The 52,065-nt window shown below is 48.0% G+C and carries 62 protein-coding genes and 1 pseudogene; 20 read left to right on the forward strand and 43 right to left on the reverse strand.

Going from position 1 to position 52,065, the window contains the following annotated elements:
• Both NFHSH190041_RS19310 and NFHSH190041_RS19315 read left to right on the forward strand, forming a co-directional pair.
• Positions 1–2,182 (forward strand): annotated as a pseudogene (locus NFHSH190041_RS19310) (hypothetical protein); the annotation flags it as partial.
• A gap of 5 nt (positions 2,183–2,187) precedes the next feature.
• Entirely contained in the window at positions 2,188–2,607 is a 420-nt protein-coding gene (locus NFHSH190041_RS19315; RefSeq protein WP_261925183.1) for a hypothetical protein, read from the forward strand.
• An 8-nt stretch (positions 2,608–2,615) separates the two neighbouring features.
• Here the strand turns inward: NFHSH190041_RS19315 and NFHSH190041_RS19320 are convergent, their stop codons facing one another.
• Positions 2,616–2,906 (reverse strand): hypothetical protein, encoded by a 291-nt coding sequence (locus tag NFHSH190041_RS19320; RefSeq protein ID WP_261925184.1) that lies wholly within the window; start codon positions 2,904–2,906, stop codon positions 2,616–2,618.
• Entirely contained in the window at positions 2,903–3,556 is a 654-nt protein-coding gene (locus tag NFHSH190041_RS19325; RefSeq protein ID WP_261925185.1) for an AAA family ATPase, read from the reverse strand. Before NFHSH190041_RS19325 ends, NFHSH190041_RS19320 begins: the two co-directional genes overlap by 4 nt.
• A 1,050-nt stretch (positions 3,557–4,606) precedes the next feature.
• On the opposite strand from NFHSH190041_RS19325, the gene NFHSH190041_RS19330 reads away from it, so the two are divergent.
• Both NFHSH190041_RS19330 and NFHSH190041_RS19335 read left to right on the forward strand, forming a co-directional pair.
• Positions 4,607–5,260, forward strand: coding sequence for an AAA family ATPase (locus NFHSH190041_RS19330; RefSeq protein WP_261925185.1), 654 nt, complete (start codon positions 4,607–4,609; stop codon positions 5,258–5,260).
• A complete protein-coding gene (locus NFHSH190041_RS19335; protein ID WP_261925184.1) occupies positions 5,257–5,547 on the forward strand; it encodes a hypothetical protein in 291 nt (96 codons plus the stop codon). Before NFHSH190041_RS19330 ends, NFHSH190041_RS19335 begins: the two co-directional genes overlap by 4 nt.
• An 8-nt stretch (positions 5,548–5,555) precedes the next feature.
• Here the strand turns inward: NFHSH190041_RS19335 and NFHSH190041_RS19340 are convergent, their stop codons facing one another.
• From NFHSH190041_RS19340 to NFHSH190041_RS19490, 31 genes are all read right to left on the reverse strand, one after another.
• Positions 5,556–5,975, reverse strand: coding sequence for a hypothetical protein (locus tag NFHSH190041_RS19340; RefSeq protein ID WP_261925183.1), 420 nt, complete (start codon positions 5,973–5,975; stop codon positions 5,556–5,558).
• Positions 5,976–5,980: 5 nt separating this feature from the next.
• Positions 5,981–14,023 (reverse strand): hypothetical protein, encoded by an 8,043-nt coding sequence (locus NFHSH190041_RS19345; RefSeq protein ID WP_261925186.1) that lies wholly within the window; start codon positions 14,021–14,023, stop codon positions 5,981–5,983.
• Positions 14,023–14,436, reverse strand: a complete 414-nt coding sequence (locus tag NFHSH190041_RS19350; RefSeq protein ID WP_261925187.1) for a DUF6950 family protein — start codon at positions 14,434–14,436, stop codon at positions 14,023–14,025. The genes NFHSH190041_RS19345 and NFHSH190041_RS19350 overlap by 1 nt, the downstream gene beginning before the upstream one ends.
• Before the next feature lie 6 nt (positions 14,437–14,442).
• A complete protein-coding gene (locus tag NFHSH190041_RS19355; RefSeq protein ID WP_261925188.1) occupies positions 14,443–15,060 on the reverse strand; it encodes a hypothetical protein in 618 nt (205 codons plus the stop codon).
• Positions 15,057–15,653: a hypothetical protein gene (locus NFHSH190041_RS19360; RefSeq protein ID WP_261925189.1), complete on the reverse strand. Its 597-nt coding sequence runs from the start codon at positions 15,651–15,653 to the stop codon at positions 15,057–15,059. The genes NFHSH190041_RS19355 and NFHSH190041_RS19360 overlap by 4 nt, the downstream gene beginning before the upstream one ends.
• A 5-nt stretch (positions 15,654–15,658) precedes the next feature.
• Complete coding sequence (locus NFHSH190041_RS19365; RefSeq protein ID WP_261925190.1) at positions 15,659–18,109, reverse strand: hypothetical protein; 2,451 nt, start codon at positions 18,107–18,109, stop codon at positions 15,659–15,661.
• Positions 18,106–18,402, reverse strand: coding sequence for a phage tail assembly protein T (locus NFHSH190041_RS19370; RefSeq protein ID WP_261925191.1), 297 nt, complete (start codon positions 18,400–18,402; stop codon positions 18,106–18,108). Before NFHSH190041_RS19370 ends, NFHSH190041_RS19365 begins: the two co-directional genes overlap by 4 nt.
• A 29-nt stretch (positions 18,403–18,431) precedes the next feature.
• A complete protein-coding gene (locus tag NFHSH190041_RS19375; protein ID WP_261925192.1) occupies positions 18,432–18,830 on the reverse strand; it encodes a hypothetical protein in 399 nt (132 codons plus the stop codon).
• 11 nt (positions 18,831–18,841) lie between these two features.
• Positions 18,842–19,249 carry a phage tail tube protein gene (locus NFHSH190041_RS19380; protein WP_261925193.1) on the reverse strand — a complete coding sequence of 136 codons (408 nt, stop codon included), beginning with the start codon at positions 19,247–19,249 and terminating at the stop codon, positions 18,842–18,844.
• Between the two features lie 3 nt (positions 19,250–19,252).
• Positions 19,253–19,678, reverse strand: a complete 426-nt coding sequence (locus NFHSH190041_RS19385) for a hypothetical protein (RefSeq protein ID WP_261925194.1) — start codon at positions 19,676–19,678, stop codon at positions 19,253–19,255.
• On the reverse strand, positions 19,675–20,316 hold the full coding sequence (locus NFHSH190041_RS19390) for a phage tail protein (RefSeq protein ID WP_261925195.1): 642 nt from the start codon (positions 20,314–20,316) through the stop codon (positions 19,675–19,677). Before NFHSH190041_RS19390 ends, NFHSH190041_RS19385 begins: the two co-directional genes overlap by 4 nt.
• The gene (locus NFHSH190041_RS19395; RefSeq protein ID WP_261925196.1) at positions 20,313–20,504 is read right to left on the reverse strand and encodes a hypothetical protein; all 192 of its coding nucleotides are present in this window, start codon (positions 20,502–20,504) and stop codon (positions 20,313–20,315) included. The genes NFHSH190041_RS19390 and NFHSH190041_RS19395 overlap by 4 nt, the downstream gene beginning before the upstream one ends.
• Positions 20,504–20,791: a hypothetical protein gene (locus tag NFHSH190041_RS19400; RefSeq protein WP_261925197.1), complete on the reverse strand. Its 288-nt coding sequence runs from the start codon at positions 20,789–20,791 to the stop codon at positions 20,504–20,506. Before NFHSH190041_RS19400 ends, NFHSH190041_RS19395 begins: the two co-directional genes overlap by 1 nt.
• A complete protein-coding gene (locus NFHSH190041_RS19405) occupies positions 20,784–21,167 on the reverse strand; it encodes a hypothetical protein (protein ID WP_261925198.1) in 384 nt (127 codons plus the stop codon). Before NFHSH190041_RS19405 ends, NFHSH190041_RS19400 begins: the two co-directional genes overlap by 8 nt.
• Positions 21,168–21,224: 57 nt before the next feature.
• Positions 21,225–22,229, reverse strand: a complete 1,005-nt coding sequence (locus NFHSH190041_RS19410; protein WP_261925199.1) for a major capsid protein — start codon at positions 22,227–22,229, stop codon at positions 21,225–21,227.
• 71 nt (positions 22,230–22,300) lie between these two features.
• Positions 22,301–22,666 (reverse strand): head decoration protein, encoded by a 366-nt coding sequence (locus NFHSH190041_RS19415; RefSeq protein WP_261925200.1) that lies wholly within the window; start codon positions 22,664–22,666, stop codon positions 22,301–22,303.
• Positions 22,667–22,714: 48 nt separating this feature from the next.
• Positions 22,715–24,073, reverse strand: a complete 1,359-nt coding sequence (locus tag NFHSH190041_RS19420) for a S49 family peptidase (RefSeq protein ID WP_261925201.1) — start codon at positions 24,071–24,073, stop codon at positions 22,715–22,717.
• Positions 24,051–25,613 carry a phage portal protein gene (locus NFHSH190041_RS19425; RefSeq protein ID WP_261925202.1) on the reverse strand — a complete coding sequence of 521 codons (1,563 nt, stop codon included), beginning with the start codon at positions 25,611–25,613 and terminating at the stop codon, positions 24,051–24,053. The genes NFHSH190041_RS19420 and NFHSH190041_RS19425 overlap by 23 nt, the downstream gene beginning before the upstream one ends.
• Positions 25,614–25,799: a gpW family protein gene (locus tag NFHSH190041_RS19430; protein ID WP_261925203.1), complete on the reverse strand. Its 186-nt coding sequence runs from the start codon at positions 25,797–25,799 to the stop codon at positions 25,614–25,616.
• Complete coding sequence (locus NFHSH190041_RS19435; RefSeq protein WP_261925204.1) at positions 25,796–27,784, reverse strand: phage terminase large subunit family protein; 1,989 nt, start codon at positions 27,782–27,784, stop codon at positions 25,796–25,798. The genes NFHSH190041_RS19430 and NFHSH190041_RS19435 overlap by 4 nt, the downstream gene beginning before the upstream one ends.
• Positions 27,702–28,238, reverse strand: a complete 537-nt coding sequence (locus NFHSH190041_RS19440; RefSeq protein WP_261925205.1) for a terminase small subunit — start codon at positions 28,236–28,238, stop codon at positions 27,702–27,704. Before NFHSH190041_RS19440 ends, NFHSH190041_RS19435 begins: the two co-directional genes overlap by 83 nt.
• Positions 28,239–28,316: 78 nt before the next feature.
• On the reverse strand, positions 28,317–28,568 hold the full coding sequence (locus NFHSH190041_RS19445) for a hypothetical protein (protein WP_261925206.1): 252 nt from the start codon (positions 28,566–28,568) through the stop codon (positions 28,317–28,319).
• Positions 28,565–28,921 carry a hypothetical protein gene (locus NFHSH190041_RS19450; protein WP_261925207.1) on the reverse strand — a complete coding sequence of 119 codons (357 nt, stop codon included), beginning with the start codon at positions 28,919–28,921 and terminating at the stop codon, positions 28,565–28,567. Before NFHSH190041_RS19450 ends, NFHSH190041_RS19445 begins: the two co-directional genes overlap by 4 nt.
• Position 28,922: 1 nt before the next feature.
• Positions 28,923–29,438, reverse strand: a complete 516-nt coding sequence (locus NFHSH190041_RS19455) for a hypothetical protein (RefSeq protein ID WP_261925208.1) — start codon at positions 29,436–29,438, stop codon at positions 28,923–28,925.
• Entirely contained in the window at positions 29,438–29,731 is a 294-nt protein-coding gene (locus NFHSH190041_RS19460) for a hypothetical protein (RefSeq protein WP_261925209.1), read from the reverse strand. The genes NFHSH190041_RS19455 and NFHSH190041_RS19460 overlap by 1 nt, the downstream gene beginning before the upstream one ends.
• A 260-nt stretch (positions 29,732–29,991) precedes the next feature.
• Positions 29,992–30,912 carry a hypothetical protein gene (locus tag NFHSH190041_RS19465; RefSeq protein ID WP_261925210.1) on the reverse strand — a complete coding sequence of 307 codons (921 nt, stop codon included), beginning with the start codon at positions 30,910–30,912 and terminating at the stop codon, positions 29,992–29,994.
• A 47-nt stretch (positions 30,913–30,959) separates the two neighbouring features.
• On the reverse strand, positions 30,960–31,451 hold the full coding sequence (locus NFHSH190041_RS19470; protein ID WP_261925211.1) for a hypothetical protein: 492 nt from the start codon (positions 31,449–31,451) through the stop codon (positions 30,960–30,962).
• Positions 31,435–32,469, reverse strand: a complete 1,035-nt coding sequence (locus NFHSH190041_RS19475) for a DNA cytosine methyltransferase (RefSeq protein ID WP_261925212.1) — start codon at positions 32,467–32,469, stop codon at positions 31,435–31,437. The genes NFHSH190041_RS19470 and NFHSH190041_RS19475 overlap by 17 nt, the downstream gene beginning before the upstream one ends.
• Entirely contained in the window at positions 32,466–33,101 is a 636-nt protein-coding gene (locus NFHSH190041_RS19480; RefSeq protein ID WP_261925213.1) for a phage N-6-adenine-methyltransferase, read from the reverse strand. The genes NFHSH190041_RS19475 and NFHSH190041_RS19480 overlap by 4 nt, the downstream gene beginning before the upstream one ends.
• 148 nt (positions 33,102–33,249) lie before the next feature.
• Positions 33,250–33,675, reverse strand: coding sequence for a hypothetical protein (locus NFHSH190041_RS19485; protein ID WP_261925214.1), 426 nt, complete (start codon positions 33,673–33,675; stop codon positions 33,250–33,252).
• Complete coding sequence (locus tag NFHSH190041_RS19490) at positions 33,672–34,091, reverse strand: hypothetical protein (protein WP_261925215.1); 420 nt, start codon at positions 34,089–34,091, stop codon at positions 33,672–33,674. The genes NFHSH190041_RS19485 and NFHSH190041_RS19490 overlap by 4 nt, the downstream gene beginning before the upstream one ends.
• A gap of 535 nt (positions 34,092–34,626) precedes the next feature.
• On the opposite strand from NFHSH190041_RS19490, the gene NFHSH190041_RS19495 reads away from it, so the two are divergent.
• From NFHSH190041_RS19495 to NFHSH190041_RS19560, 14 genes are all read left to right on the forward strand, one after another.
• On the forward strand, positions 34,627–34,971 hold the full coding sequence (locus NFHSH190041_RS19495) for a hypothetical protein (protein WP_261925216.1): 345 nt from the start codon (positions 34,627–34,629) through the stop codon (positions 34,969–34,971).
• 17 nt (positions 34,972–34,988) lie between these two features.
• Positions 34,989–35,204: a hypothetical protein gene (locus NFHSH190041_RS19500; RefSeq protein ID WP_261925217.1), complete on the forward strand. Its 216-nt coding sequence runs from the start codon at positions 34,989–34,991 to the stop codon at positions 35,202–35,204.
• A gap of 93 nt (positions 35,205–35,297) precedes the next feature.
• Positions 35,298–35,798 (forward strand): DnaJ domain-containing protein, encoded by a 501-nt coding sequence (locus tag NFHSH190041_RS19505; protein WP_261925218.1) that lies wholly within the window; start codon positions 35,298–35,300, stop codon positions 35,796–35,798.
• 13 nt (positions 35,799–35,811) lie between these two features.
• Positions 35,812–35,946, forward strand: coding sequence for a hypothetical protein (locus NFHSH190041_RS19510; RefSeq protein ID WP_261925219.1), 135 nt, complete (start codon positions 35,812–35,814; stop codon positions 35,944–35,946).
• Positions 35,947–36,110: 164 nt separating this feature from the next.
• Positions 36,111–36,746 (forward strand): hypothetical protein, encoded by a 636-nt coding sequence (locus NFHSH190041_RS19515; protein WP_261925220.1) that lies wholly within the window; start codon positions 36,111–36,113, stop codon positions 36,744–36,746.
• A gap of 163 nt (positions 36,747–36,909) precedes the next feature.
• Complete coding sequence (locus NFHSH190041_RS19520; protein ID WP_261925221.1) at positions 36,910–37,170, forward strand: hypothetical protein; 261 nt, start codon at positions 36,910–36,912, stop codon at positions 37,168–37,170.
• A gap of 132 nt (positions 37,171–37,302) precedes the next feature.
• Positions 37,303–37,515 (forward strand): hypothetical protein, encoded by a 213-nt coding sequence (locus tag NFHSH190041_RS19525; protein ID WP_261925222.1) that lies wholly within the window; start codon positions 37,303–37,305, stop codon positions 37,513–37,515.
• Positions 37,516–37,792: 277 nt separating this feature from the next.
• The gene (locus tag NFHSH190041_RS19530) at positions 37,793–38,035 is read left to right on the forward strand and encodes a hypothetical protein (RefSeq protein ID WP_261925223.1); all 243 of its coding nucleotides are present in this window, start codon (positions 37,793–37,795) and stop codon (positions 38,033–38,035) included.
• A gap of 124 nt (positions 38,036–38,159) precedes the next feature.
• On the forward strand, positions 38,160–39,062 hold the full coding sequence (locus NFHSH190041_RS19535; RefSeq protein WP_261925224.1) for a hypothetical protein: 903 nt from the start codon (positions 38,160–38,162) through the stop codon (positions 39,060–39,062).
• Positions 39,059–39,667 carry a hypothetical protein gene (locus tag NFHSH190041_RS19540; protein WP_261925225.1) on the forward strand — a complete coding sequence of 203 codons (609 nt, stop codon included), beginning with the start codon at positions 39,059–39,061 and terminating at the stop codon, positions 39,665–39,667. Before NFHSH190041_RS19535 ends, NFHSH190041_RS19540 begins: the two co-directional genes overlap by 4 nt.
• Positions 39,664–39,942, forward strand: a complete 279-nt coding sequence (locus NFHSH190041_RS19545) for a hypothetical protein (RefSeq protein WP_261925226.1) — start codon at positions 39,664–39,666, stop codon at positions 39,940–39,942. The genes NFHSH190041_RS19540 and NFHSH190041_RS19545 overlap by 4 nt, the downstream gene beginning before the upstream one ends.
• A 194-nt stretch (positions 39,943–40,136) precedes the next feature.
• The gene (locus NFHSH190041_RS19550; protein WP_261925227.1) at positions 40,137–40,556 is read left to right on the forward strand and encodes a hypothetical protein; all 420 of its coding nucleotides are present in this window, start codon (positions 40,137–40,139) and stop codon (positions 40,554–40,556) included.
• 10 nt (positions 40,557–40,566) lie between these two features.
• Positions 40,567–40,746 (forward strand): hypothetical protein, encoded by a 180-nt coding sequence (locus NFHSH190041_RS19555; RefSeq protein ID WP_261925228.1) that lies wholly within the window; start codon positions 40,567–40,569, stop codon positions 40,744–40,746.
• Positions 40,747–40,961: 215 nt separating this feature from the next.
• Positions 40,962–41,441, forward strand: coding sequence for a hypothetical protein (locus NFHSH190041_RS19560; RefSeq protein ID WP_261925229.1), 480 nt, complete (start codon positions 40,962–40,964; stop codon positions 41,439–41,441).
• A 16-nt stretch (positions 41,442–41,457) separates the two neighbouring features.
• Here NFHSH190041_RS19560 and NFHSH190041_RS19565 read toward each other — a convergent pair whose 3' ends face one another.
• From NFHSH190041_RS19565 to NFHSH190041_RS19595, 6 genes are read right to left on the reverse strand one after another with little or no spacing between them, the layout of a single operon-like run.
• On the reverse strand, positions 41,458–41,850 hold the full coding sequence (locus NFHSH190041_RS19565; RefSeq protein WP_261925230.1) for a hypothetical protein: 393 nt from the start codon (positions 41,848–41,850) through the stop codon (positions 41,458–41,460).
• Between the two features lie 39 nt (positions 41,851–41,889).
• Positions 41,890–42,108 carry a hypothetical protein gene (locus NFHSH190041_RS19570; protein ID WP_261925231.1) on the reverse strand — a complete coding sequence of 73 codons (219 nt, stop codon included), beginning with the start codon at positions 42,106–42,108 and terminating at the stop codon, positions 41,890–41,892.
• Positions 42,109–42,149: 41 nt separating this feature from the next.
• A complete protein-coding gene (locus tag NFHSH190041_RS19575; protein WP_261925232.1) occupies positions 42,150–42,392 on the reverse strand; it encodes a hypothetical protein in 243 nt (80 codons plus the stop codon).
• Positions 42,373–43,563, reverse strand: coding sequence for a DNA translocase FtsK (locus tag NFHSH190041_RS19775; RefSeq protein ID WP_410010887.1), 1,191 nt, complete (start codon positions 43,561–43,563; stop codon positions 42,373–42,375). Before NFHSH190041_RS19775 ends, NFHSH190041_RS19575 begins: the two co-directional genes overlap by 20 nt.
• A complete protein-coding gene (locus NFHSH190041_RS19590) occupies positions 43,538–44,053 on the reverse strand; it encodes a hypothetical protein (RefSeq protein WP_261925233.1) in 516 nt (171 codons plus the stop codon). The genes NFHSH190041_RS19775 and NFHSH190041_RS19590 overlap by 26 nt, the downstream gene beginning before the upstream one ends.
• Positions 44,054–44,079: 26 nt before the next feature.
• Entirely contained in the window at positions 44,080–44,298 is a 219-nt protein-coding gene (locus tag NFHSH190041_RS19595; protein ID WP_261925234.1) for a hypothetical protein, read from the reverse strand.
• Positions 44,299–44,404: 106 nt separating this feature from the next.
• Here NFHSH190041_RS19595 and NFHSH190041_RS19600 point away from each other — a divergent pair, with 106 nt between their 5' ends.
• Positions 44,405–44,878, forward strand: coding sequence for a hypothetical protein (locus NFHSH190041_RS19600; RefSeq protein ID WP_261925235.1), 474 nt, complete (start codon positions 44,405–44,407; stop codon positions 44,876–44,878).
• Here the strand turns inward: NFHSH190041_RS19600 and NFHSH190041_RS19605 are convergent.
• The 3 genes from NFHSH190041_RS19605 to NFHSH190041_RS19615 all read right to left on the reverse strand — a co-directional run bounded on the left by NFHSH190041_RS19605 (position 44,856) and on the right by NFHSH190041_RS19615 (position 45,881).
• Positions 44,856–45,134, reverse strand: a complete 279-nt coding sequence (locus NFHSH190041_RS19605) for a hypothetical protein (protein ID WP_261925236.1) — start codon at positions 45,132–45,134, stop codon at positions 44,856–44,858. The genes NFHSH190041_RS19600 and NFHSH190041_RS19605 overlap by 23 nt on opposite strands.
• A gap of 13 nt (positions 45,135–45,147) precedes the next feature.
• Entirely contained in the window at positions 45,148–45,630 is a 483-nt protein-coding gene (locus NFHSH190041_RS19610) for a hypothetical protein (RefSeq protein ID WP_261925237.1), read from the reverse strand.
• A gap of 119 nt (positions 45,631–45,749) precedes the next feature.
• Entirely contained in the window at positions 45,750–45,881 is a 132-nt protein-coding gene (locus NFHSH190041_RS19615; RefSeq protein WP_261925238.1) for a hypothetical protein, read from the reverse strand.
• Between the two features lie 577 nt (positions 45,882–46,458).
• Between NFHSH190041_RS19615 and NFHSH190041_RS19620 the strand changes: the two genes are divergently transcribed.
• Positions 46,459–50,283 (forward strand): plasmid replication protein, CyRepA1 family, encoded by a 3,825-nt coding sequence (locus NFHSH190041_RS19620; protein WP_261925239.1) that lies wholly within the window; start codon positions 46,459–46,461, stop codon positions 50,281–50,283.
• A gap of 72 nt (positions 50,284–50,355) precedes the next feature.
• Here the strand turns inward: NFHSH190041_RS19620 and NFHSH190041_RS19625 are convergent, their stop codons facing one another.
• Complete coding sequence (locus NFHSH190041_RS19625) at positions 50,356–51,933, reverse strand: telomere resolvase (protein ID WP_261925240.1); 1,578 nt, start codon at positions 51,931–51,933, stop codon at positions 50,356–50,358.
• Positions 51,934–52,065 lie beyond the last annotated feature (132 nt).

Here is a 52,065-nt window from a genome sequence, read left to right on the forward strand (position 1 = left end):
GAATGCTGCCCGCGATGCTGCCATTTCAACCGCCGCCGCTGATGCCACCGCCAAAGCGGATGCCGCCAGTAAAGCGGCAGTGTCTTATGCTAATTACATAGTGGATGCTGGATTTAGCCAGCCATTTGTGAATGGTTTGCCTGTCAGCCTTGTTGGTGCTGGCGGCCCGCTGCCCTCATCACAGTTAACATTTGGCGCAGATTTAAATGCTGATTGGAAACTAGGCTATGGCGGTCAAACAGCTTGGGTTATGCAGGGGAATCCTGTTGGGTCAGATGAGAATAATATTTATAATGAAATTCACACAGAACGCTTTGCGGTTACGGCCGGTCAGCGTGTTGGTTTTTCTATCTACACTGGGGCGCATCGTTGCAAAATAGCTGCGTTTATTTACTGGTTTGATAGCGCTGGCAATGTGGTTGGGTATACACCGCTTGATTATAACAATGCAGAGTTAAGTGGTGGGCGAAATCTCAGTGGCTACAAACGGTTAGAGTCTTATGGTGATGCTCCAGTGGGGGCGGTATCTTTTTGTGGGATATTGCGAAAGCATGATACTAAAGTTGGGGAAAATAGCTCATATTTGTTTTATGTGATGCCCCAATTGTCATTTTGGGGGCGTGATCAAACCATTGCCCCTGAGTGGTGTGTTGGGCAAATCAGCCCGACAGCAGAGCAATTGGGGGCGGAAACGCCCGCAGGGGCACAAAGTAAGATTGATGATCGTATTACTGCTACCGATGTTGAGCGCTTACGCCATGTTAGTGATGTTGGCGGATTGCCTTTTTACTGGAAATTGCGCATTTATGGCGAGAGTAATAAATATTACCCCGTCATTTTCTTTGGTGGTAATCAAGATGTGGCCCGGCAGATTAAGATTTGGCGGCGTTACAATGAACACGGCCCTGATGATTGGCATACCGCCACCCATAAAGGCGCATTAATGTTGCATTGGCAGGGCAATTTTGGTGGCTGGGGTGGTGCAACTTATACTGAGCGGTTAGTCGATTTTTCAGAGCAGTATTGCAACTTGCTGGCGAATTGCCATATCGGCATTCATTTAATGGGGTATGTATTTTTTCTGCGCGGTGGCGGCCCAGGTGGTGCGGATTACCATTTTGCGTCTGATCAAGCGGCTGGCCCGACTGTGTATTACAACCAAGAACTGGTTTATGACCACCCCAATAATGGTTATGACGTTTACGCGCCCGCACCATTAACCAGCCTTAACCATGAAAGTATCGCTCAGCTGATAGTTGGTAACAGTCATTTTGGCAATCTGCTGGGGTATACCGGCCAGTTTGATCAGCTTAAAGCCCGGTTGGCTAATTTCGGCGGATTAACCGCTGAAACCATTCATGCTGATACGGCGCTGATTAATAAACTGGTGGGATCATCGGCATTATTTAATGAGTTGATGGCCCGCCTGGCGGTGTTCGGTGGTGTGAGGGCTAATTCCATTGCGGCCGATGCGATTGAGGGTCGTCACATAAAAGCCGGTGAAAAGTTGCAGTCCCCCGTGATTGAAGGCGGAAAACTGCAGCTTATTGGCAGTGGCCATATGAAAGTGCAGGCATCCTCGCCGTTTGGGCCAGATAATTTGATTGAATGGTACGGCCCACGCTTATTATTGGGATCGGATCCCAATTGGTCGCTGCTAAGCAAGGCAAATGCGATTACCTATTTGGGCGATGATGGCAGCGCCTACTTTGGTGGCAGCTTGTCATCCGGTACTTATCATAATTCCCTCGCCACCACCTTGGCGAGTGTGTATTCAAGTAATTCCTATCCTGTTACCTTGGGGCCATTCGGCACCCGTGGGCGCAGTAAGCGTTTGGTCGTTTCATATTATTTATCAGCTGATAGCTATTATAGTGGCGCTTGCTCTGCCGGTGCGCGTAATCCGAGTTTAAGTTGGGTGTTGGAACGTTCAACTAATGGCGGGGCGAGTTGGCAAACTATGACCAGCGGGACGTTTAACGGGACAACGAGCCAATATTATGATGGTGAGTTTAGGCGCTGTGAGGTAACAGAGTTTTGCTCTGATAGCACAACCTTTACGGATAATACCACCACCACATCAAACCTGATGTATCGCATTAAAACCACCAGCCATGTGCGACACCATGCCACGGCTAATGTTAATTCGCAAAAACTTTCATTAACCTGCACTGAGGAATAATAACTATGGCGTTAACTGTAGCAACATTGACTTTAAGCTCTGGCTTGGAAGTCGCTAATCCGGTGTTAATTTTATCTGAAATTAACAATCACAATAATGTGACGGCATCAGAAAAGCTGACTATTCAGGCCGGTGATCCAGCTGATCAGCAAAGCGGTTCGCAGGGCACCTATGCTCTGCAATCCACTTCATCTGGTGGTAATTACTGCACTTATATGGTGGCGGTGTTTGCCAGTAAGGCGGCATTCAATGCGGGTAAGCCAGCGGTAGAAACGCTGAAAGATAGCCATTCAAGCAAGGTATTTAATTTTGATTTGAATGATGCGGCATATAAAAATATGACGCCCAGAGAGGCAGCTTATACGCATCTAAAAACTGACCCCTGTATGGCTGGCGCGACAGAGGTCAGCGGGTTGAACCTGTAACTGGCCAGTTATTTGAGTAGTGCGCGAAATTGCGCATCTAAACCATACTGACCCTCGCCGTTGCGGTACGCTTCCGTTAGCAGGGTCAGTGCTTCATTGATCAGTAAATTCTGCATCCCCCGCTTTTTATTTTCAGCCATACTGGCTATCAACCGCATATTTTCCACTTTGTTTTTATCAACTTTACTGCAAAATAATTCTGTGGTTTGTGGTTTGGATGTTTCCCGTTTGGCAGCAACCAGATCTTTGCCACCATCGACTTTGCCCATTCCGGCGGTAATCTTATCTCTTAAACTCATGATGCCACCTTTTCTGTTAATAACTGCATAATTTCTTTAAATGCTTGCCGGATTTCAAAGCTGGCTTTGCTTTTATCTGGATCTGCACCGCTAACCCCTTCGCCTAAAGCGCTGGTAACAAAATCTTGTCTATGCCCCAGGAATGATTTCAGCATGGGGATTTCCATTTCCTCTAATACCTTGATAGTTTCGCCGGTCATTACGCCGCCAATTTTGCAGCCACTGCGTAAAAAGCAGGCTAGCGGCTGACCATTGGTTAACTCCTGCCGTTCGCGTACCAGTTCAACCATGCGCTCGCTACCCCACAGATCATAAGGGGATGGCTGTACTGGAATGATAACAAGATCCGCTGATTTGATGGCCTGAGCCGTTAGCTTGCCGGTTCTTGGCACCCCGTCTATGAATAAAAAGTCATATTGAGGTTTTAGCGCTTTAATGGCTTTGTCTATCCCTTCATCCATGCAGATTAACTCAATGTTTGTTTTTACTTCACCGTTGCTAACCCACAGTGACGCGCTGCGCTGCGTAATATCAGTATCAATCAATAAAACCTTATTGCCCTGCCTTGCTGCTTCATAAGCCAGGTTAGTTATAACAGTGGTCTTATGCGCACCACCTTTTTGGTTTTGAACCGTAACAACGTACCCCATTTCTATCTCCTTATTTTTTAGGCAAAGACAAGTTTATATCAATATTTAAAAATCTCAATATTTAAATATTTAATAAGCCTAAAGGTTTACGTTGTCGGCATGGTGCTAGCTAATTCCGCTTTAAGCCGCTGTACAGCTGCGTTTTAGGTAAAAGCGGAAGTCAGAGCGCACTATCTATACATAAGTAAGTTAGAGGCTAGCAGGCAGCCATATAGTAAAGATAACGCGCTATGGCTGCAATGCTAAAACAACAGCTAAAAGCAAAGCTGTGGCTAACAGATAACCGTAGCAGTTGGTCATGATATAAAGCATTGCTGAAAAGTAGCGACACCGATGTAAACAATACACAAGTTTAATAGTGCTACTTGTGTAAATAATAACCCCTCAAGTATACACAAGTTTATAAATGCAGCTCACTCATAATTGCACGTTAACTATACACAAGTTTATAGCTCACAACTATACACAAGTCAGGCAGGGACAACTATACACAAGTTAAGTACACCAACTATACACAGGGTTTAATTAAACCCTGTGTATAGTTGGTGTACTTAACTTGTGTATAGTTGTCCCTGCCTGACTTGTGTATAGTTGTGAGCTATAAACTTGTGTATAGTTAACGTGCAATTATGAGTGAGCTGCATTTATAAACTTGTGTATACTTGAGGGGTTATTATTTACACAAGTAGCACTATTAAACTTGTGTATTGTTTACATCGGTGTCGCTACTTTTCAGCAATGCTTTATATCATGACCAACTGCTACGGTTATCTGTTAGCCACAGCTTTGCTTTTAGCTGTTGTTTTAGCATTGCAGCCATAGCGCGTTATCTTTACTATATGGCTGCCTGCTAGCCTCTAACTTACTTATGTATAGATAGTGCGCTCTGACTTCCGCTTTTACCTAAAACGCAGCTGTACAGCGGCTTAAAGCGGAATTAGCTAGCACCATGCCGACAACGTAAACCTTTAGGCTTATTAAATATTTAAATATTGAGATTTTTAAATATTGATATAAACTTGTCTTTGCCTAAAAAATAAGGAGATAGAAATGGGGTACGTTGTTACGGTTCAAAACCAAAAAGGTGGTGCGCATAAGACCACTGTTATAACTAACCTGGCTTATGAAGCAGCAAGGCAGGGCAATAAGGTTTTATTGATTGATACTGATATTACGCAGCGCAGCGCGTCACTGTGGGTTAGCAACGGTGAAGTAAAAACAAACATTGAGTTAATCTGCATGGATGAAGGGATAGACAAAGCCATTAAAGCGCTAAAACCTCAATATGACTTTTTATTCATAGACGGGGTGCCAAGAACCGGCAAGCTAACGGCTCAGGCCATCAAATCAGCGGATCTTGTTATCATTCCAGTACAGCCATCCCCTTATGATCTGTGGGGTAGCGAGCGCATGGTTGAACTGGTACGCGAACGGCAGGAGTTAACCAATGGTCAGCCGCTAGCCTGCTTTTTACGCAGTGGCTGCAAAATTGGCGGCGTAATGACCGGCGAAACTATCAAGGTATTAGAGGAAATGGAAATCCCCATGCTGAAATCATTCCTGGGGCATAGACAAGATTTTGTTACCAGCGCTTTAGGCGAAGGGGTTAGCGGTGCAGATCCAGATAAAAGCAAAGCCAGCTTTGAAATCCGGCAAGCATTTAAAGAAATTATGCAGTTATTAACAGAAAAGGTGGCATCATGAGTTTAAGAGATAAGATTACCGCCGGAATGGGCAAAGTCGATGGTGGCAAAGATCTGGTTGCTGCCAAACGGGAAACATCCAAACCACAAACCACAGAATTATTTTGCAGTAAAGTTGATAAAAACAAAGTGGAAAATATGCGGTTGATAGCCAGTATGGCTGAAAATAAAAAGCGGGGGATGCAGAATTTACTGATCAATGAAGCACTGACCCTGCTAACGGAAGCGTACCGCAACGGCGAGGGTCAGTATGGTTTAGATGCGCAATTTCGCGCACTACTCAAATAACTGGCCAGTTACAGGTTCAACCCGCTGACCTCTGTCGCGCCAGCCATACAGGGGTCAGTTTTTAGATGCGTATAAGCTGCCTCTCTGGGCGTCATATTTTTATATGCCGCATCATTCAAATCAAAATTAAATACCTTGCTTGAATGGCTATCTTTCAGCGTTTCTACCGCTGGCTTACCCGCATTGAATGCCGCCTTACTGGCAAACACCGCCACCATATAAGTGCAGTAATTACCACCAGATGAAGTGGATTGCAGAGCATAGGTGCCCTGCGAACCGCTTTGCTGATCAGCTGGATCACCGGCCTGAATAGTCAGCTTTTCTGATGCCGTCACATTATTGTGATTGTTAATTTCAGATAAAATTAACACCGGATTAGCGACTTCCAAGCCAGAGCTTAAAGTCAATGTTGCTACAGTTAACGCCATAGTTATTATTCCTCAGTGCAGGTTAATGAAAGTTTTTGCGAATTAACATTAGCCGTGGCATGGTGTCGCACATGGCTGGTGGTTTTAATGCGATACATCAGGTTTGATGTGGTGGTGGTATTATCCGTAAAGGTTGTGCTATCAGAGCAAAACTCTGTTACCTCACAGCGCCTAAACTCACCATCATAATATTGGCTCGTTGTCCCGTTAAACGTCCCGCTGGTCATAGTTTGCCAACTCGCCCCGCCATTAGTTGAACGTTCCAACACCCAACTTAAACTCGGATTACGCGCACCGGCAGAGCAAGCGCCACTATAATAGCTATCAGCTGATAAATAATATGAAACGACCAAACGCTTACTGCGCCCACGGGTGCCGAATGGCCCCAAGGTAACAGGATAGGAATTACTTGAATACACACTCGCCAAGGTGGTGGCGAGGGAATTATGATAAGTACCGGATGACAAGCTGCCACCAAAGTAGGCGCTGCCATCATCGCCCAAATAGGTAATCGCATTTGCCTTGCTTAGCAGCGACCAATTGGGATCCGATCCCAATAATAAGCGTGGGCCGTACCATTCAATCAAATTATCTGGCCCAAACGGCGAGGATGCCTGCACTTTCATATGGCCACTGCCAATAAGCTGCAGTTTTCCGCCTTCAATCACGGGGGACTGCAACTTTTCACCGGCTTTTATGTGACGACCCTCAATCGCATCGGCCGCAATGGAATTAGCCCTCACACCACCGAACACCGCCAGGCGGGCCATCAACTCATTAAATAATGCCGATGATCCCACCAGTTTATTAATCAGCGCCGTATCAGCATGAATGGTTTCAGCGGTTAATCCGCCGAAATTAGCCAACCGGGCTTTAAGCTGATCAAACTGGCCGGTATACCCCAGCAGATTGCCAAAATGACTGTTACCAACTATCAGCTGAGCGATACTTTCATGGTTAAGGCTGGTTAATGGTGCGGGCGCGTAAACGTCATAACCATTATTGGGGTGGTCATAAACCAGTTCTTGGTTGTAATACACAGTCGGGCCAGCCGCTTGATCAGACGCAAAATGGTAATCCGCACCACCTGGGCCGCCACCGCGCAGAAAAAATACATACCCCATTAAATGAATGCCGATATGGCAATTCGCCAGCAAGTTGCAATACTGCTCTGAAAAATCGACTAACCGCTCAGTATAAGTTGCACCACCCCAGCCACCAAAATTGCCCTGCCAATGCAACATTAATGCGCCTTTATGGGTGGCGGTATGCCAATCATCAGGGCCGTGTTCATTGTAACGCCGCCAAATCTTAATCTGCCGGGCCACATCTTGATTACCACCAAAGAAAATGACGGGGTAATATTTATTACTCTCGCCATAAATGCGCAATTTCCAGTAAAAAGGCAATCCGCCAACATCACTAACATGGCGTAAGCGCTCAACATCGGTAGCAGTAATACGATCATCAATCTTACTTTGTGCCCCTGCGGGCGTTTCCGCCCCCAATTGCTCTGCTGTCGGGCTGATTTGCCCAACACACCACTCAGGGGCAATGGTTTGATCACGCCCCCAAAATGACAATTGGGGCATCACATAAAACAAATATGAGCTATTTTCCCCAACTTTAGTATCATGCTTTCGCAATATCCCACAAAAAGATACCGCCCCCACTGGAGCATCACCATAAGACTCTAACCGTTTGTAGCCACTGAGATTTCGCCCACCACTTAACTCTGCATTGTTATAATCAAGCGGTGTATACCCAACCACATTGCCAGCGCTATCAAACCAGTAAATAAACGCAGCTATTTTGCAACGATGCGCCCCAGTGTAGATAGAAAAACCAACACGCTGACCGGCCGTAACCGCAAAGCGTTCTGTGTGAATTTCATTATAAATATTATTCTCATCTGACCCAACAGGATTCCCCTGCATAACCCAAGCTGTTTGACCGCCATAGCCTAGTTTCCAATCAGCATTTAAATCTGCGCCAAATGTTAACTGTGATGAGGGCAGCGGGCCGCCAGCACCAACAAGGCTGACAGGCAAACCATTCACAAATGGCTGGCTAAATCCAGCATCCACTATGTAATTAGCATAAGACACTGCCGCTTTACTGGCGGCATCCGCTTTGGCGGTGGCATCAGCGGCGGCGGTTGAAATGGCAGCATCGCGGGCAGCATTCGCTTTGGCCTGGGCATCGGCAATCGCCCGGGCTTCCTCGGCACTCACCACATTATCGGCGTGGGCGCGGGCTTGGGTTTCTGCCAGATTCGCTTTGGCCAGCGCATATTGCTCTGCCGCTGCTTTGGCGGCATCGGCTTTGGCGGTGGCATCAGCGGCGGCCGTGGCTTCTGCTGCAGCGCGGGCGGCATCGGCTTTGGCCTGCGCATCGGCAATGGCCCGGGCTTCCTCGGCGCTCACCACATTATCGGCGTGAGCGCGGGCTTGGGTTTCTGCCAGATTCGCTTTGGCCAGCGCATATTGCTCTGCCGCTGCTTTGGCGGCATCGGCTTTGGCGGTGGCATCAGCGGCGGCGGTGGCTTCTGCTGCAGCCTGCGCGGCATCGGCTTTGGCCTGAGCATCGGCAATGGCCCGGGCTTCCTCGGCGCTCACCACGCCATCAGCATGGGCTTTGGCCTGGGTTTCCGCCAGATTGGCTTTGGCCAGCGCATACTGCTCTGCCGCCAGCTTCGCCGCATCCGCTTTGGCGGTGGCATCAGCGGCGGCCGTGGCTTCTGCTGCAGCGCGGGCGGCATCGGCTTTGGCCTGGGCATCAGCAATGGCCCGGGCTTCCTCGGCGCTCACCACATTATCGGCGTGGGCGCGGGCTTGGGTTTCTGCCAGATTGGCTTTGGCTAAGGCATATTCCTCTGCTGCCAATTTCGCCGCATCCGCTTTAGACTGGGCACCAATAACGGTTTCCATGCCGATTTCAATTAAATCGCCTTGCTCGGTGACTTCGTGAAACGACAATTCATCCACATCAGCCAAGCCAGTGCCATCACTATAATTAACAATAAACATCGGCCGCACATACACAGTGCCGGGGCGGAAATGATTATGGCTATCACCCTCGCCGGTAATGTACCCCTCAAATACCTGCCATCCCTCCGCCGCTGCAATAGTTTGGCCCGAAATCGCGCAATACCTGTGCGAACCAGCACCACCTGTAATAGCGTTATAGTTACCATCCAAAGTGGCAACCCCACCATAAACACGGCGGCCTCCCGTACCATCGCTATGCTGACGCACCTTAAAGCGCAACTTATACCGCTTAGATGTATTAATGGGGAAAACAGCGGTACTAAAAACCCAATCACTCCCTTGGATCCGCAATGCCTGCCTGCCATGTTCACCAGGCACCAAACTGAAAGCGGCAGCGTTACTGCTTTGTTCCAATGTCACCGATGATAACGAGCTACCACTATAACGATCTGAATACCCTGCAAGCCCCCGCTCAAAAAAGAAATCAGGTTCTTGCTTGCGGTATAGCGCAGCCTGATTGGCGGCGGTCGCCTCGGCCGCCAATTTCGCCGCATCCGCTTTGGCCTGGGCATCAGCGGCAGCGGTTGAAATAGCAGTATCGCGGGCGGCATCCGCTTTGGCCTGAGCATCGGCAATGGCCCGGGCTTCCTCGGCACTCACCACATTATCGGCATAGGCGCGGGCTTGGGTTTCCGCCAAATTCGCTTTGGCCAGCGCATACTGCTCTGCCGCCGCCTCGGCGGCATCGGCTTTAGCCTGCGCATCCGCTGCGGCAGTTGAAATGGCAGCATCGCGGGCGGCATCCGCTTTGGCCTGGGCATCGGCAATGGCCCGGGTTTCCTCAGCGCTCACCACATTATCGGCGTGGGCGCGGGCTTGGGTTTCTGCCAGATTGGCTTTGGCCAGCGCATACTGCTCTGCCGCCGCCTTGGCGGCATCGGCTTTGGCGGTGGCATCAGCGGCAGCAGTGGCTTCTGCAGCAGCGCGGGCGGCATCGGCTTTGGCCTGCGCATCAGCAATCGCCCGGGTTTCCTCAGCGCTCACCACGCCATCAGCATGGGCTTTTGCCTTGGTTTCTGCCAGATTGGCTTTGGCTAAGGCATATTGCTCTGCCGCTGCTTTGGCGGCATCCGCTTTGGCGGTGGCATCAGCGGCGGCCGTGGCTTCTGCTGCAGCTTGCGCGGCATCGGCTTTGGCCTGGGCATCTCGGGTTGTTTCTGTTTTTGGTAATAACGCTATTTCGTAAATCCGCCCCCAATCAGCAGTTGCACTGTTGTTATGGGCCACCTTCACCACGTTATCGGTTTTATCGTTTAAATACGCAGCTGGCACATCAAAAACTAACCAGGCATCAACAGCATCAGGGCCAGCAGCTAAGGAAATAAAATTATCATTAACAAAAATCTGGATTTGCCCCTCAAGATCATTTTGAAAAATACGTACTTGCGTATCATTTTTATGCTCAACAAGAACTGGGGGGAATGTATAAGAAAAAGCAACTCCTGCCGCACCAATATAATCATTGACCCGATAAAGCCTTGCCGCATACCCGGCTTTAGATACTGCGGCATCGGCTTTGGCGGTGGCATCAGCGGCGGCGGTTGAAATGGCAGCATCGCGGGCGGCATCGGCTTTGGCCTGGGCATCGGCAATCGCCCGGGCTTCCTCGGCACTCACCACATTATCGGCGTGGGCGCGGGCTTGGGTTTCTGCCAGATTCGCTTTGGCCAGCGCATATTGCTCTGCCGCTGCTTTGGCGGCATCTGCTTTGGCGGTGGCATCAGCGGCGGCCGTGGCTTCTGCTGCAGCGCGGGCGGCATCGGCTTTGGCCTGCGCATCGGCAATGGCCCGGGTTTCCTCAGCGCTCACCACATTATCGGCGTGGGCGCGGGCTTGGGTTTCTGCCAGATTCGCTTTGGCCAACGCATACTGCTCTGCCGCTGCCTTGGCGGCATCGGCTTTGGCGGTGGCATCAGCGGCAGCAGTGGCTTCTGCAGCAGCGCGGGCGGCATCGGCTTTGGCCTGGGCATCAGCAATGGCCCGGGTTTCCTCAGCGCTCACCACGCCATCAGCATGGGCTTTGGCCTGGGTTTCTGCCAGATTGGCTTTGGCTAAGGCATATTCCTCAGCGGCTTGCTGGGCTGCAGTCGTCACAGGGTTCATAACCATAGGGGAAACGGCACCAAGCCAAGCAAACTCTGGCCCTAATGCCTGCCCTTGCTGCCACACATTTAATTTTTCGCCAGTGTGATGCCAGACCCCCCGCATTTTTAACCCGATATAATGATCAGCAAGATCAGCATACAAGCGGATCAGCGTTTTTCCGTTTTCAACTGCATGAGTGACCACAAAGCCGGGTAAACTGTCCCCCTCCCCGATCAGATTGACCCTGTAATCCGTTACTGGGCTATGGCAGGCCACCGTTAAACTCACTTGAGCGTGACGATTCCAGCGATGATCAGGCCCATAATCCACCCGGCCACTAAACGTAAACCCTTGCCAATTCGCAGCAGCCTGAAATTCTGCCACCAAATAACGATTACCAGGGGCTGTGCTCCCAAACACCATAACCGCTAAATTATGGGTCGCTCCCCGAGGGACATCCCCCCCACTAAACTGGCTGTATGTTTCAACCATTGGGACGCTGGCAGCCTGCGCATTGGCCTGGGCAGCATTAGCCTTAACCTGTGCGCCCGCTGGGGTTTCACCACCAAGATCCCCGGCGTAAATGCCTTGCTGCATTAATTTAGATGCTGTCAGTAAATCATTACTGATCCCCGGGTTAGCTAATGCCTCTTTCAACCCCAACAGTGTGGTTTCACCACCAGGCAACAGCCCACCGATCAAGTTGTTAATAGCCACATCTTCGGCAGGAGTAAACACCGGCGGGATATCAGTTTGTACCATCGTCCAAACATAATCCTGCCAGTTTCCACTTGGGGTACGGCTTCCCTTGTTATCCGCCACCCCCATAAACGCCTTACCTTTCCCAAGTGCGGCGCTGGTTGTAAATCCCGTACCCTGATCATCATCCGCCCAGGCATACCAACTGAATTTGTCATAGGTATCACCGATGAGATCCACGATACCGGTTTTATCGGCTGTGGTACTGGCTTCAACTGGGCCAAACCAGGTACTGCTGCCCCGGTTATTAAAAGTACGCGCCCACAGGTAATATCGGGTATGGGGCCGTAAATCTAACCAATTGATCACTTTGCCGGTGCCAATCACCGGGGCCGCATTCAAATCATTATTAAGGCTACCTTTAACCTCAAACACGGTACTGGCGGCAATGTCACTGGATGTAAACGGGGCAATCGTTAAACTCAGCGCCCCGTAATCAACTTGCATCCCCACCACGCCCGCAGGCGCATCACTACCAACCGTAATCACTGCGGGGGTGTTACTTAAAAAACCAAAACTATTAATGGCCCAGACTTTAACGCTATAGGTGCCCATATCCAGCAACGGCAGATCATACTGGGGAATATCTGTCCCAGACTGATGCACCAGCCCGCCGTGACCATCAAACACCGCCACCCGGTAACGATAACCACTGTTATTACCCGGCGCGTCCCAATCCAGTTTTCCCTGATACACTGAGCCATCAGCGGCAGCCATAAACCGCAGATTCCCCACAGTCGGCACTTGGCGTGGATCGGGCATTTCAGAATTAGGGGTAAGATCCCGGGCCGTATAACTGCCCATATCGTAATCAAAGATTTCCGGCGCGGTTTCACGCAGTACCAGATCCACACCTTTACCATGCAGGTAGACGTAATCAATGACTTCAAATTCTTTGTTGTTTAACCCCAAACCCGGCACATTCAAGCGCACCACCATACCAGGCCAGCACCGCTGACCCGCGCCCATTTTGGCCGGAAATTCGATAGTGAACCCGGCGCGACTGCGCTCAAGGTGTAATTTTGCCAGGCGCTGCGCTGTCCACGGCGAAATCACATAATCAAAATCAAGATCATGGTCAATGTATTCGCCCTGATCCTGCTGCCGGTAATAGCCACTCTCATAAGGCGGAAAATCAACCGACTGCCAATAATCCTCTGGGCTAATAAAAGTGCCACGAACCGCATTACACAAATCACTTTTGGGGGTAAAGGGGGATAAATTCAGATCACCGCGCAAATCATCCTCGGTCAAGGTCGTAGACGCAGGGCCATAATAGGCACCGCCCTGCAGTACATACTGACCATGGGTGTAAATCAACTTACCTGCGCCAGCGGTTAATAACCCCTCCATAATACTCTGCGGGGTCTGATCACTGAGCCAAGTGCCATTAAGTGTATAGCGGCGCTCTGTTTGCCCGGGTTGGTATTCAACCTGTTCATCAGATAAATTCGCAGCGGCAATAAAACTGTCTAAATTAATTTCTTCATCATCACAGCCCACCCCGTTACCTAAACGCACATAATCAAGGCAACACAACGCCCAATTGTCGCTATATTTCCAACTGCCGGGATCCGTGGCGCTTTGTGTGCTATCACGGGGATCCCACACCCGTTTCCCGCGCACTAACGCTTTAACATTAGGGATGCCAGAGGGATAAATATCTCTGTTATGTTTAAGCCCCACCACGATATAAGTTAATCCACGGCCAATATGCTGATCAGTCCAACTATTAAATTTACTGGTCATAATGCTAGATGCAGCAAGTTGGCGACCATCATAAAAAGTCATCGTCAAATGACCGGCATATTTGCTGTCGTAGCCATCCGCCTCTGACCAAGCAATATCATCATCAATTTTCAGCAATTCACAGCCATCTGTCTCATGGCCACATAAGGCGATAACCAGGTAAAGCCATTCCCGGTCACTGCCGCTTTCACCGGCAAACATCAACGGCCCGGCAACCATGGCGCGGCCATAGATCCCCCGGTGCGGTTCATTCGATGAGCGAACAACCTGCTGCTGATTAAACTGCGAGTTAGGCGACCCCCCAGCAGACGGGGCCATAATCATGGCCACACCACTGGCCAGCAAGCCAGCCACCGCAATAATTTCAACCCAATATAAAGTCACAAACGCAACAACAGCAGGCATTACACCTCCCAGGCGGCAATGGCCGCAGATAAAGGCACAGTCACTAAACCGCCCGCGCCGGTGGCGATTACCCCGTGCTGCCACACAATACCGGCGCACTGTCGCCCGTCATTCATGATCACAGCGACATCCCCCCGGCGGGCTTTCAAGGTTTCAGTTAACGGTTCTTGACCCAGCAAATGGCTGATTAAGCCGCACAAATCACCATAAGGCTGGATCAGCTTTAACGCGCCAGCGCTGCTGTGGTACTGGAATCGCAGCGCTTCGGCATAATCATGCCCCGTCATTTCAACCACAGCATCTGCAGCCATTAATGCACAATCCCACTCCCCCCAACTAAAAGGGCGGGTCGAATTTTGGGCAAAAAAATGGCCCAACAATGTGGGCCAATTCTCTTGTCTTGTCAGTTTCATCCTTTGCTACCTCAATCGCTGCGGGCCGCCGGGACGTTCCCGGCCACCACCGCCACCACCGCCCTGATAACGATATGGCACTCCCCACTGAATCGGGCGCTCAACCATCTGCGGGGCAAAATCACAAAACTTATCACCCGGATAGCGGGCCTCTTGATCAGCAGAGCTATACCGCTTTGCTCTTACCCGGCTCCAATCTTCAAACCGACTGGACACCTGCACATCAATAGTGTTGGTATTACCATAGCGCAGAGGCATCCCCACAATACGCCCTTTAAATCGCAACTGAGCGGCGATCAACTGATAATGTTCATCCAGCATTCCCATGAAAATTTTTACTTCACACCCCATATAGTTGACATTCATCGCGGTATGCAGCATCGCCGGATCAAGTGATGATAATGTCAGGCTTAACTTGTGGGGTTGAACCGTGCCATTTTCTTTCACCTGGCCAATTTTTCCCGCCCCGCCCACCGGCAAATAAATTTCATTTTGGAATGGCAGCTCAATGACATGGCTGTTTACCCGCAACACACCATCAGGTAGCGCCATGCGTATCAGCAACACCGGCCGCTTATTGGATTTCTCATACTCAGCCAGTAACTGGGCATTTTCATCAATCATACGGCCTCCACAATGGCCAGCTTAATTTTGCTGTCTTTATTTTGCCGCAACGAAAACGCCCCCTGCTTATCATCTTTTAAGCGAAATATACCCTGGGCATTGTCATAAACCACGACCTCACCGGCCTGGACAACGTGACGCAATGGCGGCTCAAACGTTAACACCCCTTTGCCCAAGCTATCGATCTTGCAACTATCCACCACCATCACCAACTGGTTGTTAATGGATACCCAGTCGCCATAATCAAATGCGGTTGTGCTTGGGGTCGCCCCCGATAGCTTGACCTGCGCCCCATAGCTGTTATTTTCCGCAATCACAATCTTACCGGCGGGCTGGCCCTGATGCTGCAGAAAAAAATAATGGGGCATAAAAAACCGCCCGGCGGCACCCCGTAATTTAGTAATCCAAGCCGTAATCAAGCGGATTTCAGCGGGGCTGGGGTTATCCCACTGGATATGCCCTTCCAATCGAGCGCCACCCATTTCCAGCGTTTCAGTCACCCGGTTCACAGGGGATTCATTCACCGCAGTATGAAATAAGGTATGTAACCGGATTTCAGATGGTGTCACCGGCGGCTTGCTGTGTATTGCCATAATCCTTATGCCCCCAAGGTACGGCGGATTTTTCCCCGCTCCTGAAAATCAGTTAACACCATGTTATATGCTCCCATTGCAATATCTTCCCCCACCGCCTCTAACCGTTCCTCAACGCCAGCCTCTGCCCCTCTGGCGTCAATGTTGATCTCAAGAAAAAACTGATTGCCACCACCGCCACTAAACTGGCTGAGGGTTCGATTGGGACTGATAGAACCGCTGGCGGGAATATTCAGAATTTCAGGGCCGTTTTCACCTACCAGGTAGTTATAACCACCCAGTACCGGGCCGCCAAACTCGCGGGCACCGGCAACCTGCGCAACCCCTTGGGCCATAATCATGGCCGCATTTAAATAGCCCCAATTACGCATTACCTCACCGGCCGCCACAGCTTTAGCTGTGAGTGCGCCAGTGGGATCCGTACCTGGCGGGGGAGTCTGCGCCGCCGTCACCTGAGTCGCCATTAAATTAGCCTGCATCACCGCTTGAGCGGCCAGCATAGCCTGCTGCCCTAAAATGGCAGCGGCCCACAGCCCAGTACCTTCTTTGGTTGAAGCGGCAATCAATGCCAGCCCCCGGGCAGCTGTTTGCTGTTCAAACCGTTCGCGCAATTGGGTAGAGCGGCGCTGCTGCACATCCATCATCTTCCATTTGCGCATTTCTAATTTCAGCTCGGCCGCGCTGGCATTCTCAATCTTAGCCATGCGCTGATCACGCAAGGCCATCAGCTGATCCTCAAACGCTTGCGCTGCCGCTAATTGCGACTCAAACCCCAGTGCCTGCAAATCCTGCTCTGACAACTGAAAAGCAGCCAATTGTTCCAGTTCTTGCTGGTACATGCTTTCGGCCAGTTCCATGGCAACTAGCTTGTTATCCGCCAGTGCCTGCTGCGCTAACTGTTCTCGGGCCGCTTTTTCTGCCGCCCGCTGGTCAATCTGTTGCAGTTCTTGCTGGTATTGATCCGATGCCAATGCGTTATAGGCTTGACGCAGCTGGGCAACACTTTCAAAGCCTCGGCGGCGTAGCTCAACCTCTGATACTGTGAGGGTTTTAATATCTTCCAGCTGCTTGTCATAACTCAGTTTGGCTTTATCTTTTGCAGCCAATAGCTGATTGTCTAACATGTTCAGGCGGCGTAAGCCTATTTTCTGTTCTTTAGCCAACGCCTCATTAGCCAACCGCTCAGCCTCTGCCTTAGCCTCAGCCTGGCGCAGCTTCTCAGTAGCCATTTGCTGGTCATACACTTTTTTCGCTTCGATCCGAGCGTCATTAACAGCTTTAACGGCCTTGGCCTGCTGTTGTTCAATCGACAACTTTTTAGCAGCTAAAGCGATAATGCTTTGCTGGGATGCCTTGATCTTTTCCTTAACATGATGCTCTGCCACACCGTATGACTGGCTTTTTTGAGCAATGGCTTGCAACTCTTTTAACTTATTCTTTTGGTGCGTTAACGCTTTATCTGCAGCATCTAACTGGCCATTAACCGCTAGCCACTGCTGACTTAGTAATGCCACTGCCTCTGCAGGTTCAGGGCTTTTTAATGCCTCATTGGCCCTTTCCATCCCCCGGGCCATGCGATCCACAATAGATTTAGTCGCCTTCGCTAAGCCAGATTCTTTCCCCGTGGTATTAAGCAAGGTTTCCCAGCGCTGCCCTAATGTGTCCCAACTGCCCGCCAGTCCTTGCGCGGCAGCCTGCGCTGCGCCGCCCATCTGGTCAGTCAGTACCTGCAAAATCACGCCTTGCGCCTCCGCCAACTGATTAGTTGACATCAGGCTTTCAATTAATTCTTTCTGTTTATGAGAAAATGTCACCCCAACCCGAGATAGCGATGTTAACCCCGAGATAGGATCTTCCAAGGCTTTACCCAACTGCACCGCTGAGGATTTCACATCTTGCTTAAACACCTGGGCCAAATCTTGCGACAGATACAAGGCGCGGTTAAAGGTATCACCACTGATGCTCTTAAAGGTCAGCAACGCCCCGCTGGCCTGTTGCATACCTTCCACACTGGCCAACGTATTTAATGCCACTTCCTCAGATAACGCCTGGATCTCTTTTGCGGTTTTCCCGCTGGCGTAACCTGTGGCCCGTAATAGCTGCTCATTGGCCAGCTGGCTGGTTTCCCAGCGCTCATAAACCCGCACCGCCTCAGTGAGCACCATAATGGCAGCCGTAACCCCAGCGGTCACAGCTAACTGCGCCGCGCCAACACGCCCAAGACCAGCAGAAATACTGCTCAACTGGCCGGACACGGAATTTAATGGGCCAAGGAAAATTGCTGTGTTGTTCGCCGCTTCCTGAAACGTTTTAGATAGTTTTTCATTTCGATCAGCCGCCTTCTTTGAGTGGCGGTTGTAGTCTCGCAGTTTGCGCTTTGCCGCTTCCATTTCACTGATCAATTCAGCATTGTCAGCGCCTAACTTAATGACAAATGCGCCCACTTTTTGAGTCATGAATTACCATCCTTTCGGTTTACACCAACCATGCCGCCCATTTTGGCCTTAATGCTTTGCCAAGCAGCCTCGGGTACAGGTTTGGGGGTAAAATAGATATCCACCTCATCAGGCGATATTGGTTGCTTTGAATGCAGATTAACCAGCAATGCTAACAACTGATTACCATAGTAACGCTCTGGCACTTTCCACCACGGGCGGCCCACCAAATGATCATGCCAGCGATCAAACTCTGACACGGGCATTTCTGCCAACATCTGATGCACATCAAGGCGCTGAAATTTCAGCGCCAAGTCATAGGCAAAATCAAAGCCGGGCCGCCTTACTCTTTTCCCTGATCCGACTCCAACGAGATATTGCCCAGCTCATACGCAGTAACCGCCAACGCCTGCAGGGCATCATCCGGCAGGGTTTCTATTTCTGCCAAAATATCAGCAAATGCTTCATCACGGCCAATCTCCAAACAACTGGCAATCAAGAAACAAGTTTGCTTGCGGTTCGCACGGCTGACAGCCCAAGTTGCGGCGGCCTGCTGGGCTAATTCTTCGGGGCTGGCATCTTTATTCGGCGTAAAATCCATGCCCTGCGGCATCGCCTGCAAATCCCGGCACCCCATTTCAAAAAATTCACAGCGGCGTAGGGCTGAGGGTTCATATAACACTAATGTCGTACCCAATACCGTTTCGCTTTTATGCCTGCGATGTTCTTTATTAAAAATCATCTGATTTATCCTTATGCTGGGGCCGATTCAGTGATAGCGCCTGACACCTTAAATTTCACCGAGCGCTGGATAGTTTCTTCTTTGGATATACTTTTCCCCCAGCCGGTGATATGCCCCATAAACGCATCAGAGGAACCATCGGGATAAACAATCTTATAATACTTGTTACCCTTAATCCCTTTATCCGCTTTCAGCGCATTTTGCCCCGCATCGGTAATATCAAACTCCAAGGCCAAAGACAGCTCACCGGGATCAATCATCCCCGGCTCAAACGTTTTATAATTAGTCGTATCATCCAGGTATGTTTTTTCACTGGATGAGCGGCTTTCTTCTGGCGGGGTTAAATCCATCAGTTTGGCCACTCGGGTATAAGTCGTGCCATCGTCACTACGAAAAAACTGTGTGCCTGCTCCGATCATGTTTTACGCTCCCAAAATAGTGGTGGTGAAAATAATCTTGGTTGATATCAAACCGCTGTCTGGATCAACTTCGTATTCAAAATCCTGCCCACGCAACGGCTGGCGGGTACACGCTAATTTATGGCCATCCAATCCGGCCCAAATTAATTTACTGCGGGTATCCATTTGCTTATCTGGATTAGTCGCTGTGGCCGCAAAAAATAACGTGATAACGACCTGGCATTTCACCTTGCTGTCATCCCGATCCATCGCTTCCTCAATGGTAAGGCCATCAAGAAAAACTAACGTGCCGGGCAATTCATCCGGGTTCAGTACGCTGCGACCAGGTAACACCGTGTCAGTTATGGCATTGTCAGCATATTGCTGTTTCACTAATGCGGTGACTTCGGCCCGCAACGCATCAGTGTGAAAAAACGGATTAAAGCTCATTTCAATAGTCCTTTTTTCGCTTGCTTAACCAGCTGCTCGGCCAGCAAGCTACCAGAATGTTGATTTAGCACCCGGCGGGTTTCTCTGATGGCGTGACGGGTTATTGCTTCCCGGGTTTCAATTTTATGTACCGTCAATGGGAAACGGCTGCGGCCAGTCCTGCCCATCACCTGATAACGACCTTTCAATACACCTTTGGCATGGCGAGTAACCCCGGGAGCCAAAAACGCCCCCCGGATAAAATGATTGCCCGCTTTTATGCCTTTTTGTTTTCGCATTTTGGCAAGGCGGGTGTCTTGCTTTTCCGGGTGCTTAATCAGTCGCACATACGGAATGGCAGAGCGCCCCATCCGCAACGTAGCCAAGGGCTGATGCCCTTTTGCCAGACGCAATTTAAAACGGGGTTGTTTTTTCCCTTTCGGGCCTTTGGGGTTGTGGTATTTCAGCACAGGGCGCGGAATATTAAGCCGGGCGGCGGCTTTAGTTTGCACAGCAGTATTAATCATCCGGGCCATTTTATTGGTGGATGCTGCCGCAGCCCGAGGCACTAACTTTTTCCCAATGGCATCAAGATTGTTAATAGCCCGGTGCATTTCCCGGTTAAAAACAACATCATGATATGCGCGGCGGCGGGTCATTTTTTCCCTTTTGCCACAGGCTTAAAATTCACCTTTTCAGTCACCAGCGCGACAGTGCCGCGATAACTGTTTTGTGCCTGCACCGCCTCATCTGCAGGCAAATCTACAACAGTGGGCTTGCCTGCCGTGGTTGCAGGAACCTTGCCTAAACTGGGGCTGTGAAAAGGGAGCCTTAATTTAATATTCATTATTCCACCTCAAACGGGGTACTATTGCCATCTGCCGGGTGAATACGTGACACGGTATAATCCCGACCCTGATATTGCACTGCCATCCCCCGAGAAAAGCCGGAAGGTAACTCAGCGGTTAACACCTGCCACACTGTGATTAACGTGGCAGCCTCCCCCAGCTCCCCAGGATATTGATCCTGTATCCCGGTAACGGATATGCCGCCAATAATTAACGGCTCACCAAACATCTCGGACTGGGCAGCATCCAGCACAGATGCCAGCCGGTCAAAACGGTTGTTAAACAATGTTCGCCTCTCGCAAGCGCGTTAATACATCAGCGCTAAGAACCTGCTTACCGGCCCGTAAACGTTTGATTTGGCCGTTATCCAACACACTGACGCTACAAGGCAATGTCACCTCAACATCCCCTGTCTCTGACGCATCAGCGGTCACACTGCCATCACCTGACTGCTTATCAGCGGTTGATTGCTCATCGGCTACCGCTTGTTTTACCAATGCAGCTAACTCATCAAGCGAGGCATCATCATCAAATTCAACGCCTTCCTTCGCTAAAAACTGTTTACATGCCGATTGCGCGGCCTGCCCTTTTTCCGCTTTATTACTTTGTGGCACGGACAATCCCATCAACACAAACAGCTGATCTAATACTGCCGCTTTCATAATCTCCCCCAATAAAAACGGGCTGCATAGCAGCCCGGACAATATGGCAAAACCAATTTAAAACGCTTTTAGATAGACCACTTCATCAGGATCTTGCATCACCGGCAGCGGCGCTGATTGGGTCATAAGATATTCACCCGCTGGATCATCATCTTCAAACACCTTGGGGAATCGCTCCATCGCCTGATAGTTTGCTTTCGGGTCTTGGATCATGCCGTAACACATGGTGCCTTGCGCCCCACTGCCCGCAAACAGAATTTCACCATCGCCAAAAAACAATTCTTCGGTGCCATCACTATGATCAAAGGTGCCGGAATAAACCCACACTTCCACAGGGCCATAATCGCCCATCTTGACAAACAACTGACCATTAAAGGCCGCCGTTTCTAAGCGAGAACTAGAACCCCGGCGGGTTTCCAGCTTTTCTTTTACCGACTTAAACTGGCAAAACTCGGCATAGGTAAACTGGTTCATCAACATGGTGACGACAGGCATTGAGGCCCGACTCATATAATCGGTCAAATCCGCATCTAAATCATGCGTATCTTTATTTAAATCTTTCCAGGTTGTGCCAGCAGTCAACACAATCGTATTGTTTGGGTCACGCTGCAAATTGACCTCAGATTTCGGATAAAACTCTGATTCAATCACGATCTTGCCAAATTTCAGCAACTGGGCACACATCCATTCTTCGGTCACATCAATTTCCAAGTCCTGATCGACCGCCATAGCCCCAAAAATGGCATTACGGCGCTGCTGGGGAGTCAATGGCGTAGCATAAGACTCACCAGGTAAGCGATGCTGTGTCTGATCCGGCTCAAAGGGATCTTTAGGCTTCACATAGGCCGGATAGACACTCAAGGTTGAAACACCTTCATGCCGCCGCACTTGACCGCCAACCATCGGGGACACAAATGGCGCTCGGCGCAGCTTTTTTTTCACCTTGTCTAAATCAATTTTCTTGCTGTGAAAATACTGCACATTGGGGAAAAACAAATTTTTCAGTACCTGAGAAAAAGGCTTGCGCTTGGTCATAACCCCTAAAAGAGTGGCTGTTTCCATAAAATATATTCTCCAATAAAAAACCGCCCGAGGGCGGTTAGCTGTTAATCAAAAGTAGACAGGTAAGCAGGTTATACGGGGGTCGGGAAAATCAACCCCTGACTGGCAAACGCCATGCGTTTGGCCTCATCCGTTGTTAAGGCAGCAGGCCAGCGGATCACTTCAATGTTTAACTCCCCATCAGAATAGACCGGCGCTGAGGCATCCCCAGCGGTGGTATCCACATCGTGAACCGTCACAAACAAGGCTTGCTCTCGGCCATCTGATGCCGCTGGATCAAATGGATACAGTTTGTTGTCAGCCGTTTTTTTCGCCACTGGGGTTAATGCCGGAATCGTCTGCGCGGCGGCAAACAGATGCACGGCGGTACGAACCGGCCCCAGCACCACCTGGGGGATTGTTTCTTCTTTTACAACGGATTTTGCTGCTGTGTACATAAACACCTCTGATTAACGTAATATACGATGCGTTATCGACCAGCTGAGTTATTTACCCAACTGTTCCATGATGGCTAAAGTTTCATCCAATTCTGAATGCCCGCCAGCCGATGGCTCATCATCCAAGGGTTCGGCGGCATGTTCCTCCATCAACTGTGTTAATGTCCCTTCACTGGTTGCTGGGGATGTTTCTTCGGCGGCGGCTTCTAAAATTTCTTGAGCCTGCGCTACGGAATAATCACCAAACGCCAATTTATTTGCCAGCTTGGGACGGCTAGCGGCAGCATCCAACGCTAAAATACCTTGGATACGTGCTCGCTCATCGCGGGCGGCATTTGGGATGGTGTCACTGAGGGTCGCCCCAGTCACTGCGACTTCCTTGCTCGGTGCGGTCGCATCGGCATTAGGGGCGGGTTGTTCTGTCGATGCGGTAATATCGGCATTTGCAGCGGCTTGAGCGGCGGCTTGGGCTGCCGGGTTAGGAAACGTCATAGCATTAACTCCCTGGGTAGACGCACTGCCGGTGGCAGCGGATTGATAAAGTTGCGAAAAAAATTCATCAGCACTGAGCACACCATCTGCTAAGCCAATATCAACAGCTTTACTTCCGCGATAAACTCGGCTTTCGGTTTCCAGCACCGCCGCCAACGCTATGTTGCGCCACTGCGCAACTCGGCTAGCAAAATAGTGGTGTAATTCTTTCATTTCAGCGCCCAACTCTGCACTTAACTCATCAGAAATAGGCGCATAAGGATGCCCATCAGCCTTATGCTTACCGCTGTAAAACAGCGTCACTTTAAACCCCGCTTGCTCTAATGCTTTACTCATATCGGTATGGCCACAAATCACACCGATGCTGCCTACGCTGGCGGTTTCAGATAAATAAAGGCGATCACAACTGGCACCAAGGGCATAGGCCGCACTGGCACACAATTCATCCGCCAAGGCCCAGATAGGTTTTTGCCCGCGCACAGTGGAAAAAATATAATCGCCCAGCGCAAAACATCCGGCCACTTGGCCGCCGGGGGAATCAATATCTAATGCAATGGCAAAAACCTCATTATCCACCAAGGCCATATCTAGCTGGGCGCGAATGCCGTCATACCCGGTCATGCCACTAAACGGCTGCAAATGGCCGTACTTATGCACCAAACTACCGGACACAGAAATCACCGCGATGCCGCCAAAAACTTGATAAGGTTTGCTATCTCGGGGCGCGGTTCTTTCCGCCCGCGCAGCCAGATTGTCACTGCCCAAAACAGTGCCGTTATCATTCAGAGCCAACACCGGCAGCCCACGATTTTGCAACGCCCCCAACATGGTGGAATAGTAATTACCACAAATCGCCAACGGGGTATTAAATAGCTTGTTAGCTAAATGCAGGCTAATTCTCGGTTTCTGATTCATTGGTATCAACCTCGGGCGCTTCTTTAATGGGTTTTACACTGCCTTGCCGCCATGGGGTTTTTCGGCCCCTGGCTGCCATATCAGCATCTTCTAAATCCTGCTGCTCAAGCACTTCGTCATAATCCTTTCCCGAGGCCGCAAATTCATCTTCAAGGCTGCTCAACCCCAGCTCTAACTTTTCGCGGATCTCTTTTTGCTCTTTTAGCCCGTCAATTTTCGGCTTACCTGTACCAATCCAACGGCAGCGGGTTAATGCCTGGCTGGCCAGATAGAAATCTGTTACCCCTGGCGGCAATGCCAAACCATGAGATAACACCTGTTCCTCTAGCCAATTAGTCAAAATCATATTGCTGGCGCGGGCGGGCACCAACGCCCGGCGGCCTTGGAAAAAAATAAATGCCTGAGCGATTCCGGCGCGGGCGGTACTGTAATTAGACTTTGACCAGTCACGCGACAACATTTCATAGCTGACACCTAGATCACTGGCCAAATAGCGTAGAATTGACGATTCAAACTCGGCAACACCTGTTGGCGCTGCCCCTCTGTGCATCTTTAATTCTTCATTCGGTAGCAAATGAGGAATGCGGGCATTGTTGATCCGCATATCAGCGTTTTCATGGTACAGCTGTACATTTTGCATATGCTTCTGCAGCGGATCATTCGCTTCTGATCCAGTGCCTAGCACCGCCTGGCGCACAGTCTCTGCATCCATTTCGCTTTCAATCGTGGCCGCAAAAAACGCATTGATAATGGCGTTTTGTAAAGTGGCATCCTGAAATTTATCAAGCAATTCAACCCTACGAACCGCGGCAAGCAGATCTGATACTGCACGTAACTGGCCATCTTCCCAAGGTTCAAATAAATGCAGCATTTGCCGCCTGCCCCATGGCAGATACTGGCTGACATAACGCCAATCCCGATAGTTCGGCTGGGAAGGGTGAGCGCCACGCACATGGTATCCCAGGGCGCGATTATACCGGCCAAGTTGAACCCCATAGCGCAGCCGCTCAGTATCGGCCCGACCATGGGGGTTACTAATGCGATCAGGGGAAATTAATTTAAAACTGGTGCGGGCAGCACAAAAACGCCGCTTAACCCATACCGATTGCATAAAACCTTCGTTTCGGCGGGTATGCGTAATAACCAATTCCCGCATCATCATGGTGAGATTGCGCTTTCCTTCGGCATCAATAAAACCACGATCATCATCCGCCCAATCATGGAACCTGTGTTCAACGTCTTTTGCCCAGGCACGGCCCACCTTTGGATCCACCCCCAGCAGTAACCAGTCAGGTTTTAACTGCAGTTTCCAGCGGGCACCAACGATATAATCAGCATGTAACTGCACCCCGCCACGGGCATAAGCGTGACCCGTAACCAACTTATCAGCCCGAGAATGAATATCCCCCGCCAGCGGCTGCAGCAACAAATCCAATGCCTGCGGCTGACCCCCTAACCGCCCCAGATAAGGCCCTTTATGACTGCCAGCTGCGCTAACACTGGCCAAGGGCCGCCCTTGCGCATCAACAATGCTCCCCACTTAGACCAACCCCCCTAATGCACACCGGCTATGGCGCAGCTGGTTGATATACATCTGCAGCTCTGATTTATTGGTTTGTTGAAACTGTACCGTTTGGCCATTGCGCTGGATTTGTACCACCTTGGCCCCGGTCAGTAACTGATGCAATGCGGCCTCAGCTTCTATGATTTTCTGTTGATTTGTCATCGTTTCGACCTCCTGCCAAGCTCGGCCCATCCATTCGGGGCCGCCATATTCTGTTGCGGGTTATCACGGGCAGCAGCCAGGGATGCCATATCTAAACCAAAATACTGCTGGCTTAATTCAAGAGCCGTTAAACTCCCCACAGCGCAATCCCAAGGTTCATTTCGGCGGCCATTGGATATCCATACCATGCGATGTTTGCGGTTATGGCGTTTTAAGACTTTTTCTTCTGCGGTTAACTGCTGAAAATAGGTTTCATCGGTAAAACTGGCAACGGGATAAAAACAATATCCAGCAGGCACATCGTCATTGTCAGCCAATATTAATGCGTGACGGCTGGACAGCGTATCCTTAGCGCTTTCTGTATCAACCATGGTGAGATAAACACCGTGCCGGTTTGCTTTGCGGGGAAACGTTGTGGGCTGATCGTAGTCATTCCAGCCTTTTGTCGGAATGCAAAGATATACCCCCAGACGCTTACAAAAGGCATACACTTCTTTAGTAAAATGCCCGCCAGAATCAAAACAGCAACGGGTCAATGTCAACTGCCGCCCATCCTCTGTTAAATATGTCTGTTTTAATCGCCTTTCTACTTCATCCCATAGCGCATTTTGTTTGGGGTCGCCATAAATGCGGAAATAATCCACCAAGTAACTGCGGTTTAACTCATCAAAGGCCCGCAACTCCCCCTCAATGCGATCATCTTGCATATCAAGCCCGGCAAACAACGCCAAAGCCGGGCGCGGAATACGCATTTCACCATTGCTATCAATCGGATATTGAATCCGGCGGTTATACAAACTATCGCCGTTCAACTCCCGGGTGCCATCTTTCCATGTTTCGCCCAGGGTGGTGTTAACAAAGGCTTTAAACTTATCCAGCAATCCTTTCTTTTTTTTCTGCTCCATGGCAGCAAAAAAATCCAACAGCATGGATTGCCAAGAATACCAAGGGCTGTATGCCGTCCAAATGTGAAACGCCACATGGCGCGGCGGCTTTATTCGCTCATCATTGGCTTTACGAAATTGCCCATCAGCATCAATCCACACTTGGGTATCTTGATCCTGCCACCGGCCACGCTCTGAGATTGCATCCAGGTCTTGGTTAAAAATCTTACCGCCACACCCGGCACAGCAGTAATAAACGCTAGCTGCAGCATCATCTTTCGGCGCAAGGGAGTCGGGGAAATCCGAGGGCTGCTTAAACTTAAAGCCATAAGCCGTATCCCGCCCGCCCCAGCGCAATACTTGCATCAGCTCACAATGGGGGCAAGGTACATGAAAATGAAAAAAGAAATCCGCGCTGGCCACTTCCTCAGCAATAATGGATCCTTCCTCATCTTTCGGGGTTGTCCCTCTGACTGACTTAGGATACAAGGCATTACTGACCCGTTTATCCCCCAGAACCAGCGGGGAGCCTTCCCCCTCAATATCCCGGTCAAAGGCTTCTAACTCATCATAAAAAACCACATCTTTTGTCATTCGCCGGTAATTGGTGCCAGCCTTACCGCCGCGAATATCCAAGATGCTACCGATAAAAGTTTTTTTCAGCGTCCGGTTATATTTATTGCTGGTTTCCCCCCACGGGAAAACTTCTTTCATCACCGCAACATCACGCAGCATGGGCGCGATTTCGGTCAGGGAAAAATCTTCTGCATCCGTATCTGTTGGCTGGTAAAACAAGGTGTTTCGGCGCTTGTGGTGATGAAAGTACCCCAATGCCGCCAACATCATTTTTGTTGCGCCAACTCGGGCTGACTTAATAAAATCAACTTCTTGGATATCATCGTTACTGATGCAATCCATGATCGCCAGCTGAAATGGGGCAGACTTCCAACGGCCCTCGGTGTAACTGGACTCGGCCGATAAATAAAAGTGTTGATCCGCCCACTGAGATAACCGCAGCTTAGGCGGTTTCGCTATCGCCGCTTTCCACGCCTGAGATATCGCTTTCCCGAGGGCATTGACTGAGATAGGGTGCCAAGTCAAGCGGTTCGGCTGCTGTGTTTCTGGCGGCGATAATCTCATTTTCAATCAGTACCTTTACAGATGAGGGGATATCGGGGGCCACACGATGCACCTTGGCTGGTAGCTGATCCAATATCCCGGCAACCTGTGCCGCTTTACCCGCTGTTAACGCCACAATCAAATCTATACCGGCCATTTCCCCCAGCTTACCCAGCACATCCAGCTCTAACTTATCGGCCCGCAATTTGGCATAACGCTCATCGTGAAAATCCGTGCCGCCTGCAGGGGTGTCAGCATCAACATCGGGGCCAGTTTTAATCTGCTTTTTAATGTGGCGAATATAATCACTGACGCAGGTTTTTAAGCAGTATCCATTGCGGCCGCGCTTATCTGACAGCACCCCCTCTTTTTGTAAATTACGCACCTGCCGGGACGATAGCCCCAACCAAGAACCGATTTCTTCCTGAGTCGCCATTATTGACTGCAATCCTCAAGCGCATAGATGTACAGCATTAACATTGTCAGCTGTTCATCTGACCAAAATTGGCCGCCATCAATCTGGTGACTGGGGCGAGCGGGCGGGGTGATTAAGCTGCCCGCCGGAAGATCCAGCGGCTGGATCAACGGGGGCATCGGCGGGCAATTTCGCTGTGTCACTTGGCATCCGGCCAAAATGCTGATGCACAGCAACACGGGGATTGTTTTTAGCCTGCTTAGCCTGGGCGCGGCGCTGCTGAGTCTGAAATGACCGCAGCAGCCCCGTAACCAGTTGCGCCAACAACAAAAACACTTTGCCATACTTCATTTCTTTGGGTTCAACGCTAAATACTTACTGATAAACTCATGCACTTTAATCAGCAATCCACTGGCTTTTCCCAGTAATTCATCATCACGTTTGGTACTGGTGTACTTAGCCAGCGGCTCAAGAACCCGCACCAGCGCACTGGCCAAACCAATGACGGCAAACACAATCACAAGATAACCGGCCAATTTGCCGGTTAAACTCATGCCAAACAACGTAATGGCAAACTGATCATAACTGGCCAGCAAAGCCACATTATCCTGAATGCCAGATACGCCGGTCAGCTCACTTGCCACCACGGCTAACGGCAGCATCATAAACACCAACGCCGCACCAATCACACGCAATATTTTCATGTTAGAGATCCTCTAGTAACGTTTCGCAAGATTCCAAATAATGAATAACTGTACCGGCGGCATTGGGGTGATATGAGTTAAAATATTTTTTCCAATAAGCAGCGCGGGCTTCACGACTAACCGGAATGGCCTCAGCCACGACCAGGTAACGAAGTCGCGCCCAAATGAAAGCCAGCAAAGGGTTGTAATCTAAGTCGCTGTGCTCCACCCGCTTAACATCTATACCGAAATCACGGGCAATTTTATTGCGCCAGCTGCGCTTAAAACGGGTAATACTGCCTGGGGCCAGCTCAAGCGCTTTTTCTTTCAGCCAATAAAAGGTTTCACTATCAATCTGTGTCACTCCGCGACCTGCGCCATCGGGTGACGGATCCATAAACGTCCCCAGCTGTGTTTCAGCGCAAGCGGTTTCGATCAGTAATAAATCAGCTTTTTTGTTTCGACCATTGCCCAGGCAACGACACACCGCCTGGGCAATCTGAATTGCGTGGGCCTGGCTTACCAATCCATAAAACATCAGTGCAACCTCTTAATGTGAGCAATCAGTTTAATAAGCCATTCCATGGCGCGAACACCGCCCAGACCTGCAGCAGTGCCAACCAATACCATTTCAATAAAAGCCAGATGTTGCAGAACCCCAGCGGCCCACAATGCCATGCCACCTAGCAGGGCAAGGATCCATTCACCCCAAAATTTACGCCAATCAATCTGTTCACCATGGATAAGCTGTCGTGCAATAAACCCACTGGTAACGGCTCCTAAAATGGCAAACAGCCCTTTTAGTTGTTCCGGGTTTAGTTCTTCGCTCACAGCACCCCCAAAAAAAAAGCCCCTTGCTTTGCCGAGCTAAGGGGCGGAAAAACGGACTAATGGCACAGGAAACACACGGAAGGCACAAAGTTACCAGCCTGTAAAAAAGGATATGTTACTAGGTGTCATATTTCAATACTTAAATAGTAAAATATTAGCATTTTAGTAACAAATGACTATCCCAAGGCAAAACTAGGCCATCTTTAGCGTTAATGTAATATTTTAATATTGAGATATTGAGATATTCCTGCGGAATAACATTAATCACTGGATAATCGCATTGCCTCATGAAAAACATCATCAGCAAATGGTGAGCAATCCGCTCCGCAGGTTGATACATCAGTATCATCTACAGTTGAAAAGTCGGACGATTTAAATAGCTTAATAAGATCAGGGGTAGTCACAAAATTACGATACATTGTCCTTGGTGAATCCACATAAACGCCTCTGATTTTATTTTTCCCAACAAACCCATAATTATTTTCAATATGTGCAGAGAACTTGAAAGCATCAGGAACGTCCCTCATCACCTGCATCAATTTCTTTTCAGACTTTTTAAAACAACCTAAACAATTCCCAAGATGCTCCTGAATGCCAAGAGAAAACTCTTGATCCTCCCAAAAATTTAAAACATCAATTTTATCGGTCGGAAACATATCTACTAACGGATAACATTTGTTTTGAATGGTTTTATGCCGCTTAATTCTTGTTGGCTCATCACATCGAATGCCAATCGCCGTCATATAATCAGGTAAAACTAACTCGCCTTTCTCAAACCGCCCTACACGCCAGCCTCGGCTTTCCACATAACTATGGATCGGATATTCCTTCAAATCCCGGGTGCAATGGGGATACCCTTTGTTTGGGATGCCTTGCTTGATAACCATTTGCTCAAAGGGGTACTGGTTTCGACTTGCTGTTTCAAAAGTAACAACCTTATGAGTTGGCGCTAAACCTTTTTTATGATGAGTGACAGACTCAAGCCAAACCACGATCCCACCCCAACGCTGATCGCATTTATTCACAAACTCAAGCGTTCTTTCATGCTCCCAACCAGTATTAGCAAAACAAACCAAAAAATTATATTCATGTGAATGTTCACTAAGGAGTTTATCAGTCATATACCCTGATGTTAGTCCCCCGCTAAAACAAACCAACATATTAAGTTTTTTCTTCGGCAAAATAAGTCACCTTTCCACAACAAAACAAATCTATCCGCAAGCGGCCCTCAAGAACCGGAATAATCCCCAAATTTCAGCATGAATTGATAAGCCGCATATTCAGGTTCCCATACCTTGAATTGGATTTGATAAACCGGATAGGCTGAATCGGGCGTAATGGGTAAATCAAACTTTGCAGCCTCAGTAAATAACATGCGCATATCAGCAGCTTTAACCAGCGGATGGCGCGTATTAACAGCAAAGTGACGATCAATTTCTGTGTGATACCAATCCTCAATTTCCTGATACGCAGGCAACAAGCGTTTCAATGGGGCTGAGATATCACCAATATATGCCTCCGCCGCATCATGTAATAACCCCGCTAATTTTAATGCCGGGGGCAATTGCTCACTGACCAGAACGCAATGCTGCGCCACACTATAATTACCCACATGCCCGTTATAACGGTTAATGTATGCCAGCGCCTGGGCAATAGATTCAATATCTGGGGTAAACGGCTGGCAAAACTGGTGTTGTTCCCCGTTATTTAATGCAATCACAATGACTCCCTAAATTAATGGTTGATATTTGTTGGCCAATCCAGCGCATCACTGGCACCGCCATACTGTTGCCGATAGCCTGAATCCTCGGCTTATCTGGACAACATTCTGCTGGTTCACCCCGCCAAGGAATCCGAGTGTAGTTATCAGGCATCCCTTGCAACCTTTCACGCTCAACTGGCAGCAAAGAACGAATCCCGTTATCAAGGTGGTGATACACAATCAAATCTGTAGGGCCTTTGTAATCCCGAGCTAAAACTGTACTAGCCGTTATCCCAGCGCCATATTGACCAAAGCCTGTAAGATCAAAAACAGAAACATTTAAACGATGATGGCTTGATTCATCAGCGCTTGGCTCAGTAACGGATGATTCTTCCTTTTTAACCTCACAGCCCGCCTCAAAATCCCCACGCAAGCTTTCGGTGTCAGAAAATAGCGGCTGTCTATCTTCCCAATTTCCAAAATCTGCAAATACGAACACTCGGCGGCGGCGCTGCGGGACTCCGAAATATTGGGCGTCGAAAGTAGCCCACTCGACCAATCCGGTTTTACCAAAACAACAACCGGCCCCGCCCCACTTTTCGGGCATTGGCTGCTGGCTGCCAGATAACTGGCTGAGAACCTGGCAAAAATCCTGCCCTTCATTGCTGCTGAACGCACCGGGGACGTTTTCCCACAACGCAAATCGCAAGCCACAGTGTTTTCTTGCCCACCGGATGATTTTGATTGCTTGTTGAAACAAACCGCTTCGCAGGCCATTCAACCCCCCTCTTTTCCCTGCAATAGATAAGTCCTGGCACGGGCTACCAAACACAATGAGATCAAGCCCTCCCAGTGCCTTAATATCTTTTTCTTTGATATTGTTGATATCCCCTAGATTTGGCACAGCGGGCCAGCGCTCAGCCAACACGGCAGAGGCAAATGCTTCATTTTCACAAAAGGCAACTGCTGACCAACCTAATCCCTCCCAGGCTAACGTGGCGGCCTCAACGCCACTAAATAAGGATAAATACTTCACTCTGCACCACTCCCCAACAAAATAAGCTCATCCCGCGACAAGCGCGCAAGTGGCCTAGCCTCCCCTGGCCAATCACGATCAAAAATAATGACTGCACTGGCCAGCCCTGCTGATGTGGGCGCATCTTTTTTACTATCTTTCGGGCGATACCACTCTGGTGCAGAAAAGGTAATCCGGCCCGCAATAAACTGGATAAAATCCGCATCGTCCGGCCACCAAGCCTCTGATGTGGCCGCCTTAACTAACAGTAAGATCTTGGCACCGGCATCAGCTTGCTGGCGGCAATAATCAATAATGGGGCACATCCCCGTAATAAATTGATCATCCTCAGCAAATGGCCGACTATAAGGCGGGTTAGCGTAAGCGGCACCACTCAAGCGTTTAAGATCTGCTGCTAAATCTTGCGTAAGCGCGTTTTGCCGGGCAGTGTAATAATTTGGGTAAAGATGATTGCAATCATCTGCAAACATATCTAACACCACTGGCCCCAGCTGCGGCGCAAAGTGCCGCGCTAAGCCGGTAGCTATCTTTTTTGGGGTCTGCCATTGGTCGCCAATATCCCGCAATCTATGGTGTTTACGCTTTTGTAAGGCTTTAAGTTTTTTGGCATAACTATTTATTTTTGCTGGCATCACTCCCCCCCCAGCAAAAACACTGGAATAAGCCCTTGGTGATGCAAGGCAATCCCAACCACTGCCAAAATTAACGCTATCGCAAAGCAGGTAAAACTTTCAAAGAACCTGCAGGCGCAAGGTTTCATGCCACATTCTTTGCACTGACTCATCCTTGCCCCCGGTATTTTTTATAACCACCTAACAACATAGATACCGCCTGTTGAAATCGTTGATCAGCATTGCCACGCTTTTCATCGTTCAATACCAAAACAAACGAATCAGCTGCCGCCTGTCTCACCTGGCCAGGCAATGCGGATAAAATGCGCTGCACCTCCATATGCTTGCCACCTAATGGCAGCAAAGGAACCTCACCACCATGCTGGGCCATAAAGTCGATAAGAAAATCATTCGCAGCCTTGCGGCCCCGCTGCATATAAATAGATTGATATTGCTGACTGGCTGGGGATTGCTCGGCAGGGGAAAGGGCGGATAACTGGGCATCAATCCATTCCCGATCCGATGATGTGGTTCGGCCATGATAAAACAGCGGCATTTCTGGATCGGGGAAAAACGGTTTTAATGAATCACTCATACCGACCCCCTGGCTTTTTCCTGCTCATACTTCTGCCAACAGGTTTTAGCGATGTTGGTATGTTTTCTGGCAATCAATGAAATGGTGCTTTTCTTTACGCCGGTATCTCTGCTGATATCAACCCCACGGTCGCCAGCATCCAAACGAGTGATAATTTTCATCATCATTGCCTGGCTTAATCTGTTGCGTTTACGGGCTGGCTTATCCCCCCCCACAAAGCTAGTACAAGCTGCAACCTGAGCGTGAATATTGGGCAGCCCTGTATCAACAGTTACCGGCTTAGGCGGCGGGGAATAAGGTTTATCACGCCGAAAACCACCGCAACTTAACTGATGCACCACAACCTGAGTGAAATCCTTATCACTGGCATCAAAACCAACCCGCCGGGGAAAAATTATCCCTTCACCGTCAACCATAAGCCCTCCTTAGTATTTGTTTCCTATCCTAGTAATATTTTACTAAGTGTCAACATTAATATCACAAAGAAAGCGGAAATGGATATTTTGATATGGGAATATTGAAATATCGAAAAATCTAACGCAAACAGACAGTTATATAAGTCACTGAATATAAAGCGGAAACGGAAACCAACCTTTTTCAACCAAAAAAATTTCGGATTTCCGCGCCCCCGCGACCCCGCACGTTAAAAATGGGGGTCGGGAGTACCTTTTCTCAAATATCTATTTAATCTCTATGCGGGCAGTGACGTGCCACTCGCTGAGAGCGGGGCTGTGACGTGCCACATGGCGGGAGCCTGGCCGGCGGGTGGGTGTGACGTGCCACATGACGGGAGCCTGGCCGGCGGGCGGGTGTGCCGTGCCACAAAAGCGGGTGCGGGCGGTGGTAATACTTTAGGATGATTATTAATATTTAAATATTTAAATATTGAAATATGCAGAGGGCAGGTTAAACTAAGAATCAAAGATAAATATATATATAGGAATAACCGCAATGGAAACAACATATAAAGCATTCAGCATTTACATTGAACCCAATGCAGATCGATATAGCGGGGGGTTTGAGTGGTCAGTGTCATTAAATGATGAAATCATAAGCGATGGGCTAGCATGGTCTGAAAGTGACGCAGAGGCAGCGGCCAAAGCCTTTGCCGATAGCTATAAAAAAACACAATTAACAGTAAATGATTGCACTATGACAATAGAGCAAAGCAATCAACAGGAGGGCTTTTGCTGGAATTTAACGGATTCTGAGGGGCTTTTTATAACTAACGGCTTTGATTATTCATTAGCTGAGTGCGTCACATCAGCAAAAGCAGCGATTGAAAAATATCTTTAATCATTAGGATCATAACCATGAAATCTAACAGCAAACCAGCCCCTGAATTAATCGCTATTACGCCAGTTTGTGATGGCCTATCTGAAATCAGTATCAGAATGGATCAGGACAGCTGGAGCGCTTGGTTACTGCAAAACCTAAACATTACGACTGAGGATAACCAACACGATCAGGGCATTGGTTATGTCGTTATTCACAATCACCATATTGACGAAATAAAAGCCCAGTTTTAATATTTAAATATTGAAATATTAAAATATCTATATATACTTAAATTTATAGGCGGCCCGCTCGGGGTCAGCCACCAACCAGCGGGAGCTGAGACAATGAAAATCATTGACGCATTAAACATTTTAGGGTTATCCGGCACAGTAACCAAAGCCGAAATAAAAAAAGCATATAAAGCCGCATCATTGAAATATCACCCTGATCGCAACCCTGCAGGCAAGCAAATGATGCAGGCTATCAATGAGGCATGGACGACCCTCAAAGAGCTTGATCAAGCCACTGCTGAAACCGAACAAACAGCGGGATCATACAACTGGGGCGAACAATTAAACAGCGCGTTAAACGCTGTGATCAGCTTGGACGGGGTAGATATCGAAATTTGCGGGAATTGGATCTGGCTGAGCGGTGACACCCGCCCCCACAAAGAAGCGATAAAATGCGCCGGGTTCAAGTGGGCAAAAAATAAAAAAATGTGGTACTTCCGGCCCGATGATTATCAGCGCAAGGGGCGCGGCAATTGGAGCATAGACAAGATCCGCAAGAACCACGGATCAAGCAAAGTCAAAACCCAAACCCGCCAAGCCATCGCCGCCCACTAGAAAGGATTGCCAAATGATAAAGCGCAGCGCCGAGATCATCATTATTGTTGTCACTGTCACCCTAGCCGCCGCCACCTATGGCAGCGCCTGCGCCGCACTATGTGGCACAATTGGCGGCCTTTACTTATTAACAACCCCCCGCCCCTAATGTGGGGGTTTACCTTGGGATCTTGTATAGGGTGCCAAGGTAAACCAAAGGCTGATGTTTTAATATTTGGATATTGAGATATTGAAATATTTAGATATCAACATATAATTTGATTCATAGGCGGCCCGCACAGGGTCAGCCACCAACCAGCAGGAGCTGAGATCATGAGTACAAGAGGCGCTATCACCATCACCGAAACTCACCGCCATTGCGACACAATGCAAGCCTGGCATTTTTACAATCATTATGACATGTACCCCGCAGGCATGGCCGCCATGCTACAAAAGGCCATCAAAGAAGGCACCCGCCATGGCATGGTACAAAAAATCATTACCGCCGGTGAACACTTACAGCTGTTAGATACAAGCTGCCAACATTTCGATCTGGCTTATCGTTATGACATAAACGCCGACACCCACCAGATCACCGCCACAGAATACCCCTTTGATGGCCCTAGCCGTGAATTTTACAGCGGCCCTATTTGGGAGTTTTGCGCCCGCTTTTTACCTGAAGCCACTTTTTATAATGATCACTTAAACCCCGTAACATACTGGCGACCAGAAAAAGGAGCCAAGCTGCAGTTAATTACCTGCAGCTTGGCAGCAGAATGGGCAGAGGAAAATCTAAACCGCGCTAAAAAACTAAAAGACAGCCCCGCCGCCGCGCAGATAATGCAAAGCTATATCACCAAAGCAGAGCGCCTTATCAATCTAGCCGCTGTCACACAAGATCAATTGCAGGAATGGGCCGAGGCCGTAAATACGCAGATGAAAGAAAAAGGCGGCGTACCTACCGCATAACAACCCAAGGCGGCCCGCACAGGGCCAGCCACCAACCAGCAGGAGCTGAGCCAATGCGAAATATTTATGTGAAAATCAACGGGCGCTTAATCTGGATAGCGCAGCTGAACGAAACCGCCGCGCAAAGCTGGAAAGCCAGGCGGCCTGAGCGGATAATCATCTGATGTCAATTTATGCCAGAGTACAAGCCAGGTTATCCCAAGCCGCGCAAATTGCTGCGCCGGTTTGGGTGATCTGGACTGGGCGCGGATTCTATCAATATGCTGGGCCTGTCCATTGCCCCATGCAAGCCGCCACATTTAGCAATTATCAAATTGCCGTCACACTGGCCAAAGAATTAACCCAAGCGGAAAAACACAGCTGCTTAATCATGACACAATCAAAAGCTTTCAAGTTCTTGGCCAGCAATACAAAAGGGGAATAGGATATTCAGAAAAATATGTAATAAATAGCTATAAATAATTAAAATAGCGCCTTGAATTGTCCCGATTCGGGACGTATACTAAATAAAAGGTTGAGGCAAAGGGCTAAAACCTATCTTAAAAGGATTTACATTATGGATATTAAATTCATCGAAAAAGATCAGCAATGGCAAAATGAGCAAACCGTTTATTGGTTCAGTGTTAATGAAGAAAACTATGGGATTGCAGATCAGGGCGGTGATCTTACATTGCTTGATTTTGAGGGCTACCCAATAGACGAATGTAATGATCATGAAAATATCAAAGCCGCATTAATCCCGCATTACGAAAAACATATTATGGATTAACATGGCCTCACAAAACAGAACTGACCTGCTAACAAGGCTAGTCAAGAAAGCGGGAAGTGTTCGCAAAGCCGAGCAAATTATCTTAGATTCAAAAGGTGTTGCCCCATCAAAATCATCAATAGATCGAGCATTGAAAGGTTCAGGAACTGATTATTCAGTGCAATGTATGATTGATGATCTCTCTCAAGCGTTAAGCCATTAGCTCAGCTAATGGCTTAACACATTTTTTCCCGAATAGCCTATTTATGCCCTCCCCAAAGTTCAAGGAAACTTAACTATGCCTAAAAAACTGGATAACCTTGCAGCTAACAGCACCCCAGCCACATCGTATACTGAGCGCTTAGAGCAGGCGATATTGTGGATGGATTATGCAATCAGTGCCGCAGGTGTTGGATTTGGTGGCTTATCAGATGCAGTCAATGATCTTTTGCCAGAGTTGAACAAATCAAAACTGGTAAAGGTAAAGGGGTTTACCCTGTCGCCACCGCCCAGTTATGACGAACTTTATGACGATATTTAGATATTGTAATATTTAAATGTTTAGATATTTTGATATTCAGATATTGAGATATCTCAATATTTAACTAAACTATCATAAACGGCGGCCCATACCGGGCCAGCCACAACCAGCAGGAGCTGAGATCATGGCTTTATCATCACAAGATAAATATGCTTTATACCTAAACTCATTTTGCCTAACCCTGTGCGGCGGGGCCATTTACGCCGGTGCCAGCCCGCAATTTTTATTGCCTATCTGGCTTGTGGTCTGCGCTATCCCTACGGCATTAGCTAGCAGCCTGCGCCACGCAACACAACAATTAAAAGCAACATCACGCAGCAACACCCCACCCCCCAAAAAAGCGCCCCAGCCAACGCCCAGTTTTATCAAGCCAACATTATGGCAGGGCAACAGCTTAAAGGGCCGCTGGATAGTCACCCGCAAAGCAGATGGCATCAGAGCAATAAAACACCAGGGCCAAATAGTTACAACCAGCGGCAACCCTTGGCCCATCCGCCCAGAATTAATGCCGAGTAATGAGGCCGAAATCTATTTCGGGCCTGGCAACTGGAAAAAAAGTGATTTAGCTATGAAAGGTAAGATCCCGGTTATGCCCGCACAAATCTATGCTATTGACACCCCCGACCCCCGGCTAATGATCAGCATCATCACCAATCCCACCGCCGAGCAAATCAACCAAATGATGGCCCAAGAACTGGCCGCTGGCTGGGAAGGGCTGGTATTGCGACAGGGTGACACCTGGATCAAAGTAAAGAAAAAAGAAACCCACGACACCCCAATTATCGGCGTTAACAAAAAAGCCGGGCGGGTCATATCATTGGCCACTCATCACGGCAATGTGGGCAACCTGAGCGCAGCCTTAAAAAAGCAAATACAACACGATGAGGGCGCAATCATCGGGCGCATTGTTGAAATAGAATGTATGGAATTAACGAAAAACGGCAAATTCAGAGAACCCAGAATAATCCGTGTCCGTGATGATAAAACCCCGCAAAATATCGTGCCATTTCCGGGGGGTGTTGCATGAGTCTTACCGCCATGAATTTAACCAAGTTAACCACCATCACCAACCTATTAGGGGCTGAGTGGACGCTGGAACAACGGCCAGAAAAAGTGCATGACTACATGGCCAAAATATTTCATCGCAGCAGCAATGCCGTGCTGTATATCAACAGTAACAATCGCCGCTGGACAATTAGCGGCCTATGGCCAAACCGCAAAGACTGGCGCAACTTTACCATCCACCAAATTGATCGGGATCACCCCTACAGCAAAATAACGGTAAATGCTGAACGCTCGGGGCAAGCCATCGCCCGCGATATTCAGCGCCGCTTTTTACCCCATTACTTAGATGGCCTGGATAAAGTGAATCAATACATGACTAAACTGCAGCAAAAACAGCAGCAGTTTGAGCAAATGGATGCTTTTTTACAGCAACACATAGCGATTGAACACATACAAAAAAGCACATGGTCAACCAGCTACACACTGGCCCACAGCAAGGGGCAATTCACCTTGTCACAGCAGCGAGAAACAGAATTAACCCTCACGGGGTTATCAATAGAACAACTGCTGCAAATTATGCAGATAGTTAACACACCAAAAACGAATCAATCAGGTACAACACAATGAAAATCACACTCACCGCCGCCGGTATCACAGCAGATATTGATCCGGCCAGCTGCCAAGATATCACCCAGCCAGGCTACCGCGCCCCCTCGCTGGATGATATCCACGCTGTCAAAAATGCCTGTCAGTGGAGTCGCGCCGAAATTGCAAACCAACTCGGCGTTAATGCCAAATTGGCAGGCAACTGGCTCAATCCGGGCCAAGGCAGTAGCAGCCAAATTCCATGGGCCAGCTGGATCATTTGGCTACACAAAGCCGGATTAATTGAAATCGGATAAATCAACCGCAAGATGGCGAGGATAAATAACATCAGGTAAGCTGAGATTTTATTGTCTAATCTTGGGTTAAAACCATCGCATTTATGTGATTAGATTTATCTCAAATATTCTCCCAAAAAAAGCTCATGAGCTATTGACGTGCTCATGAGCTTTTTCTATTATAGTTACATCAAGACGAAAGGGAGATAATCATCATGAATATTACCAGCATGGAACATAAAGAGGCTTACGACCGCATTATCAAGATCCTTACCGATGGGTCGGAAGATGCAGAAAAAGTATCAGCGTTAAAGTTGATAGCGGATGAGCTGGGCGTAGACCTCAGCAGGGATAGCATCGATAACGAGCTTGGTTTGACGATCCTGTACGGCGACGGCCTTGACGGAATAGTAAGCTGTGAAGAAGATTTACGCTCCGACATTGACTTGATAGCGGAAGAAACGTCACTACCAAAAAAGTATGTAAATGATGCGATTTTTGACGATTGTTCTGATTCGGTTGAACACTTCGACTCCGGTTTCTATGCTGGCGGTGTTACTGTGTATAACTATCCGCAGCTTTTACGTTCTTTGAAAGAAGAATCTTGCGAGTCCTTTGAAACAAGCAGCAGCTAGAGATGACAAAATGGCTACTGAATACCGAAAGAATAAAAAGCAAATATATGGTTGTTTCTTGTCAAGCGAGGACGCTGCAATAGTCCTCGCTGCAATTGAAAAAGCAGCTAAAAAAACAGGTGTTACAAACAATCGCAAAAACAGGTTAGCACTTCTAGAAATGGCACGTCATTACAACGAAACAACATGAGTTATCGCTACGGCAGTCACAGTGTGTACTGCCGTCCACTACCAATATCATTAAAGCTGCTCGTTATAATGCCGCATCCGCTCACATGCCAAGGCATTTTCTACAGATCATTTGGCTACACAAAGCCGGATTAATTGAAATCGGATAAATCAACCGCAAGATGGCGAGGATAAATAACATCAGGTAAGCTGAGATTTTATTTTCAAGGATGAAATATGTCTCACTTACTCGCCGCCATTATATCGCTGGCCAGTCCAACATCAGATTGGTATTTCACCAGCGAAAAAGACCCATTTACAAACCAGCATTGGCAGCAAACCTTGGGGCAAAATGCTCGGGGAGATATCATGGCCCTGCTTTGCACTGAAACCCGGTTAACGCTAACCTTTAAACCGATTAACTCAGACGGGCCATTTCGGGCCAAGGCATATGCTTTTACAGATAACAATCCAGGCATGGAGCTATCAGGGCAAACCGGCTTGAATGGCTTTTATGCCGAACAACAAACCCCAGCATGGGGGGAAAACTGGGATCAGCTCATCCAACAACTGCGCACCAGTCATATTCTCCATGCGAGAGTCTTTGGGGATAAAATAAGCTATACCATGAGTTTTGATATCAGCGCCGCCGGGCGCACCATTGGCGATGTATTGGCATTTTGTCAGGCTAATCAAGCCGCAAGAACCGGACAGTAATCCTATTTTTATATCATTAAAGCTGCTCGTTATAATGCCGCATCCGCTCACATGCCAAGGCATTTTCTACATATTCAGAAATGGCTTTTACGCTGTTGCTGGATTGATTCAATTGTTCCCTTGCATCGACTAGCCACCCCGATGCAACGGATTGAGATACCCAACAATCATTAGTCCCCCACACCAAATTACCGACTTTGGCACCATCAAGATAACCATCAAAGTCATGGGCTTGATGATCAATAACTGATTGCGTAAGCACTTCAAACTCCTGCAAGTTAGCCAGGGTACTATCAACGGCACTGTCCACTGCAGACTGCCAAGATGTAAAGTCAATCTTTGAGAATGTAGTCGTATCGTCAACAAGTTCGGCAAATGCCTGCGCCACCACTTCGTCGGTAATATTCATAACCCTCTTAGCCTCCATTAATAGGATATCGGGTGATTGTTATTCCTCAAAAACCAAGCAATAACCAAAACCATCCACACCATCAGTACAAATTGCCTCCGATACAGATGCGTCTGGCTCAAAGACCACTTTCAACTCACCACCACGAATTTTACCAATAATATATTCAAATCCTTCGCAATCATTCTCTTGGGCATTTTTAAAACCATCCTCAACAACATCTTTTAGTGTTTTGTTCTTGCTATATGCCAATGCCATAAATCCTTCCCCATTGTTATTCTTGCGTTCTTGAGTGTGCGTTAACTCAAAACTGACTTATCTGGCTGATAACATTCCGGGGATAAATCAATCACCATCACCCCCGGCGGGCCATCATGAAACAACTGCAGCGCCTGGCCCGTATTTAACCAACCCATAATTTGGTTAAACTGGGCCAAGGGGCATTGCTGAATATTCACGATCAGCAACCCCCACACATTGACCTGGCTCAAACTATTTGGCCCGGCAATATCACGCATCACATCACGCAGCGCCAGCATCACCCAATACTCCACGTAAAACACTGCGCTGACCATTGTGACCGGCCGGGCTGACAATACCGCCCTTTTCCATCATTTCAACCAATTCCGCCGCCCGGTTGTAACCTATCTTAAAGTACCGCTGTATCATCGAAACGCTGACCCGGGATTCCGCCTGCACTAATGCCACGGCCTCACGATACAACGCCGGATCATCACACTGGCCTAGCTGCGGCGCGTTATCAGAAACAGGACTACGAAACAGCACATCACTCGACCAAACCCATTGCGGGGGCAACCCTAGCCCGACAGACTGGCACAGCTGTACAGTTAAAGTACGGCATAACTGGCCAAACACATTTAGCTCATCAGCAACACCGCCACCATCAAAATCAAACGCGCCGAGATCCACCTCTAGCCCCTGGATGCGCCCCGAGTCATTCAGGGAAAAACTGGCATAGCGCCAAGCCACGTCATGGGCTTTTACCCACCCCAATAATGCCAATTTTTTAATATTAAAATATGTCAATATCTCAGTAAGGAGATCCGCCTGCAAATCAGCATTACTTAATTGTAAAACCGTTTTATCCGCAACGCCTTTCACCGTGCCGCCTAATGTCAGGCCAGCGCTAACCGTGCCAGTGGTAATCCACCGGCTAAATGCGCCGGATATAACCTCTGGCAAGAACTCGACTACAGATAAATCAAACATCTGACAGATCAACGCTTTCGCATCTTTCACTACGCCAGCGCCAGTATTATTGAGATAAACCATCCCTGCCGGGATATCAAAAACCATGATCAATGAATCAATATCCGATGGCACTTCGGCCAATAACAACTGCAGCTGCTCTGACTTCAATTTACTGATCTGCTCATCATCAAGCCTACGACCATCACACTCTAATTTATCCAATGCTTTTTTATAACGTTTGCTCAGCTGGCCAGCATCAACCGTTCGGGATTCTTTGATGTAGCGCAACATCAATAATTGGCCATCATCCGAAAAAAGGGCCGGGATATTCTCATCCATATCTAAGCTACCGAACCCACAACTTGATTTTGACGGTTTAGCATCATCTATCGGCGTATGTGGCTGCCCCAACACCGCATCTAATACCAATTCCCGCACAAACATATCAGGATTAAACTGCAATATAGTGAGATTTTTAAATAGAGCTAACATCTGATTCATTGCCCCCAATGAAAGGTGATAATAACGCCAGTACCGCATCTTCCCGCTGGCTAACGATGGCAAGCATGGACACCCACAGGGGCCGCCAGTCCCTGTGCCAATTATTAAGTGAGATTTCAGCCTCAGCGGCCAACTCTCGAATAGATAACGCACTACCGCCCCGCAACAACTGACTGCGGTACTCCTGCAATGCTAAGACGCATAACCTGGCAGCTTTCAATCGTTTTGCCTCGGTCAGCGGATGATCAGCCTCTAATGCAGCCAACAAGCTGCTTTGCGCCTCAGCAACTAACGCCGCATCGGGCTGCGGTGAATATAACGTGTGCATCATGGCACCATCTGGGTGCCGGTGTACCCGCCGCAGGATCTTACTGTTATCAAATGCCCAAGGCGGCAATGGACAACTCGCCCCAAACTTTCGCCCAGCAGCACATGAATGGCGCGGGCGCTCTGTTGGCCGGTACGCAGAGATCAGCAGTAAACGCAGCAAGCGGTTCTGCCCTACGCTGGATAATGCTAATCCAGTGATACTTTTACCCCCAGTACATGCAAGACTGATTCAACTTTTCTCACGCCAAAATCAATCGTTTCAGCATTTTTATCCCGCATCACGCTATACAGCCAGCCCAACTCCACACCCGCTTCCGTGGCGATTTGAGGATAATCACCGCGCCGGTGAGCAAGCTCTCGCCTCAGTTGCATGACTAACACTGACTTTTTTGTGACTTTATCCACCAAAGCAATCCCTTGTGTTATTTATAATAGTTTCTTAGTAATATATTACTAAATAAAAACGGTTTTCGGTATTACTTTCCTGAAATAGTTGGCTATCATGTTTAACATGAAAACAAATCCTAAAAAAACACTGGCGCACAATCTCTCGAATTTGATGCACCAGAACGATATGCGCCAGCCTGATGTTGAACGGGCCAGCCAGCGCCATGGTGGCGTTAACCAAAAAACCATCAGTAACTATTTGGCGATGGCCAAAGAGGAAAACGCTTGTAACCCAACACTGGAAAAAATTGCCATACTGGCGGCGGTGTTTAATTTACAAGCCTGTGAATTATTGGATCCCACACTCGGCAACCCAAAAAGTGAAAAACTTGACGCTGAAAAAATGCTCACAGCTTTAAATGAAGGAATAAGCCTGATGTTTGAAGCGGGGATTTTGACAGATGAAAATGCTCATCAAATGATAGGGGTCATGCCTGAATTGGCAAAAATTTCAACTCTATTTTATAACAGCACCCCCGAAAGCCGCCAAGCTTTGCGGGATGCTGCCGTTATCTTTATTGACAAAAAAGCGGTATAACATCAGCCTGCCCGGCAGCTTCTGCTGCAGGGTGAGTTTTTGCTTTAAAATTTTTCCATGCCTTTGCTTTTGCCTGAAAACTCACTAACGCAACCAATCGCTCATCTGCAGGCAGTGTCATAATCTGATTATATTCTTCTAACAACACCACGGCCTGATGCTGTACTGATTTATGCCTGGCATCAGAGCAAATCTGATTAGGGCGAGGGACGGCATCAAAAGCTGCGGCTAATTCTCTCGCCTCGGCCGCATTCATTGGTGCCTCCACATCACGCACGAACCGATAAATAACGGCTTTGCCCAGTAAGACACAAATAAGCAATAACGCAACAGCAGCGATATAGGCGACCATGTGAAACTCCCTTTCTTCTTTTTAACAACATCAGCCCCAAGTATCCTGCTAAGGGCGATAACATAATCAGCGCATAAAAGACGTACACTAACCACACAGCACTACGGTAAAACTCTCCCAGCACATCAGCACCGCTGTATCGGTCAATCATGCGTAAAATATTGACCAAGACAAAAAAGCAACTCCCTAAGCAAGCCAGAACCAAATGCAAAGTAATATGAAGATGCAGCCACCGGAATAGCTGCATCATCAACGCGATCATGGTGACTTCAACCAAGGCCCAAAATAAATACCAATACTCGCCCGGCACAACATGATCCAATAATCCGCCAGTGGTGAACCATTGCCACACAGGATCATGCACAACCCAGGCAAACAAGCCAAAGCATGAAATCACCATAGTTAGCAAACGATGCTCACCAACCCGCCAATTACACACCAACGCCACTAAACAACAAATTGCGTATAAATTCGCAATCAAATAGTGAAACATTTGCTCAGTAGCATCTAGTAACATAACTACTTGTCAGTATTATGTTGCTCAGAATCTTTCTTTGCTGGGGTTTTGACCCCCTTCTCATTCTCTAATGGCGGTTCGCCACCACCACCACCAGGCATATTGCAGAACTTAATACCATTTAATCCAAACATGACACAATCCTTATATTAACTATGGATAAACAACATTTTAGCTAACACACTTTTACCATATTTCAACAAAGAAAAATAACACTAATGTTTAGCTACTGGATGAATATACAGCTGTTTCAAGACGGCTTTCAACAACTTTTTTTAGTAATATATTACTAATAAAGGCATACAGTATTGAATCGGGTATATAATTGCAAGTATGATGATTAAGTGCGCAAACAGTGATAAGGATCTGGATCAGTAATGGTGGGATCTGTATGCTTAGCGGGGCAAATGAAAACGCCCGCAAAAGCGGGCGTCAAAAACTTACCTGTATAAAAACAAAATCATGTTGGCGCATGACGACTTTTTATACCTCTGATGATAAGCATCAACCTTTTCATCAGAGCAAAGCATTTGGACTAAGCCGAATGCAAAAACAGAATGCAATTGGACACAAAAGAATCCTGTTGATGTAACTGAAAAGCACTAAGCACAACAAAGGGCATTTCAAGATACATTTTAAGTTGTGAATCCACTTGCATTCAATATTAAACAATAAAAATATTTTAATATTTTAATATTGGAAGCAAAGAGAATGACTCTTACTCAATTTTGGCAACAACAATATGGATCAGCTGATAACTTTCTTAACGAATTTCTAGCAGACATAGCCAAACTGGCCGAACCCATCGGCATTGATATCTATAATTTCAAGCAACATCTGATCCCCAATTTAAGCAATGGCCAGGAAATAAAACTCACTGACCGGCCTGATCATCGCTTTGCCGCCAACAAAAAAACCCATGGCTGTGCCATTTGGGTAAAATCCATCCAATTAAAATCAGGGGTTGAAGTCTACTCGCTAACGCTGCGGGCCAAAGGTGAAACCGAATATTGGGATGGCTACAAAGCATTAGAGCAAGAATTTCAGCGCAGCCGGGGAGTTACCACAAAACACACCCCCGATCATCAACAGCTAGCGCGTCAAGAAAAGCGGCGAAAACAGCAGCAAAAAGCTGAACAACAAGCCCAGCAGCTACAGCAATTACACGCGCAGATAAAGTGCGAATACCTCAAAGCATTTGAACTGGCCAGCAATGGGCAGCATTGCGATTATCTCAGTCGCAAAAAAGTACAGCAGGCAGCCATGTTACCCAATGTTCGCCAAATAAAGGAATATTGGGATAAATCACTAAAGATTATGCGGCCAGTGCTCCCTGAGAACCCAGGCAGCGGCCAGATAAAAACGGTCACAGTAATACCTCTAGCCCGGCTCGGTGAACAACCTGCCGGGCTTCAACGTTTTTCTCTGGACGGGAAATTTCAAACAACAGCCGTTAATGATGGCGATTATAAGGCCGCATTTTTTACATTAGGCAAACTTAGTGATGGCCAACCAATTGATATCTGTGAAGGCTTTGCCACGGCGGCCACAGCATGGATGGCAACCAATAACGCCACAGTATTTGCTGTCAGCGCGGATAATATTCAGCAAGTTATTCCAGTGTTACTGCAGTCATACCCCAATAGCACTATCCGCCATATTACCGATAATGATATCGGCAAATATAAATTAGGCCGAGGCAATAAAGGCTGGCTCAATGGGCTTGAAATGTATCAGCGCTATGGCCACAAAAGTAACTTTAAAGTCGTCTTGCCGGATATGGGCCAGCTGCAGCAGGCAACAGATATCAATGATATTCATTGCCGCCACCCCCATGGCCTGGCAGAAGTCAGCCGCCAACTCAAAAACAACAAATTGCGGATAAACAAATCCCAGTTTAGTGACCGTTTTGAACTGGCGATGAAAATATACCAGGCAAAATCACATCAGCACCAATGCCGCCCCAGTGACATTGAAGCATTGGCCCGAGTTGGTATGGCGCTGGCACCGATAAAATATAGCCCAGAAGATATCAAACTGGCCATCATCGGGGCGGCTAAAATGGCAGGCAATTATGCCGTTCCTGTCAAAAAGGTCGCCAAAGTGATCAACACCTTGGCAGATAAGGCTATCTGGTTAGCTCAGCGTAGCCGCAGTTTCAGCAAGCAAAAGCTGCAGGGCGACAATATTATTTACAAGCGTTTCAATGGCCAAAAAATCACGGGGGAAATTTTTGATTACATTAACCAAATCAGTAATGGGTTAATCATCTTACGCGCCCCCATGGCCAGCGGAAAAACTCAAGCATTAATTAAACCGCTGATGGATCAGCAAGGGCGCTCAACCTATACCGCGCACCGGGTCAGCCTGATCGCCGGTGCCTGCGAGGCATTGAATAAACGCAAAGATGCGAATGGTCATGAATATTGGCTAGATGAGTCGCTGTCCATCAAACATTATCAAAATGACTTAACCGCCGAAAGCGCACCTTTTATACATAAGCTGGCAACCTGCATTAATTCGATAGTGAATCCATTACCTGCTGCTGTGTGCCAACGTTTGGATCAACTATTCATTGATGAAGCGGCCCAAACCATGGACGCAATCACCATTGGCGGTGCCATGCACGCCCCCCAGGCGGTATTTCACCGCTTGCAACAGTTAATGCAAACAAGCCGCAGGGTAGTTTTGTGCGATGCCGATGCTAACGATAACTTAATCCATCTGTGTGAAATTGCTGCGGCTCAACGGGATAACCCGCAAATTCATATCATTGAACTGGAAACCGATGCCAGTCACATCAAAGTGCAATTTTCGGATATTGATACAGTGACAGGCCAAATTGCCGCAGCAGCAGAATCTGGTGAACGGGTATTAATCGCAACCGATAATTGTGCCGAGGCAATATCATTACATGACCAGCTGCAAGAACTCACCGGCAAAACTGGCATGATTATCACCGGGCAAAACAAATCAGAAGATCAACAGCAAGAATTTCAATCCCGGCTTAATCATTTTGTAAATGCCAATGGTGAAACCATCAGCGACAAAAGCCAGGGTATCCCGTGGCTACAGCATATCGACTGCCGCTGGCTAATCTACAGCCCGGCAATTACATCTGGCGTATCGGTTGAAGTGCCTTGGTTTACCCAGCATTTTGCCTTATTTCATGGTCTGTCAGTAACACCTGCTGAGGCTATCCAGATGCTGCGCCGAGACAGAACAACAACGACTATCACCATGGGGATTAAAAGCGCGTCATACAGTGGCGAAACCGATCCCAACCGGATTATCTCGGGCTTTATGAAGGCTGATAGGGATAACGATACTCTCAGATTTGAAATCAATGATAATCATGAAATCATAGCGAAAACCAATGATCCGCAATTTGATAATATGCGGGCCAGATGTTTGGCGACAACAGCAGCTGCCCGCGCCAATTTTGCGAATAATCTATTATGGTGCTTATATGCTGATAAATACAAAATTAGCCGGGTAGCGGATAACCCAGCCAATCAGGCCCGTGGCAAGCTGATGGTCGAGCAAGGGCAGGAAAAAGCCAAAGTGAGCCATATCAATATGGTGTCAGGGGCAGCGACCCCAGATGAAGTCCGATTCCAGGCGCTGCAATCGAAAAAGCAAAGCCGGGGGCTTAATGGTGCCGAGCAAGCCGAACTGATCCGCCATGAAATTGCCAATCAAATGCAAATGCCGGTGAATGAAGAAACAATTTTATGGCACCGCAATGGTGCGATATCCCAAATTCGCCGCTTTGAACTGCTGAAACAACCCACAGAAACATTAGCCGAATATGACCGTATGCAACAAGACAACGGTATCGCGGCCTCCCTACGGGATTACACCCAAGCAAAACAAAATGCTTATAAAGAGTTATTCAGTATCCTGGGCATTGATATGGTCACTGGGCAAGGTGAAACCGATAGCAACAAAATCCGGGCGGCATTTGCGCATTTTATTGCCAATGAAAACAAGCGTGACTTGCATAATGCCGTGTTACGCATTGGCTCAGCTGTCAGGGCGGGGGCGATGAGCAAGGCAGACGAAACCAAATGGGTCAAAAGCGCCATAGAAAAGCTGGGCAATAAACTGGTAAGAACTACCCGCCGCTATGACGCGAATGGTGATCTAGTTTGGCATTACCAGCTCAATGCCCAGCTGTGGCAATCAATGACCGATATCATCACTAAGCGCAATGCAGCCCAAATCAATGCCTGGCAGCCCGGTAATGGCGGGACAACTGGCCCGGGGGCAGTCGGATCACAGTGCGCTGATAGTATTAAACATCCCGTTAGCACTGTGAAACAGGCCGAAAAAGAAAAAAGTCTTTTAAAACAACGCATTGAATACGCAAAACAATGGTGCCAAACCGTAGGGATACCATTTTCTTATGCTAAAAGACAACTTGATAAGGCTGATCGAACCCAACTCACAGGATCGCCACGGGCATTAGTCAGGATCCGGGCCATGATTAGGGATTTATGGCGGTACGATCACCCGGAAAAAGCGACCCAATAGCCACAAAAAAGCCCCGCAAGCGGGGCCATTGATAACTTAATGCGCAGGATTACCGGGCCTGACAGCCCCGGCTTACTCTTTTTTTGCCTCTAAATTTTGCTCTGCCCACTCATTCAGCAATGCCCCGCTTGCCCAACCGGCGGCAGTGGGAGCACCTAACTTTTTACCATCAGGGAAAAATTCACCCCGCACATAATTAGCCATCTTTTTTTCAAAGGTTGCTTGTGTGTTGCCCCGCACGATTCCGTGAGAAATTTCATGTTGCAGCTGGTTAATCACCGGCATCAGAGAAACGCCATTTTCAAGCTGCAGGATTAACCAATCTTGAATACTGTGCCAGGCTTTGGCCCTTGGGTTCCAGTTGCTCCGATCTGTTTGTTTTAGATGCTGCAATAACAAGGAATCTAAGGTATCTAATGATGTTTTGCTGGCCTGTTCCTCTGGGGGATAATTGACCATAATGGTTGCAACATCTTGGGATAATTGAAATCCTTCGTAATGCTCTTGGGTTGATTTATCGCCACCAGCATGGCCAAGAACCCGAGCGCGATAGGCAGCGGGTGATTCATTGGGTTGCCGGGCAATATCCATACTCACTGCCACCCATATAGCCCGTGTACTTTTAAAAGTAAACTCAGTGCCTAATAGTGATTTTGTATAAGTGTTTAAACTTGAGGCATATTTTTGCTGCACGGCATCATTATGCGCATAATCCATCACATCACCTTCGACCACTGATTTAGTTTGGCTTTCACCCTGGTAATCAATAAAAGATACCGTTTCTTTTTTCAGCGTCCGGCGCAGCTTTCTAAATGATTTGATAAATAAATCGGTATCAATCAGGCAGGGGATTTGATACGGCTTTAATTTTTCCAATAATTTACGGTTTTTTGTTTTGAGCTGGCCACTGAATAATAATGTATCTTCATCAATAACTTTAAAGCTGCCGGTTCTTAGTATTTCGGTCATTCGCCGCCCACTGGCTAAGGCCAGGGCGGTGGCTTGCTCTGCAATACTGGTTTGTTTTTTGTTCAATGAATCGGTGATACATTCAACGATCCAATCTGGATTAATATCCACCATGTTGCTGTGTTTTTTGCTCAGATTTTCAGCCGAGTTTTGTTCATTAATGGATTTTATAGATGATGGCAGACTTAGGTAGTAATACAGAACAAAGGCAATTTTGAGTTGTTGCAGGTCACTATAATAATCAGAGCTTCTATCTAAGTTATCTTGTCTTGCTTGGGCCAACAGCTTTATCTGATTATCGTGCAAATCTTTCAGCGGCAATGTGGGATCCAGCATTTTGGGTAGCTTAGAATTGAGTTTTTTATACTTGTTTACAAACTCGGGCAGTGTCTTATCTACCTGATGGTGTTTTATGCCGCTAGCCAGCACCATCTGGCGATATGATGAAAATATAGAACTCAAATATGCAGGGCTACAAAGCATTTTTCCCTTTAGTTCACCTGACACTTTATCGGTGTTCCATCCCAACCGCTCTAACTCCTTTCTAACCAGACGGCGAGATACATCCAACAGATAATTATTGCGCAATTTATCATCGGATATTGTTTCAGCATGTTGCTGAGAATTACTTATAAAAGTCAGGATATGCTCTGGCCTGGCAAACTTTAACGTCCCTTTCATTTTTACCACCTTTTATTTTCAAATATACACAAGTACAAGAATCATAATAGCTCAAAAAATAACTATACACAAGTTTTGTGTTATCCAACTATACACAAGTCTAGAAATCCAACTATACACAAGTCTAGTAAT

It is taken from the genome of Shewanella sp. NFH-SH190041, from assembly GCF_024363255.1.
In the GTDB taxonomy this organism is placed as follows: domain Bacteria; phylum Pseudomonadota; class Gammaproteobacteria; order Enterobacterales; family Shewanellaceae; genus Shewanella.

Bases quoted from the DNA above. Each gene is read 5' to 3' on its own strand.
- NFHSH190041_RS19315 (WP_261925183.1), top strand. From the start codon at position 2,188: ATGGCGTTAACTGTAGCAACATTGACTTTAAGCTCTGGCTTGGAAGTC.
- NFHSH190041_RS19320 (WP_261925184.1), bottom strand. From the start codon at position 2,906: ATGAGTTTAAGAGATAAGATTACCGCCGGAATGGGCAAAGTCGATGGT.
- NFHSH190041_RS19325 (WP_261925185.1), bottom strand. From the start codon at position 3,556: ATGGGGTACGTTGTTACGGTTCAAAACCAAAAAGGTGGTGCGCATAAG.
- NFHSH190041_RS19330 (WP_261925185.1), top strand. From the start codon at position 4,607: ATGGGGTACGTTGTTACGGTTCAAAACCAAAAAGGTGGTGCGCATAAG.
- NFHSH190041_RS19335 (WP_261925184.1), top strand. From the start codon at position 5,257: ATGAGTTTAAGAGATAAGATTACCGCCGGAATGGGCAAAGTCGATGGT.
- NFHSH190041_RS19340 (WP_261925183.1), bottom strand. From the start codon at position 5,975: ATGGCGTTAACTGTAGCAACATTGACTTTAAGCTCTGGCTTGGAAGTC.
- NFHSH190041_RS19345 (WP_261925186.1), bottom strand. From the start codon at position 14,023: ATGCCTGCTGTTGTTGCGTTTGTGACTTTATATTGGGTTGAAATTATT.
- NFHSH190041_RS19350 (WP_261925187.1), bottom strand. From the start codon at position 14,436: ATGAAACTGACAAGACAAGAGAATTGGCCCACATTGTTGGGCCATTTT.
- NFHSH190041_RS19355 (WP_261925188.1), bottom strand. From the start codon at position 15,060: ATGATTGATGAAAATGCCCAGTTACTGGCTGAGTATGAGAAATCCAAT.
- NFHSH190041_RS19360 (WP_261925189.1), bottom strand. From the start codon at position 15,653: ATGGCAATACACAGCAAGCCGCCGGTGACACCATCTGAAATCCGGTTA.
- NFHSH190041_RS19365 (WP_261925190.1), bottom strand. From the start codon at position 18,109: ATGACTCAAAAAGTGGGCGCATTTGTCATTAAGTTAGGCGCTGACAAT.
- NFHSH190041_RS19375 (WP_261925192.1), bottom strand. From the start codon at position 18,830: ATGATTTTTAATAAAGAACATCGCAGGCATAAAAGCGAAACGGTATTG.
- NFHSH190041_RS19380 (WP_261925193.1), bottom strand. From the start codon at position 19,249: ATGATCGGAGCAGGCACACAGTTTTTTCGTAGTGACGATGGCACGACT.
- NFHSH190041_RS19385 (WP_261925194.1), bottom strand. From the start codon at position 19,678: ATGAGCTTTAATCCGTTTTTTCACACTGATGCGTTGCGGGCCGAAGTC.
- NFHSH190041_RS19390 (WP_261925195.1), bottom strand. From the start codon at position 20,316: ATGACCCGCCGCCGCGCATATCATGATGTTGTTTTTAACCGGGAAATG.
- NFHSH190041_RS19395 (WP_261925196.1), bottom strand. From the start codon at position 20,504: ATGAATATTAAATTAAGGCTCCCTTTTCACAGCCCCAGTTTAGGCAAG.
- NFHSH190041_RS19405 (WP_261925198.1), bottom strand. From the start codon at position 21,167: ATGAAAGCGGCAGTATTAGATCAGCTGTTTGTGTTGATGGGATTGTCC.
- NFHSH190041_RS19410 (WP_261925199.1), bottom strand. From the start codon at position 22,229: ATGGAAACAGCCACTCTTTTAGGGGTTATGACCAAGCGCAAGCCTTTT.
- NFHSH190041_RS19415 (WP_261925200.1), bottom strand. From the start codon at position 22,666: ATGTACACAGCAGCAAAATCCGTTGTAAAAGAAGAAACAATCCCCCAG.
- NFHSH190041_RS19420 (WP_261925201.1), bottom strand. From the start codon at position 24,073: ATGAATCAGAAACCGAGAATTAGCCTGCATTTAGCTAACAAGCTATTT.
- NFHSH190041_RS19430 (WP_261925203.1), bottom strand. From the start codon at position 25,799: ATGACAAATCAACAGAAAATCATAGAAGCTGAGGCCGCATTGCATCAG.
- NFHSH190041_RS19440 (WP_261925205.1), bottom strand. From the start codon at position 28,238: ATGGCGACTCAGGAAGAAATCGGTTCTTGGTTGGGGCTATCGTCCCGG.
- NFHSH190041_RS19445 (WP_261925206.1), bottom strand. From the start codon at position 28,568: ATGAAGTATGGCAAAGTGTTTTTGTTGTTGGCGCAACTGGTTACGGGG.
- NFHSH190041_RS19450 (WP_261925207.1), bottom strand. From the start codon at position 28,921: ATGAAAATATTGCGTGTGATTGGTGCGGCGTTGGTGTTTATGATGCTG.
- NFHSH190041_RS19455 (WP_261925208.1), bottom strand. From the start codon at position 29,438: ATGTTTTATGGATTGGTAAGCCAGGCCCACGCAATTCAGATTGCCCAG.
- NFHSH190041_RS19480 (WP_261925213.1), bottom strand. From the start codon at position 33,101: ATGCCAGCAAAAATAAATAGTTATGCCAAAAAACTTAAAGCCTTACAA.
- NFHSH190041_RS19485 (WP_261925214.1), bottom strand. From the start codon at position 33,675: ATGAGTGATTCATTAAAACCGTTTTTCCCCGATCCAGAAATGCCGCTG.
- NFHSH190041_RS19490 (WP_261925215.1), bottom strand. From the start codon at position 34,091: ATGGTTGACGGTGAAGGGATAATTTTTCCCCGGCGGGTTGGTTTTGAT.
- NFHSH190041_RS19495 (WP_261925216.1), top strand. From the start codon at position 34,627: ATGGAAACAACATATAAAGCATTCAGCATTTACATTGAACCCAATGCA.
- NFHSH190041_RS19500 (WP_261925217.1), top strand. From the start codon at position 34,989: ATGAAATCTAACAGCAAACCAGCCCCTGAATTAATCGCTATTACGCCA.
- NFHSH190041_RS19505 (WP_261925218.1), top strand. From the start codon at position 35,298: ATGAAAATCATTGACGCATTAAACATTTTAGGGTTATCCGGCACAGTA.
- NFHSH190041_RS19510 (WP_261925219.1), top strand. From the start codon at position 35,812: ATGATAAAGCGCAGCGCCGAGATCATCATTATTGTTGTCACTGTCACC.
- NFHSH190041_RS19515 (WP_261925220.1), top strand. From the start codon at position 36,111: ATGAGTACAAGAGGCGCTATCACCATCACCGAAACTCACCGCCATTGC.
- NFHSH190041_RS19520 (WP_261925221.1), top strand. From the start codon at position 36,910: ATGTCAATTTATGCCAGAGTACAAGCCAGGTTATCCCAAGCCGCGCAA.
- NFHSH190041_RS19525 (WP_261925222.1), top strand. From the start codon at position 37,303: ATGGATATTAAATTCATCGAAAAAGATCAGCAATGGCAAAATGAGCAA.
- NFHSH190041_RS19530 (WP_261925223.1), top strand. From the start codon at position 37,793: ATGCCTAAAAAACTGGATAACCTTGCAGCTAACAGCACCCCAGCCACA.
- NFHSH190041_RS19535 (WP_261925224.1), top strand. From the start codon at position 38,160: ATGGCTTTATCATCACAAGATAAATATGCTTTATACCTAAACTCATTT.
- NFHSH190041_RS19540 (WP_261925225.1), top strand. From the start codon at position 39,059: ATGAGTCTTACCGCCATGAATTTAACCAAGTTAACCACCATCACCAAC.
- NFHSH190041_RS19545 (WP_261925226.1), top strand. From the start codon at position 39,664: ATGAAAATCACACTCACCGCCGCCGGTATCACAGCAGATATTGATCCG.
- NFHSH190041_RS19550 (WP_261925227.1), top strand. From the start codon at position 40,137: ATGAATATTACCAGCATGGAACATAAAGAGGCTTACGACCGCATTATC.
- NFHSH190041_RS19555 (WP_261925228.1), top strand. From the start codon at position 40,567: ATGGCTACTGAATACCGAAAGAATAAAAAGCAAATATATGGTTGTTTC.
- NFHSH190041_RS19560 (WP_261925229.1), top strand. From the start codon at position 40,962: ATGTCTCACTTACTCGCCGCCATTATATCGCTGGCCAGTCCAACATCA.
- NFHSH190041_RS19565 (WP_261925230.1), bottom strand. From the start codon at position 41,850: ATGAATATTACCGACGAAGTGGTGGCGCAGGCATTTGCCGAACTTGTT.
- NFHSH190041_RS19570 (WP_261925231.1), bottom strand. From the start codon at position 42,108: ATGGCATTGGCATATAGCAAGAACAAAACACTAAAAGATGTTGTTGAG.
- NFHSH190041_RS19775 (WP_410010887.1), bottom strand. From the start codon at position 43,563: ATGAATCAGATGTTAGCTCTATTTAAAAATCTCACTATATTGCAGTTT.
- NFHSH190041_RS19600 (WP_261925235.1), top strand. From the start codon at position 44,405: ATGAAAACAAATCCTAAAAAAACACTGGCGCACAATCTCTCGAATTTG.
- NFHSH190041_RS19605 (WP_261925236.1), bottom strand. From the start codon at position 45,134: ATGAATGCGGCCGAGGCGAGAGAATTAGCCGCAGCTTTTGATGCCGTC.
- NFHSH190041_RS19610 (WP_261925237.1), bottom strand. From the start codon at position 45,630: ATGGTGATTTCATGCTTTGGCTTGTTTGCCTGGGTTGTGCATGATCCT.
- NFHSH190041_RS19615 (WP_261925238.1), bottom strand. From the start codon at position 45,881: ATGTTTGGATTAAATGGTATTAAGTTCTGCAATATGCCTGGTGGTGGT.
- NFHSH190041_RS19620 (WP_261925239.1), top strand. From the start codon at position 46,459: ATGACTCTTACTCAATTTTGGCAACAACAATATGGATCAGCTGATAAC.
- NFHSH190041_RS19625 (WP_261925240.1), bottom strand. From the start codon at position 51,933: ATGAAAGGGACGTTAAAGTTTGCCAGGCCAGAGCATATCCTGACTTTT.